The sequence below is a fragment of the Halomonas sp. AOP43-A1-21 genome (assembly GCF_052376775.1).
GTDB classification, from domain to species: domain Bacteria; phylum Pseudomonadota; class Gammaproteobacteria; order Pseudomonadales; family Halomonadaceae; genus Vreelandella; species Vreelandella colorata.
On the sequence record NZ_JBQSWC010000008.1, the window covers coordinates 57,672 to 115,342 of the forward strand.

Sequence of the window (57,671 nt, forward strand, 5' to 3'; positions counted from 1 at the left end):
ACAATTCACCACTCACCATTCACCACTCACCATTCACCACTCACGAACCCCAAATGATCGAAATCAAGAACCTCTACAAGCGCTATCACAACCACCATGGCAGCGACTGGGTGCTTAAAGATATCAACGTCACTATCCCAACCGGGGTAGGGGTAGGCTTGATCGGTGCCAACGGCGCCGGTAAATCCACGCTTTTGCGTCTAATTTCTGGTATGGATTCGCCCGAGCGTGGGGAAGTTATTCGTCATAGCCGCGTTTCCTGGCCAATCGGCCTTTCCGGCGGTATGCAAGGGAATATGACAGGCCGTCAAAACACTAAGTTTGTGGCCCGCGTGCAAGGCAGCAGCCCCAAAGAAGTCCAGCGTGTTATTAAGTTTGTGGAAGACTTCGCCGAAATAGGCCCAGCGTTTGATGAGCCAATCCGTACCTACTCTTCAGGTATGAAGTCGCGTATTTCGTTTGGCCTTTCCCTTGCTTTTGACTTTGATGTCTATATTTCGGATGAAGCGACCGCTGTTGGCGACAGAGCCTTTAAAGAGAAGGCCAAGGCACTTTTCAAATCAAAGGTTGGCCAAGCATCATTGATTATGGTGTCTCATGGTGAAGGCATTTTAAAAGACCTTTGTCAGGCGGGTTTGTACCTCAAAGGCGGCAGTGCTTACTGGTACGACGATATTAACGAAGCCATCGCCGCCTATCACGCTGATGTCGATGCTAAGAAAAAAGCCGGTGAAAGCGATTTACCGAACGATGTTATCGGTGCAAGGCACTACCTGGCTGAATGCCACCAGATTCTGAAAGGTGCCCAGGAAACCTTGAAAGATCTGGTAGAAGAGGGTGCGTCTGAGGAACAAATCAAGGCCGCTAAGCAGGAAGTCAATACGGCGGGCAAAACGGCCAGAGAAGTCCGCTTGCACCTGGAAGCATTGGAAGAAAAACAGCGTGACGAAAAGCAGAAGTCAGCTTAAGCCACAAACCAAACGCCGCAAGTAAGTTAGCACTAAGTAGATGAAAAATATGGACGTTAAAACCTTTTTAATTACTGGCGGTGCCGGTTTTATTGGCTCTGCGGTAGTGCGTGAACTGATTCACAACACTAAGCACACCGTTGTTAATATCGATAAGCTTACCTACGCAGGCAACCTTGAATCACTTGCCAGCGTTGAAGGTAGCGACCGATATACCTTCGAGCAAGCTGATATTTGCGATGCACAGGCCATGCAGCGGCTATTTGAGAAGCATCAGCCAGATGTGGTGATGCACCTGGCCGCTGAAAGTCATGTAGACCGCTCTATCGATGGCCCCGCCGAGTTTATCCAAACCAACGTGGTAGGCACCGCCGTGCTGCTGGAAGCCGCCCGCGCTTATTGGAAAAGCCTTCAGCAGCAAGATGCCCCAAAAGCCGAAGCGTTCCGCTTCCATCATATCAGTACCGATGAAGTATACGGCGACCTGGCTGAGAATGAAGCGTTAGTAGTAAAAAGTCAGGAAAACGCCTCACCACTTACTACTCACCATTCACTATTCACCGAACAAACCCCTTACGCGCCTAGTTCACCTTACTCCGCGAGTAAAGCCAGCTCTGACCATTTAGTACGCGCATGGCAGCGCACCTATGGCCTACCTACATTGGTCACCAACTGCTCCAATAACTACGGCCCGAACCACTTCCCGGAAAAGCTGATTCCGCTGATGATCCTCAATGCCTTGGCAGGCAAACCCCTGCCGGTATACGGCGACGGTCAGCAAATCCGCGACTGGCTGTATGTAGAAGACCACGCCCGCGCACTCATCAAAGTAGCGACGGAAGGCCAAGTAGGCGAAACCTACAACATCGGCGGCCACAATGAGCAAACGAACCTGCACGTAGTGGAAACCATCTGTGAAATACTGGACGAACTGGTGCCCCTAAAAGCAGACGAGGACGCCCAAGCTTCATCGCCCACCATTCACCATTCACCATTCACCACTTACAAACAACTAATAACCTTCGTCACCGACCGCCCAGGCCACGACGTACGTTACGCCATTGATGCCGGAAAAATTGAGCGCGAACTGGGCTGGACCCCGGAAGAAACCTTCGAAACCGGCCTACGCAAAACCGTTGAATGGTACCTAGCCAACGAAACCTGGTGGAAACGCGTACAAGACGGCAGCTACCAAGGCCAACGCTTAGGCAGCCTATAAACCAGTAACGTATGCGGAAGGCGGTATTGAGCTGGCGCACCATACCCGCCTGTGGCAAAACCCAGGCGGCTGGCGCCGCCCCCGCGGGTGCCTCCACCGCTCGTTCCTCGCGCTTACGTTACACCGCGCTACGAAAAGGCACATATCAGGTTTTGTAGCGCGGCGTAAGCGTTAGCGCACCCGCGGGATAGCTTGAAGCGGGGCACCAAAAAGGATTTACCCATGAATATCTTCATCACCGGCGGCAACGGCCAGGTAGGCTTCGAGCTCCAACGCCAATTTGCCATTTTCGGCAACATCCTGGCCCCTACACGCCAGGAACTTGATTTAACCAACGCCCAAGCCGTCGATACCTATCTTGCCAAGCACCAACCCGCTCTAATCCTCAACGCCGCTGCCTACACCGCCGTAGATAAAGCCGAAAGCGAACCCGAGCAGGCCAGGCGCCTAAACGCAGAGCTACCCGCGCAACTGGCCCAATACGCCGCCCAGCAAGATATTACCCTGGTGCACTACTCAAGCGACTACGTATACCCCGGCAACGGTGAAACGCCATGGCAAGAAGACAGCCCTACTGGCCCGCTAAGCATATATGGCCAAACCAAGCTGGAAGGGGATAACGCCATCACTGAAAGCGGCGCCAACCACCTGATTTTTCGCACCAGCTGGGTATACGCCGCACGCGGTAACAACTTCATGAAAACCATGCTACGTCTGGGCCGCGAGCGGGAGGCGCTCAATATCGTGAACGACCAGATAGGCGCGCCCACCCCCGCACGCCTAATCGCCCAAGTAACCGCTTTAGCATTTACACCTCACCACTCACAATTCACCACTCACATACCACAAGGCATCTACCACCTGGCCCCACGCGGCGAAACCAGCTGGCACGGCTTTGCCTGCGAGTTTTTCAGCCAGGCCCTCAAGGCAGGCAAAGCGCTGGCAATCACGCCCGAGAACACCGCAGGCATACCCACGTCAGAGTACCCAACACCTGCAAAGCGCCCGCTCAATTCACGCATGAACCTGGCGAAACTTGAGGCGGCATTGGGTGTCACACTACCGCACTGGCAAAGCCAGCTAGCGCTGACGCTAAGCGAATACTGTGAGAAGTGAGGAGCAACTGAGTGAGGTGTCGATGCCCTCACACCTCACACCTCACTCCTAACGCCTTACACAGCAATACTCACGGATGACAGATATGAACTCCTCACCCCTAACTTCTCACCCCTCACAAAGAAAGGGCATCATCCTGGCCGGCGGCTCAGGCACGCGCCTGCACCCTATTACTCGGGGTGTCTCAAAACAGCTGCTACCCATTTACGACAAACCGATGATCTATTACTCGATCTCGGTACTTATGCTGGCCGGCATCCGCGAAATTCTGATTATCTCTACGCCAGAAGATCTACCCCAATACCAAAACCTGTTAGGCAGCGGCGAAGACTTCGGCCTGCAGTTTGAATACGCCGAACAGCCAAGCCCCGACGGGCTGGCGCAGGCATTTATCATAGGCGAAGCGTTCATCGGTCAAAGCCCCGTTTGCCTGGTATTGGGCGATAACATCTTTCACGGTCAACACTTCTCCGACCAGCTTAAACGAGCCAGCACACAACCCAATGGCGCCACCGTGTTTGGTTACCTGGTTAAAGACCCCGAGCGGTTCGGCGTGGTTGAGTTTGATGAAGCGGGTAAGGCAATCTCCATTGAAGAGAAGCCCAAAAAGCCCAAATCGGCCTATGCCGTAACAGGCCTCTATTTTTACGACAACGACGTAGTCGAAATTGCTAAAGCGGTAAAACCTTCTGAGCGGGGCGAGCTTGAAATCACCAGCATCAATAACGCTTATCTCAAGCGTGGGGATTTAAACGTAGAACGCCTGGGCCGCGGCTTCGCTTGGCTGGATACCGGTACACACGACAGCCTGTTGGAAGCCAGCCAATACGTACAAACCATTGAACACCGCCAAGGCCTCAAAATTGCCTGCCTGGAAGAAATTGCCTGGCAAAACGGCTGGATCAGTGATGAACATCTTACAGAACTCGCTAAGCCTCTCGCCAAGACCCAGTACGGCCAATATCTCCAGCGGCTGCTTAAGCAGAAACCTAAAAAGTAGGTTTGACAAGCAAATTAACGGGCCATGGAAGTCACAGAAAACACGGACCAACCATTTGTTTTTTCCGTGCTTTCAGTGAGTGTCCGTGGCCAAAAGGAATAACAATGCACTATCAGCAGCTCGCCATCCCCGATGTCGTTCTTCTCACTCCAAAAGTCTTTGGTGACGAGCGCGGCTTCTTCTTGGAAACCTTTCGTCAAAATGAATTTGAAGCGCACTGCGGCAACTACCAATTTGTGCAGGATAACCACAGCAAATCGGCCCAGGGCATTTTGCGCGGCTTGCATTATCAGTTGAATCAACCCCAGGGCAAGTTGGTGCGGGTAACCCGTGGGGAAGTATTCGATGTAGCCGTAGACATGCGTAAAAGCTCGCCTACGTTTGGCCGGTGGGTAGGTGTCACGCTCAGTGAAGAGAACAAACAGATGCTATGGGTGCCGCCGGGTTTTGCTCATGGCTTCTATGTCACCAGTGAAGTAGCCGAGTTCCAATACAAATGCACCGATTACTACGCCCCAGGTGATGAAGTATCGCTACGCTGGGACGACCCAGCCCTGGCGATTGAATGGCCGTTAGTTAATCAACAGCTTCCCACCCTTTCTGTGAAAGATGAGGAAGGGCTTAGCGTGAATGATGCGCCCTGTTTCAAGTAAATCAAAATGACTATTAAAAAAGCGAATGGAGCTGTCCAAACCATGTCCTTAGCCGTATATATCGGAACCGAAAAATTTCATGACGAGCAAAAAGGGGACGCACACGCACAGCCTGCCAGCGTCATCACCCTAAACGATATAGCAAACGGGCAGCAAAGCGACATCAATGAAGAGCAACCATCGCTAATTCTTCCCGTATTTACGGATGAAGCGCTAACAACTCTGGAAAACTGGCTAAAAAAAGACGCCGAGCGTAGCTGCACGCTAGCCTGGCCGCACCCCAGTGCGTGGCTGGCTACTAGCCTTCAGCAGGGCAGCCGTCCGAAAGAAGCGCTTTGGCAATGGAGCTATCAGGCTGACCTTATCCTGAAGCTTTATAAGCGTAAGCGCCGCCAAATGACCCTGGAAGGTTACCTTCCCGGCGTAAACGCGCAAGGCCGGTTACCTATGATCGAGGAGCTTACGTTAACCAACACAGCACCCATTTACCGGTTAATGGCACACCAGCTCACTCAAGAAGATAGCCTGCTGCAACAGGCCTATAACTATCTTAAAGCCAGCAGTGCGAACGTAGCCGCGTGGCAGTTGCCAGCGGCCGACACCGTGGAACAAAGCCTTCACTACCTAACACAAGAAAGCCAGCAGTTGCAGGCCTTAAAAGCCACCGCTGATGCTACTCAAGCAGAACTTAGTAGCGCACAGCAAAGCAACACTCAGCTTTACAAGCAATTGCAAGAAGCACAGGCCAGTGGTCAAGCAAGCCAGCAGCAGGTAAAGGAAATAACTGAACGGCTCTCTGAAAAGAACGTTCAGCTGCTTGAGACTGGAAAAACCAAAGACGCTCTACGCGCACAGCTCAATGAAGAGCAAGAAACACACGCCAAGCTGCAAGACCACGCACACAGAATTGAACAAGAAAATGCCGCGCTATTAGAGCAGTTGATGCGAGTACAAGAAGCATTGGAAGATAATATTTTAAATAACCAAGTACACCAAGCAGATCTTGAAGAGAAAGAGGCTAAACTCAACTGGCTAAGAAAGAAAACCAAAGATCAAGAATCCAAGCTAGAAGAACGCAAAATAACGCTAATCCAGTTGAAAGAAGAACATAAAAGAACACTTGAAGAAAAGCAAAAAACAGTTCAAGCATTAACCAGCAATATACAGAAGCTGGAAAAATCGGTGAAAGAACAGCAATCGGCTTACCAAGCGCTAAACCAAAGAACTCAGCAAGCTCAAACTAAGCTGCAAGAACAGTACAAAGAAGCCACAAAACAGGCAACTGAAAGCCATCAGCAGCTAGAGCAAGAAGCCATTGAAAAATCACTAATCATCGCCCAGCTGCACGAAACGCAAGAACAGCTAGCAAAATATATTGAAAACGTTGAGCACTACCAAGAACAGGCCGATAACCGCCAGAAAACTATCAACGTACTCAAACAAGAACAGCAGCTTATCTGTCACCAATATGAAAGCGTGACGCAGTGGTTGCGCGTAAGCGGGCACCGCAACGCGGCCGCCGCCTACCGTTATAGTCGCCCGTTCAAGCGCGCGCTGCCCCAGCAGCTGGCTACTATCAAACAAAGCAGCTTGTTTGATGCCCAGTGGTACTGCGAGCAATACCCTGATGTTACTACATCAGGTATTGAGCCCGCTGAACACTACCTCAAATTTGGTGCCATTGAAGGCCGCAACCCCAGCGAGAAATTCGACACGCTCTACTACCTGTGTGAATACTCGGATGTCGCTGTCTCCGGCCAAAATCCGCTGCTGCATTATTTACGTTATGGCCAGCATGAAGAGCGTTTTCCGACGAAGCCTCGCCAACAGTTGCCAGCCCCTGCTGGCCAGTAAAACGCCCACCTTACTGACCGGTAAATAGAAGCGAGTCACCATGCAAACCAATCTGCTCTACATTGGCCCATTACGGCCAGAAACATTGACACTGCTGGAGGCACTTCCCCCAGCAGAGCACGCCCTGTTTGTTACCCCTACACCGAATGCCCCGCTGTGGGAAGTAGTGCAAGGACTGTTTCCTCAAGCCAAGCAACAGGTAATAAAAGTAGCGGAAGCCAGCGGCGAGCTGCCTTACTATGAATACAATTTACCCGAATTTAACGCAAGCCAGCCTGCGTCTGGGCTTTATACCCTATACCCCGGTTTAGAGCTCCTTGAAAGCAGCCCCCTGCCCCTGGTAGGCGTAGAAGCGCTGTTGAGTGAGATACAAAGCGCAACCGACACCATCGTGATCGAACAGCCTGAGCTAGTATGGCCGCTATTGGAGGCTCTAGCTGCACTGCCTGGCTACAAACGGCTAAGCGAACTCTGGATAAGAGTAGGGGCTTTACCGCTTTATGAAAGCATGCCGGAAGCAGAAGAGATCCGCAGCTGGTGCCAGAAACAAGGTTTTGAGCTGCAGGTAACCAACGAAGACGACCCCGACCTGCCTCTGCTACAGCTAGCTCGCCACCCTTACTATGACCGCTGGCAGGAAGAGGCCCAGCGTGCTGCCAAACTGAATGAGCAGTTGAAAGTTGCCCAGCAGCAGGTAGAAGAACAACAGGCGGTGAAGGCTCAATTTGAGGCGCTTCAACAAGCTCATAAACAGTTGCAAGCACAGTATGCCGAGCAAGAAAACCAGCTAACAGTACTACAAGAGAAACTTAATCAGCAGCAAGCGCTCCAAACTGCCGTGTCCGAGTTACAAAAAACCATGCACCAGAAATTTGATGAGCAGCACGTATTCATGAAAGAAACCGCCAACGCGCTTGGCCAGCATATTACCCGCCGCACCGCTGACCAGTAACGGGCAGCTTAACGACCAAGAATGTGAGGGCATGGTTGTGACAAAACGAATTGTTGCCAACGCGTCAAAAAAATTTCGTGAAGGGAACTACCAAGAAGCGTTAAGCCTGTATCAAAAGGCAGACCAGTTTTACGATGGCGGTTTTTTTAGCGCCAATATTACTTTGTGCCAACAGCGTATCAATAAAGAAAACGGTAGCGAGCCCGTATTACCTGGCTCGCCTGCTGAATCGAGACAGCTCAAAGAAACGCAGAGCCTGCTTGAGCATTACTATAATCGCTGCCAAGAACTTGAATATTCGTTGTTAGAAACTGCCAAACCATAGGCAAGAAATAGGTACATCGATGAAAGTATTAACCGTGTTTGGTACACGCCCTGAAGCCATCAAAATGGCACCGCTGGCGCTACAACTGGCGGCGGATGAGCGTTTTGAAGCAAAAGTATGTGTAACGGCGCAGCACCGTGAAATGCTGGATCAGGTCTTGGAGCTTTTCGAGCTCAAGCCAGAATACGATTTAAACATCATGAAGCCCGGGCAAGACCTCAACGATATCACCTGCGGAATTCTTCAAGGCTTGAAGCCTGTGCTTGAAGAGTTCAAGCCCGATATCGTGCTGGTACACGGCGACACTGCTACCACCTTTGCCACCACGCTTGCCTGCTACTACCAGCAGATCCCGGTAGGGCATGTAGAAGCAGGTTTGCGTACAGGCAACCTGTACTCACCCTGGCCAGAAGAAGGCAACCGCAAACTCACCGGCGCGCTTGCCGCCGTGCATTTTGCTCCCACTACGACTTCCCAGCAAAACCTGCTAAATGAAGGTATTAAGCCGGAAACCATTCACGTCACTGGCAACACTGTCATCGATGCGCTATTGGATGTCGTCGAAAAGCTCAAAACCAACCCCAAGCTTGCCGCCGAACAAGCTGCGCGTTTTCCCATGCTGGATACCAGCAAAAAGCTCATTCTGGTCACCGGCCATCGCCGTGAAAGCTTTGGCGGTGGCTTTGAGCGTATTTGCCAAGCCCTAGCAGAAACCGCCAAAGCGCACCCGGAAACGCAAATTCTTTACCCGATGCACCTCAACCCGAATGTCCGCGAGCCGGTAAACCGCTTACTTGCAGATGTTGCTAACGTGCATCTTATTGAGCCACAAGATTATTTGCCCTTTGTTTATTTAATGAATCAGGCGCACATCATCTTAACCGACTCAGGCGGTATTCAAGAGGAAGCACCTTCGCTGGGTAAGCCTGTACTGGTAATGCGCGATACCACCGAACGCCCCGAGGCTGTAGAAGCGGAGACAGTGAAACTGGTCGGCACCAATGTAGAAGATATTACTCAGGCGTTAAATACACTGCTAACCGACGAGCAGGCCTATAACGCCATGAGTTACGCCCATAACCCTTACGGCGATGGCAAAGCCTGCCAACGCATCCGCGATGCGTTGGCCACTCGCTAAAACACAACGTACTACTGGGTTTAGTCAATTCACCATTCACTACTTACCATTCACGGTTAAAAAAATGAACTTTGAAACTATTTCCATGATCGGCCTGGGCTATATCGGCCTACCAACCGCCGCCGTATTTGCCTCACGCAAGAAAAAAGTTATTGGTGTAGACGTAAACCAGCACGCTGTGGATACCATCAATAGCGGCCAAATCCACATTGTAGAGCCTGAGCTTGATATGGTGGTACACGCCGCGGTTACCCAAGGCTACCTGCGAGCGACTACCACGCCTGAACCCGCAGACGCCTTTATGGTAGCGGTACCCACGCCGTTCCATACCGATGAGCATGGCCAGAACCATAAAGCTGATCTTAGCTACATTGAAGCAGCGGCCAAATCCATTGCCCCGGTGTTGCAAGTAGGTAATTTGGTGGTGCTGGAATCCACAAGCCCCATTGGTGCTACTGAACAAATGGCCGAATGGCTTGCCGAAGCGCGGCCAGACCTGACCTTCCCGCAAACCCACGGTGAAGCATCGGATATTCGCATTGCCCACTGCCCCGAGCGCGTATTGCCCGGCCACGTGATTCGCGAGCTGGTCGAAAACGACCGTGTTATTGGCGGCATGACCCCCAAATGCGCTGAGGTTGCCAGTAAGCTTTACCAAATTGTGGTGGAAGGTGAGTGCGTAACCACCACCGCTCGCACCGCTGAAATGGCTAAGCTCACTGAAAACAGCTTTCGTGATGTAAACATTGCGTTTGCCAACGAGCTTTCCACTATTTGCCACGAACTGGATATCAACGTATGGGAGCTAATTGCGCTGGCAAACCGCCACCCGCGGGTTAACATTCTTACTCCTGGCGCTGGCGTAGGTGGCCACTGCATCGCGGTAGACCCCTGGTTTATTGTAGATTCATGTCCGGAACAAGCCAAAATCATTCGCGCCGCGCGTGAAGTAAACGATGCCAAACCCCAGTGGGTGCTGGGCCGAGTGAAAGAAGGGCTTGAGTACTACCACCAGCAGCACCCCGATGCCAAACGCAGCGACCTCACCGTGGCCTGTTTGGGTGTTGCGTTTAAGCCCGATATCGATGACCTGCGCGAAAGCCCCGCTCTTGGCATTGCAGAACAAGTAGCAGCCTTGGGCTGCCGACTACAGGTAGTGGAGCCTAACATTGAAGCGCTGCCCAAAAACCTGCAACAGCCCAATGTTGAACTGAAAACTTTAGAAGAAGCCCTTGCCCAGGCAGATGTAATCTGCGTTTTGGTGAAGCATAAGCCGTTTATTCAAAGCGTGGAAAAAGTACGCGAAAAAGAAAGCGTCATTGATGCCGTGGGCTTGCTCGGTTAAGACACTTTAATAGCAGGTATAAAAGGGAGGGGTGCTTTCCCTCCTTTTTAGTAATCCAGCTTTATGTATTTATTTATATTTATTCTTCTTATCTCGCTTCTGGACCCCCATGGACGATTTGCTTACTTACGCAAAAAAGCTTTCTGAACAGCCGTTAACGTTACTAAACGCGCCGATAAAAGGGCGCATCGCCTACATGGTAAGCCATGGGCAAAGCTATGCCAGCAATGGCTATGCGATTCGCACCCAGGGCGTGGCCCATGCGCTAAATCAACACGGGTTAGAAACTCTGTGTTTTGTGCGCCCAGGTAGGCCATGGGAGCTAAATGCGGAAAGTATTATAAAGCCAGAAGTCACCATCGATGGCGTAAGGTATATTCATTCGCGCTGGCATGAGGATCAAGAAGCCAAAAATAATAAAGAAAAGCTGTTAGCAAACGTAAATAAATATATCGAATTATTTAAGATTTACCGCCCCAGCGCGGTACTAGCTGCTTCTAACTATGCGGTAGGGCTGCCTGCATGGTTGGCGGCCAAACGTTTGGGCCTGCCGTTCTACAACGAGGTACGCGGCTTCTGGGAGCTTTCACGCGCAGCACGTGAACCGGAGTACGAAAATAGCGCGGCCTTAAAAAAAGAGGCCGAGCGCGATGCCTTTGTGGCCCAGCAAGCAAGTAAGGTATTTACTCTTAATCAGCCTATGAAAGAGGAGCTGATTAAGCGTGGAGTAGTAGCAGAAAATATAGCACTAGTCCCTAATGGCGTTAGTAAATTACCGGAGCTAAAAACCGCCAATCTTGAACTGAAGCAAAAATTAGGTATCGGAAAAAACGAAAAGGTCATTGGTTACGTAGGTAGCTTCAATGCCTATGAAGGTTTAGAGGTTCTTATAGAAGCTTGTGCCGCATTAGTGGAGCAAGGCGAAAAGCTCAAGCTTATGTTAGTGGGTGATGATCAATTATTAACGCAGGTAGCTGCTACTAGTCACATTACAGCCAGCCAACCCTGGTTAATTCAAATAGGCCGTGTACCCCACGACGAAGTGAGTGATTACTACGCGCTGCTCGATATGGTTGTTATTCCTCGCAAAAAACTGCCGGTGTGTGAACTAGTGCCGCCGATGAAAGCGGCTGAAGCGCTGGCCTATGGCAAGCGGCTAATTGTTTCCGATGTGGCGGCGCTAGAAGAGTATGCCGTTAAGTATGATGGTGTAGTTTCATTTCCATCTGGTGGAAATTTCTTAACCCTGGCTCAAGCTCTTCAGAAATCATTGAAGCTATCTGCAACCAACGCTGCTGAATCAGTGGTTATGCAGGTAAATACTCAGCCAATGGCTTGCGAGCTGAATAGAAAAGAAGTTGAAGCAATCCTGGATATTCCAGCGCCTAAAAAAATAGAGCTGCGCGATGTTAGCCAGGTAGATTATGCCACGGCCAGCCTATGGTTTTACAAGCAAGGCAACCTTACCGATACGTTACGTGCACTGGAAAGCCTGCAAAAGCGCGGTGTGAAGTTCGATAAGGCCAAACGTGATTTTCAGGCGTTTGTGGCCGGGCTTGCCCGTCTCAAGGACGGTTGGAAGCTGCCACCACGCCAGCCCAATCCTGGTCTTATGTCACGTCGGCACCATCTACTTTATTGTCTCCATCAGTCGGTTCCCCACGCGACCAACGGGTATTCAACCCGCTCCCATGGCGTAGCGGTAGGTTTAAAACAGGCGGGTTGGCAGGTACGTGCTACCACCCGCCCAGGTTTTCCCTGGGATGCGCAAATCAAAGGGCTTAACAAGGGCTATCACGAAGCGGAAGTTGAAGGCATTACGTACGCCGCCTGTGCCGGTTGGAACTTAGCCAAGACGCCGCTGGATTTTTACTTGGCTGAAGCCGCCGACCACTACGTACGCGAAGCGCAAACTAGCGGTGCAGAAATTATCGCTGCTGCTTCCAATCACATTACGGCGCTACCTGCACTCATGGCCGCCAGGCGCTTGGGGCTACCGTTCGTATACGAAGTGCGCGGTCTTTGGGAAGTAACCCAGGCATCAACACAGCCTGAATGGGCGGGGTCTGAGCGTTATGAGCTGATGCGCGAACTCGAGCAGCAGGCTGCGCGTGAGGCGGATCTGGTTATCACGTTAACCGAAGAGCTTGCCGCTGAGCTGGCCTCTTGGGGAGTCGCGCGCGAGCGTATTGTAGTGGTGCCTAATGCGGTTAATGCCGAACGGTTCAAGCCCATTGCTCCTGATCCCAAGGTAATTAAAGAGCTTAAGCTCAAGAAAGGCGTGCCCGTAATCGGTTACGCAGGTAGTGCAGTAGCCTACGAAGGACTAGAGCTATTGCTGGATGCGCTGGCTCAGCTTAAGGCCAAAGGCCAGGACTTCACTTTTGTACTGGTAGGCGATGGTAAGGTCATTGATACCGTAAAACTGAAAGCCAAAGCGCTGGGTATTGAAAAGCACTGCCGCTTTACGGGGCGTGTACCATTTGATGCCGTACCCAAGTATCTTTCCTGCATGGATATCATGCCTGTTCCGCGCTTATCTTCAGCGGTTACCGAAATGGTGTCGCCGCTTAAACCCCTTGAAGCCATGGCCATGGGTAAGGCCGTGGTGCTTTCGGATGTTTCCCCGCACAAGACCATGGCAGGGGATAACGAACGCGCGCAGCTATTCAAGAAAGACAGCACGGAAGACCTATGCCGCGTACTGAAAACCCTGATTGATAGCCCTGAGGAGCGTCAACGTTTGGGGCTGGCCGCTCGCGCCTGGATAGAGCAGGAACGTACCTGGAACCACGTTACCCGCCTTTATGCTGAAAGCCTGGAGCTTGTACGTTCAACTGAGCGTGTTTTGCCTGCAGCTAATTTCCAGGCTTCTCCCAAGCGGTTGGAGCAGATGACACTCGGCTTGATTGCCGACCAGTTCACTACCGATACGCTAGCCAGCGCCGTGAAAGTAGTGCCGCTTTCACCGGAAAACTGGCGAGAAGAGCTCGCCAAGCAGCCGATAGATGCGATGTTTGTAGAATCGGCCTGGAAAGGCAATGACTGGAAATGGCACCGCAAGGTGGGTTATTACAGCGATGAAGAGTTTGCGCCTCTAAGCGAGCTGTTAGCGCACTGCCGCGCACACACTATACCTTCGCTGTTCTGGAACAAGGAAGATCCGGTTCATTTCGACCGCTTCCGTAAAGCGGCCTCGCTTTGTGACCATGTATTTACCACCGATAGCCGTCGAATCATTCCGTACTTAGCCACGCCAGGGGCATTGACCCAAACCGCCAGCAGTGCGCCGTTCTATGCCTCGCCCAAAATTCATAACCTGCTACCTTCCAAGCGCGAATGGCAACCCACTGCCGCTTATGGTGGTACCTATTACGGCAAGCGTTACCCTGAGCGTACCGAGTACATGGATAAGATCATGAGTGCCGCAGCACCACTTGGTCTTACCATTTACGATCGCCAGCACGATGACCCAGAATCGCCTTATAAATACCCAGGCGGCTTGGGTAGCTACGTAGCCGGTAGCCTGACGTACGAAGAGATGATTCAGGCGTACAAAGCCCATCCGGTACAAATCAATGTGAACTCGGTGCTGGATTCACCCACCATGTTCTCGCGCCGGGTAGTAGAAACGGTCGCCTGTGGCTCACCGTTAATTTCTGGCCCTGCGCTTGGAATGAATCGCTACCTGGAAGGGGCAGGGCATGTGGTGCGCACCGAAAGCGAAGCGGCGCAAGCGCTAGAAAATTTGATGCATCATCCGGCTTACCGCTGGCGCAATGCACTAAAAGGTGCGCGGGCTATCATGCGTGCCCACACAACCGAGCTGCGCTTATCGCAAATGCTGCGTACTGCTGGCGTAGTGGTAGATGCTACGCAGCCGCCCGATATAGCGCTGGTGGCGGACGAAATTACCGAAGCCGCTGCGCAACGGCTGCTAACCCAAACCCTTCGCCCGCAACGCGTTGTTGCGAGCGAGTGGCAGCATGGCACACAAGTACAGCTGGAAGCGGCGGGCATTGCATGTGGTAGCCCAGAAGGGCAGCGCGTAGAAACCAATTCCCTTTGGCTATTGGCTAGCTCTCGCGCGCTGGAAGAGTTGGAACCAGAAGATCTGGAAGACTTAGCCTGGCCTACTTACTACGCGCCCCAAACGCGTATTGGTTTCAGCCGAGATGCCGTGCTGGGCGAAGGCCAATGGCCTGGCGTTGCCCAAGAAGGCATTGTGATAAATGATGGCCTGCAACTGATACGCAGCACTACCGAAAGCATACCTCTTGAGACCCTTGTTGAGGGAGCCACAAAACAGCCTACCTTAGCACTACGAAAGCCACCGTATTTTCATGAGAACGCGCCCAACGTGTTACCCAAGAAAACGGTGGTAATAGCTGGGCACGACCTCAAGTTTATTAAACCGTTCTACCCTTATTTCACGGATGTAGGTATACGGTTACTGCTTGACTTTTGGACTGGTCACAACCAGCACAACGAAATAGCCAGTAAACGTTTAGTACGACAAGCGGATACTGTCTTCTGTGAGTGGACACTGGGCAATGCCATTTGGTACGGCCAGCATAAGCGAGAGGGACAAAAGCTGGTAGGACGTTTACATGCTCAAGAGTTACGCAGCGCTTTATTTGATAAAGTACCCTTTGAAGTATTTGATACCGTAATATTTGTTGGTCCTCATATGCTCCGCAATGCTCAAAAGCGCAATTCAGTATTGAATAAGAATGGCGTAGTTATCTATAACGGGGTTGATATTGAGGCAATGCAAGCAGTACCTCGAAAACCTACCAATGGCAAAGTATTGGGCTTGGTGGGTATGGTGCCACAAAGCAAGCGGTTGGACCGAGCGCTGGATATTCTTAAAGAGTTACGAACAGAAGATGAGGATTACACGCTACGTATAAAAGGTAAACGGCCAGAAGATTTCTCGTGGATGGTAAATCGACCAAACGAAATGGCGTGGTATGAAGAACAGTATCGTCGAATTGATGAAGACCCACTGTTGAAAAATGCTGTCTTCTTTGATCCACAGGGCAATGATATGCCCAAGTGGTACTCTGGTGTCGATTATATACTGTCTGTGAGTGATCATGAGAGCTTTCACTTGGCTGTAGCAGAAGGGGCAGCTAGCAGCTGCATGCCTGTAATACTGCCCTGGCAGGGGGGAAATGAAATTTATCCCAAGAATTGGATATATAGTAATATTAAATCAGCGGTCAAAGGAATACAAATTGGCATGGCAGATTCATCTGGTGTTAAAGAGTTTGCTAGTGTTAACTTTGATATTACCAATATTGCAGATAAATTTATTAAAGTGTCTTAAGTTATACTTAATGTCTAGGTGTTTTATGAATTTCCCAATTAGGGTTTTTATATTAGGTAGCTGTGTATCAAGAGACCCGTTTGAAATAGCTGATAAAAAAGATTTCACAATTGTAAGCTATTATGCACGGTCAAGCTTTGCTTCTTTAGGAGCTAATGCATATGTCGATAAAAAGTTATTGAATAATATTAGCTCAAGTTGGCAGCGTAGAATGGTGAATGCAGACATGAGTAAGTCAATCTTTACTCATTTGGAAAGTGTTGACTATGATGTGCTTCTTTTAGATTTAATCGACGAACGATTTAGTTTGTCTAAATTTGGCAATTCGTTACATACAATTTCTTCTGAATATAAAAAAGCTTTGTATAAGCCAAATCAATATGGCTTTATAAATGCCAATTCAGATGAGAAACTTCTTTTATGGAAAGATGGATTAAAAAAGATAAGTGATTTTTTAATCAAAAAAAACTTAGATAGCAAGGTTGTGGTTAATAAAGTTTATTGGTCTCTAAATAGTGAAGGTAAGGAGAAGCTTCTTAATAGATATACTGAAAGTTCTGTCAAGATTGCTAACGAGAAATTGAAATGGATGTATGACGAAATAGAGAGGATTATGCCTAATGCAAAATTTATAACTTATACTGATAGCGAGTTAGAGTTAGACGAGCAGCATAAATGGGGGTTGGAACCATTCCACTATTCTAAAAAAGCATTTATTAAACAGCTGAATACGTTGTTTTTACTTTCATTACGAGATTTAAAGTTTACTATAAAGCATGGATTAGGTGACAAAAGCTTTAAATTTCCTATAAATTGGAAAGTAGACCCGTTTAATAGTCGCCCATGGATGCACCATTTTATGAGTCTAAGATGGTTGGGCTCTAATTGTTCTTACCTTTTTATAGCTAATGTTCTTATTAGCTTTTATAAGTTTCATTGTGAAAAAAAAATAACAACCCATATTATAATTCAATAAGAGGTGATCACACGGCTGCCATTAGATTAGGTGTTTTTTGCGATATTATGAAAAAATACCAACATCATGGTTTGCACACTATTAAAAATATTACCAATAGGCTTATTATCGAGGAAGTGAAAAATTTACAGTCTCCTCGTATGTACCGTGCAGGGCACAATCATGGCCTAATGGTTGATTTAGCACTCCTTAATTTAATTAAATTTTTTCCAGAATATAAAAATAAAATCAATGTTGATTTGGTTTTACAGCGTAGTAGTAATACTCTTAAGGAAATGTGGCACCCATCAGGATTAACTAAAGAGCATTCAGTCTCTTATCAAGAATATAATATACCATTAACGGCTGATTACTTTTTACTCCTACAAGAACTGGAATTGGAGGCCTATACAAGCATTGATTTAAATAGTGTGCTTGAGGAGTCTAAGCGGTTTTTAGGTTATGCGCTTAAGTCTAATGGTGAGTACTTCCCTCTTGGTGATTCATTTCGGCTTCCGAATAAAAAAATATTAAATAATATTTATGGTGTTTCATCTGAATATCTTGATAATGCTCACAAATTGCTTTCACCATGTTCAAATGAGGATGGCTTTTATACAAACGATCATTTTTTCATTTATAGAAGAGATATAAATGGAAAAAAAATCCACTTTGCAGCAACGTGTTGCTGGGATTCCCATAACCATAAGCAAAATGATGAGCTCTCATTCTGTCTGGATGTGAATGGAGTTACTATATTTGATGACCCTGGTTATACTGAGTTTACAGACTGGGACTCTATGCTGAACTTAAAGTCTGAATCAATGCATACAACTATTACTATTGATGATAAGGCTTGGGGTGACGTGCTTTATACTAATAATAAATCTAAAGTTATAGTTAATAATGTTGATTGTGATGGTTTTAATATTTCCATGTTAATGGAAAGGTATGAGGGTATTCAGTTTATTCGCAATATAAATTTTGAAAAAGGTGTTTTTGAAATCTCTGATACAGCTATTTCTAAAGCACAGATTCTTTCAATAAGATTTAATAGAGCTTTTATCTTTGGTAATAATATAGATGTAGTGTTAAAAGACGATGATCATTCAGTTTTTTATCTTTATGATAAAAAATCAAAAAAAGAGATTGCTAAGTTTTATGGTGTTAGATTCTCTCATTTAAATGATATTAATATAGTCGGGTCTGATAGGAAAGAAATGAAAAAAAGCAAAAGACTAATTGTTAATACCCATGCAGATTTTGGTCAAGTTTTGTTAGAAGATGGTTTTATTTTTAATTTTCCGAAATTAGTTGTTGATATTTAATTCCAGGAGGTTTTATGACTACTGAGTTTGCTTGGGTGTTTTCAAAAAAAAGAGAAATTAATTTTAATTGGTTCTATCTTGATGATAATATTCATGGTTCTTTAATTGTGCAACCTTGTAAATACACTAAAAATATTTTTAGTAAAAATGATGTTATTTTTTTATCAACAACAGATGCAAATTATGATATCAATGCTGATTCTTTTTTTGATGGAGAATGTGTTTTTCAAAAAGAGCTGAAGTTCAATGCTGATCCAAAAAATATTGATGAATATTTTGACTTTATTAATAACAGTAGAGGCTCTTACTGTGTTGGTTTTTTTCACGAAGCTTCAGGAGTAAAACTAGCTCGGTTTGCAAATGATCAATTAGGTATGTACCCATTATTATATTATGTGGATGATGATAATATAGTAGTTACAAATAATCCCATTTTTGCAGAATCTATATTTAAAAATTCAAGTGGTGTTAAATTAAAACGTGGTTTCAAACATGTCATCAATGAAATAGTTACATCTTCGCCTTTAGATGTAGGACCGTTTGAAGGTATGAGTTTTATTCCATTTGACTCGGAGTTAGTGATTAGCCAAGAAGGAAAGATAAGTATCAAAAGAAGAAAGGGAAATGATTTTTACTATAGGCCAAGTAAAAGCGAAAGTCTTCTATTTGATAATGCCGTTACTGAAATATTAGAAAATGTAGAGGCAATAGCAAAGTCAGATGTAAAAATAAAGATAGCTGATATAACAGGCGGTTTTGATAGTCGCCTAGTACTGGCCGCAATTCTAAAATCCGGCTTGAAAGATGAATTTTACTTCAATGTTAATGGTAAGTATCCCAATCCGGATGTAAATATTGCTAATTTCATAATTGAAAAATACGACCTTAAAAAAGGAAGTTTAGCAAAAAACCCTTTTAAACGTAAAAGTTATTTATCAGAAAATATCTTGCATGAGCTATCAACATTCACTTATGTTTCATCTGGGATGAAGAATAATATTGACCGTCATATTGATTCTTTGTTTTTAAATTCTAATATTGTACAAGTTGGTGGTGGGTTTTCTGCTTATAAAGCTAATAAATCTAAATCATTGAAAAATGAAGTGCCTAATATTGAAAGCGCAGTGAATGTCATCTGCTCTGGTGAATTTTCAATTCCAAACGAACAAATTGAAGAGATAAAGAAAAATGTAAAAACGATACTCGAAAGTTGGGTTTTAGATCAAGGCATGAACGTATATGATGCTTTGGATAGATATCATATTGAATATAGAACGCGCTTTCATATAGGCTTATGTGAGCATTGGTCTCGCCTATGCCAGCCAAAGGTACACCCTTTACATTCGCCTGCTTTAGTAAGGTTGTCTTTTCATATTGGTTATCAAGCCCGGTTGAATGATCAGTTGCTCTTTAAACTAATGGAGTATTTAGAACCATCTTTATGTCTTGTGCCTCTTGAAAAGCGAGTTTGGAATAAAGCCTCTTATGCTGATAGCGTTTTAAGAAATAAGATAATTAGCATTAAGCCTGTTACTGATAAGAGTGAAAGATTATATTCACAAGAACCCGAAGAAAAAAAATTGACATTTATCCAAGTGGATAAGGAAAAATCTGATTTTTTTCTTTCGAGAGAAAACTCCGCAGAGCAAGCACTTCCTAGGCTCAAGGTTGATACCGACTGGTATAAGCTTCAGATGAAATTAGGTAGAAAATGGCATTGGTATAATTTGGCACATATAAAAGCAGCTTTCGATTATCTTTTAAAACAATCTCTTATTAGTAGTAATGAGCTTTCTTGGATGAAAAATATTTCCCATAAAGAATTGTCAGAGTATAAAAACATCAAAGAAGTTCTTGAGCTACATGCACTAGCTCAGTTTTTGATTTTTTATCAGGGTAAAGAAATTCCATTAAGAGTAAGTTATTAAATAATCATCCCTATGAGCTTAGCTCAAGGGTTAATTTAATTTTATAATCTATTGGGTCTCTATGATTTTAAGAAAAGTAGCCGCTCCTGAGCTTGTAGGATGTATAGCTAAAAAGTTGGAGAAGATAGCAAGTGCTTCTTCTAATGTTAAACTTGGGGAAGATCTTTTTGCTCATAAAATCCTAAGGCTAGCTCCTTTTCCTGCAGTACAGTTTCTTCATTGGGATGATTGGGAGAAAGACCCACTTAATAATCGTAGCTGGCAATGGCGGCTTAATTGGCTATCTTTTCTATCTTATCTAATGTCCTATCATCAAACATCTAAAGATGACAAGGTGCTGAGTTTTGCCGGTGAAGCAATTCAATCATGGCTGGACATCTATTTAAATACAGATACCAGCTATCCTTTCGAATTTATATGGCACGACCATGCCACTGCATTACGCGCTGAACAGTTAGTATTTTTTATATATTATTGTCGTGAACATGCTGCTGAATGGGCAGAGCAACAGGATAATTTTCTAAAATATGTTGAGCAGGCGCTAGCAGTACACGCCCAATGGCTAGCTAAAGATAGCTTCTATTCCGAACATACCAATCATGGCTTAGAGCAAGCACGGGTCTTGTTACTTCTTGGAACTGTGTTCGATGGTGAGAAGGCATATGAATGGCAGCAAATTGCTATCCGTAGGATCACTAGTGAACTGAATTTCGCATTCACTAGAGACGGCGTGCATGTCGAAAACAGTCCCGCTTACCATATTTTTGTATTCAAAGTTTTTATTGGTATTATTAAAGATTACCCAGCAAATGTGCTAGGCGGCTTGGCCGATAAATTTGAGCAATTTTCTGCTAAGGCTTTAAGCTTTATTACCCATATTTTGCGCCCAGATGGTAGCCTCCCGCCTATAGGCGATACCGAACAGTTACCGACCTCTGATGCTTATCGGAACATGTTTGGTCACACAATTGAATATAAGAACTTTCTCTATGCTTTAACACAAGGAAAAAAGGGCAGCAAACCATCAGCTTTAAATAAGGTGTATGCGCATTCTGGCTATGCAGTTTTCCGTGATTCATGGCCGGCAGCAGACTGCTTCCAACAAGCTTTTCATGTTATCATGAAAATGGGATGTTTGAGCCGCTACCATCATCAGCAAGATGAAGGACACATATCTGTTTATGGTTGGGGAGAAGATTGGTTAATTGATTCTGGTTTATACAGTTATATTAATACTGACCCAATCCGTAAATATATGCGTGGGCGGGCGGGTCACAATGTACCTTTAATAAATGGCACCAGTTATTCTAAAGAGTTTGAGCATCGTTTAAATAATTGGCAGGTAGTTGATTGTAGTGAGTCTGAGGTAAACCCTAGCATTACTCTGAAACTTCAAGTGCTAGAGCCTGCAATACAAATAAGAAAACTTGATTTTTTAGCGGAATCTAAGCGCTTGAATATCGCTGATTCTTTTGAGTTTTCTGATGAGCAGTTACATGATATAACTTTGCAGTGGCATATTCCTGTAGATAAAAGTATTTCAGTCAGAGATAAGGAAGTAAGCATTGTCTCCACGTCTGGGCACCAGTGCATACTGACTTTTCAGAATGAACAGCCCGATGAAATTCACCTGTTAAAGGGCCGTAGAAATGATAGGGTTTATAGCTGTATTTCATATAAGGCTAATTTATTAGAAGATTCTCAAGTGATACGCGTCGTCTTTAAAAACCGACATGCTTTGAATGTTGTAAGTGCGTTCGATTTTTTAGCATTGAGAAGTGCGCCTGATAGTCTTGCACCTAGCGTTCATGAAGTTCACTCAAACGGTAAAAGTTTTAAAATCGATTTGCCTGATTTTAAAACTGACTATATTCAAAAAACTATTGCAAACCTTGCGAAGCCCTACGAATCTGAAATGCTTGAGGCAATGTCTATTGGATTAAACCCAATGGATTTGGTTTTGGATATAGGTGCAAATATTGGTAATCACACTCTTTATCTAGCCTGCATTTTAGGTTGCCAAGTACGTGCCTATGAGCCTAATGAGCGTTTGCATCAACCTTTAAATAACAGCGTCAAACTAAATGGGATTACAGAGCTGGTTCAAGTATTACCGTACGGGGTTGGCAAGACACCATCTAAAGCAAAGCTATCGGGCTTGAATGAGAGCAACTTAGGAGCGCAGTCCTTGGAGTTGCTAAGTAACGACAGCATAGGTATTGATGTTGTTCGATTAGATGATCAGATTTTTGAAACACCAGTTGCCGCCATAAAGATAGATGTCGAAGGTATGGAGCTAGCAGTACTTGAGGGCGCTGAGTCTTTGATTCAAAAAGATCAACCTTTGTTAGTGGTTGAGTCGGTCGATGTTGCTCATTATGATGCCCTACAAAATTTTATTAAAAAAAATAACTACGTTTACTGTAGTTCTTTTAATGGTACGCCGACCCATTTCTTTATTCACCAAGATAAAATTGCTGGCTCACCTTGGATAGACTTGTTTTTTGCTAAAGGACGTGAGTTTTATCAGATGCGACATTACCATAAAAAGTTAAAAAAAACATTGCAACAACTCAATAAGATAAAATAATAAAAGGAGTTATATCTCCGCTGATCAACGATGGATTTCTGGGATAGAGCTGTAACATGCTTACGCTCTACATATTGAAATATCATTAGCCTCTTTCTTAATTAGTAGTTGTTTTATATTTATTGGTCACAATGTGTTAATCACTCTCAGGACTATTTATGTGCGGAATTGTTGGTGCGGTCAGCGCAAAGAAATGTACGAAATTCTTACTCGCAGGGTTATCCACTCTTGAGTATCGCGGTTACGATTCGGCAGGGGTTGCCCTGTTATCAGGTGAGCCAAACGGTAAGTTACAACGTGCTCGTGCTAAGGGACGTGTAGCGGAGTTGGCAACTAAAGTAGCCGAGCAGGGAGCTAGCGGTACGCTGGGAATCGCTCATACACGTTGGGCTACCCACGGCGTACCCGCTGAACGCAATGCCCATCCGCATATTTCCGCAGGTTTGGCCGTAGTGCATAACGGCATTATCGAAAACTATGAAGCTCTGCGTGAACAGTTGCAGGGTTTGGGGTATGAGTTTACTTCCGATACCGATACAGAAACCATTGCTCACCTGATTCAGGCCTGCTTTAAGGGCGAAATTGGCGAACCGGCTGAGAATCTATTTTCTGCTGTGCAGTGCGCCGTAGCGTATCTGAAAGGAGCATTTGCCCTGGCCGTGATTAGTGAAGAAGAACCGGATTGCTTGGTGGTTGCCCGTGAAGGCTCGCCGCTTATGTTGGGTATTGCCGAAGATGGCCACTATGCGGCATCCGACGCCTCAGCACTGCTTTCTGTTACCAAGCAAATGATGTACTTGGAAAATGGCGATGTGGCGCGGCTAACCCGTGACTCCATTACCCTGGTGGATCGCATTGGTCAGCCCGCCCAGCGTGAGGTGGTTGTCTCGACCTTGAGCGCCGATGCCGTTGAGCTTGGCGATTATAACCACTACATGCAGAAAGAGATGTTTGAGCAGCCCCAGGCGTTGGGCAATACACTGGAAATGATCAGTGGGGCGGGGCAACTGCAGCCAGGTATTTTTGGTGCTGAGGCCCAGGCTGTGTTTGAACAGGTCGATTCGGTGCTCATCCTGGCGTGCGGTACGTCCAGCTATGCGGGTATGACCGCCAAGTACTGGATTGAGCAGGTAGCGGGAATTCCCTGCAATGTTGAAATTGCCAGCGAGTATCGCTACCGGCAGAGTGTTGCCAACCCCAAACAGCTGGTTGTGGTTATTTCCCAATCCGGTGAAACCGCCGATACATTGGCCGCGCTACAGCATGCCAAATCGTTAGGGCATACGCATACGCTCTCCATTTGTAATGTGCCTGAATCCGCCATCGTTCGGGAAACCGCGCTGCGCTTTATTACCCGTGCCGGGCCTGAAATTGGTGTGGCGTCTACCAAGGCGTTTACCACACAGTTAAGTGCGCTCTTCTTGCTGACGCTACTGTTGGCCAAAGCCAATCAGCGCTTGAGTGAAGGTGACGAAAAAGCTTATCTGGATGAACTGCGCCACTTACCTGTTGCGGTAGAAAAGGTGCTGGCGTTGGAGCCAAGCATTAAAGATTGGGCGCAGCAGTTTGCCAATAAGCATCATGCGTTGTTCCTGGGCCGTGGTCGCCATTTTCCAATTGCTTTGGAAGGCGCGCTTAAGCTTAAGGAAATCTCCTATATTCATGCGGAAGCTTATCCTGCAGGGGAGTTGAAGCATGGTCCATTGGCACTGGTTGATTCAGAAATGCCGGTCGTGGTGGTAGCGCCTAATGATGAAATGTTGGAGAAGCTTAAGGCCAACATGCAAGAAGTTAGCGCTCGCGGCGGCCAGCTGTATGTATTTGCTGATGGCGATAGTGCCGTTAAGTCGTCTGAAGGCGTTAACGTGCTGATGATGCCTGAGCATTACGGGCTGCTTTCTCCGGTGTTGCACGTAGTCGCGCTTCAGTTGCTCTCGTACCATGTTGCATTGGTGAAAGGTACGGATGTTGATAAGCCGCGTAATTTGGCCAAGAGCGTGACGGTCGAGTAGTGCCAATGAGCGTCGTTCCGACGACACCCGCGGGAGCAGCGCGCAGCGGTGCTATATTGTTGGATGGGTGCCATGGGCGCCGTTCCGACGCCTCCCGCGGGTGCCTCATTTGCTCGTGCCTCGCAAGATTCGTTACCACGCGCTACGGGTTGAGCATTATTCGTTGTTGATGCATGTATTCGGCGACTTATACTGTTCACGATTCACGATTCACGATTCACGATTCACGATTCACGATTCACGATTCACGATTCACGATTCACGATTCACGATTCACGATTCACGATTCACGATTCACGATTCACGATTCATCATTCAGGTAATTCAAAATGCGTAAATACTTCGGCACTGACGGCGTTCGCGGGCGCGTGGGTGAGTTTCCCATGACGCCGAGTTTTGCCATGAAGCTAGGTTGGGCCGCTGGCCAGGTATTGGGCGCTGAAGGCGTTAAAGAAGTTTTGATTGGGAAAGATACGCGTGCCAGTGGCTACATGTTGGAATCCGCGCTTGAAGCGGGCTTTTCGGCGGCAGGGGTTAATGTGGCATTGGTAGGTCCATTGCCTACGCCGGGCGTTGCCTATTTAACCTCTACCTTCCGGGCGGATGCCGGAGTGGTCATCAGCGCGTCACACAACCCGTTTTACGATAACGGCATCAAGATATTCGCCCAGGGTGGTCATAAGCTAAACGATATCCAAGAACAGGAGATCGAGCGCTGGCTGCAGGTGGCTATTGATGGCGGCATGACCTGCGTAGAATCAGATAAGTTAGGCAAGGCGCGCCGTATTGATGATGCGGCGGGGCGCTATATTGAGTACTGCAAAGCGGTGCTGCCCGGCTCACTTAGCTTGAGCGGCCTAAACATCGTAGTGGATAGCGCCAATGGGGCAGGTTACAAGGTAGCGCCTGCGGTGTACCGGGAGCTTGGCGCCAATGTGATTAGCATTCACGATGCTCCCAATGGTACCAACATCAACGCCAAGTGCGGTGCTACTTCCATGCAAAGCGTGTGTGAAGCCGTGCTTGCCCATAAGGCGGACCTGGGTATCGCGCTGGATGGCGATGCTGACAGGCTCATGATGGTCGACCACACCGGCACGGTGGTAGATGGTGATGAGCTGCTTTACTTACTCGCCAGAGATGCTAAAGCCGCAGGTTACGCGGGGGGCGTGGTAGGCACGCAAATGAGTAACCTAGGCTTAGAGCAGGCGCTGCATGCTTTAGAGATACCCTTTGAGCGCGCAAAGGTAGGCGATCGCTATGTGATGGAGCAGCTGAATGCATATGATTGGCGGTTGGGTGGTGAAAGTTCAGGGCATTTACTGAGCCTGGACCACGCATCTACTGGCGATGCCATTATTGCTTCGCTACGCGTGCTTACCTCGCTACTTAACCAAAATAGCACGTTGCATGCGGCTAAGCAGGGTATGCATAAACTGCCCCAGGCACTGGTAAATGTGCGCTTTAAAGCATCCAAGGGTAAAAATCCGCTGGAAGGTTCCGAGGTAAAACAAGCGCTTAAAGAAGCAGAAGCCAAGCTTGGCGCACAGGGACGCGTGCTGTTGCGTAAGTCCGGTACTGAACCCCTAATCCGTGTTATGGTCGAAGCCAGCGATGCGGAGCTTGCGAAGTGGTGCGCTCAGCATATTGCAGGCGCGTTACCCAAAGACTAAGCCAACCATTGCTCTGCTGTGTAAGCAAGGGTGAGGTTAAGCAGTTTAGTGTTATTCTTGAATAATGGCTTGCTAATAAAATGGTTGGTTGATTTATGCTTATTTTATAACTCTTTTTAATATCCTATTTTATTAGTAGTAGCTTTTTGTACTGAAGATATCAATTGGCTAAACGAATATATTGAACACAGAGAGCTTGATCAGTCTTATGAACTTTCAAAAAGGAAATGAGCTATATCGGCATGGAGCTTATGAACAGGCTGCTTCTTTCTATATTAATGCACTTAAAGTAAATAGTGCGTTTAAGTCTATTTATGTGAATTTAGCGCTCTCGTTACGCAAGATTGAGGATAAAGAAGTTTGCGATCGCTTACTGTACGAGGCGCTTCTAGTTATCCGGCCTGTTGAGGTTAGGGATGATATTAAATTGGTTAAAAAGTCTCGCCTCGTTAACGGCAAGTGGTACTTGGTGGAGCACTCAGTTTGGGTGCCAAAACAGGTAGACCCTATCTTACATTATTTGGCGGTAGGCTGGCAGCTTGGCCTTGATCCCTGTAAGCGGTTCGATAACGATTTCTATCTTGAAAGACATAAAGACCAAATGCAGGAAGGCGAAGCGCCACTTCTGCATTATCTTTACAAAGGCAAAGCTAACAGTAACACAATTAAGAAAAAACATGGGCAAAAGGGAGATGTAACGGCCCAATTAGCGGTGCAGTTATGGAGCGGTCACTCTCAGTCTGCATTAAGCGTTTTTCAAAAGATGTATGAAGATGAGAATACTGATCCACCGCTGCGCTGGGCTGCTCTCTGGCAAACAGCAAGGTGGGTATACTTTTGTGGTGATGTTGAAAAAGCACTTGATTATGCTATAAAAATGGAAAGTGTACCCACGATTAGCCGGTTGAGAAAAGAAACCGTATATTTAAAAGCTTTTTGTTTACTTGCGCTTGCTCGGAAAAACGAAGCGCTTGAGCCATTACAGGCCTATGTGACAGCACACCCAAACGATGCGGATTCGCATTTTGCTCTGGCCAATGCACTGAATGATGATAATCAGCGTATTGAGAAAATAAATCAGGCATTTGCGATTCATGGATTTAGTGGTATTCGGCGTAAGGATAAAACCAAACCGCTTTCCATTGATAATGTAGTAGGCCTACCGGCCGAGAAAGTGAGGGGGGCTAAGAAAGTCTCCATCATCATGCCTATTTACAACGCGGGTGAGCAGGTTCGTATAGCCATCGAATCACTATTGGCACAAACCTACGAAAACATCGAAATTATTGCCGTTGACGACTGCTCGCCAGACAATACGTTAGACGTACTAAAAGCGCTTGAACAAGAAGATCCCCGCGTCAAGGTTATTCAGCCACCGCTGAATGGGGGGGGCTACGCAGCGCGTAATTACGGCCTAACGTTCGCTACCGGTGACCTACTGACCACACACGATAGTGATGATTGGTCGCACCCGCAAAAAATCGCTACCCAAGTGGCTTACTTAGAAGCTCACTCAGAAGTGATGGGGTGCTCCGTCCACTGGATACGTGCGCAGAATAATCTTTCATTCACTCAAAATTGGCGTCCTGTAAAACGGTTGATTCATTGGAGCCAGTCTTCTTTCATGTTCAGGAAAGAAGTGCGGGAAGCAATAGGTGAGTGGGACCACGTGCGTATTGGTGGCGACACCGAATACATTTGGCGTATGCAAGCGCAATATGGCGAAAAGTCTCTTGCTAAAATTTTTGCAGATACGCCGTTAGCATTTGCGTTAGATGAAGAGTCATCCCTGACCCGTACCAAGGCTACTCATGTACGCACTGTGTATTTTGGGTTACGCCATATTTATCGTGAAATTTGCGCTTGGTGGCACGCAACACAACGCAATTTAAATGTTACCGATGCAAAAACCAAGCGGGCATTCCCTGCACCACGTACCATGTTTGAGCGCTCAGATGAGCCGCTTAGCTTTGATACCGTGATTGCAGGTGATTTCTCGCGTCTGGAAGATTGCCAAAAAGTGGCTGGATTCGTTGGCAAGCACCCTAAACTAAAAGTAGCCCTGTTCCATTGGCCCAGTTTTCATAAAGCGCCTGAAGCCTTATGCAACCTGTATTTTGAGTTGTTACAGCAGGGCAAAGTAGAGCCGGTTGTCATGGGGCAAACTGTCAAGGCGAACGCTTTTAAAATAACTGATGATAAGCTTTTAAAACATCTGTTGGATAGCACGCCAACATTGCTTGGTTTTGAAAGATGGATATCGCTTTAAGGCTGGTTATGGATAAACATATTTTTATCATGATTCGTTACAGTGTGCTGACGAAAAGCAAAGACGCTTGGGTAATCGGTAAAAATCAAGCGTTTACTGATTATAAGAATAAACTTTTTTCTAGTAGCCGCTTGCAGTTGCATGAGCGCTTATTTCGCGATGTCACCTTTCCATCGCTATGCGAAATGAATCCAACGACCACAACCGTTATGATCTTCATATCGGATGAGTTACCACAGGTAAACAAAACTGCATTGATGGAGGTTGTTGGTAACCGACAGAATTTTAAAGTACTGGAAGTCTCCAAAAGCGATAGCGTTATAGGAAAAATGAACTCAGAGCTATTGAAAGTGCTAAGGCTGCGGGATAAAGATGTTTGCTATGCCACCGTTCGATTAGATGATGATGATGCATTAGCAGATGATTTTGAAAAAGCGTTGATAAAGTACGTCGCACCTGAGTTCGATCAACATGCTATCTCTTTTTCAAAAGGATATAACGCCTTCTATGAAGACAATAAATATCTTAGCTTTCAGGAGATAAAATATCCTTTGATTGCACTGGGTTTATCCTATATCAACGTGTTTAGAAAGGAAGGGGAACTCCCCTATAAAACATCTGTGTACTCGTTAGGCAATCATACGAAGATTGATGAGCGCTTTCCCGTTATTACGAAAGCAGATACCCCGATGTATTTGAGAACTATTCATAAAGAAAGCGATATCTATCATAGAAAATTTAAAGAAAAAGTCGCTGTTGATGACTTTATGTTCGATCTTGGTAAGGTAAAGAATAGCTTTGTTTCTATAAGAAGTAATCCAGCATTATACGAAGACGTAGATAGCAACGTGGTGGTTGGTGGAGATACTGAGAAGAGAACTGAGAGTAAGATCCTGACTCATCACCAAACGGTACTTTGTTACTCTGTAAAAGAAAATGCACTTCTGCACGTTACATCTTCAGAAATAGATAATAATGAGATTTTTTGTATTCGTTATGACGAATTTAGTAGCCAGCTATACGTGGTAGGGTTGAGTGCGTATGTTAATTTGAGTGATGTGGGCGAAGTGTCGCTATCCAAAGAAAAGGGATCGCTTGATTTAGAGTTTAAGAATAAAGGGTTCTCTATATCGCCTTGTGGATTAAACCTTTTTATTACTCCTTTACGCAATGGTCGAGTAATTCTTTCGCCACACTGTCGTGCATGGGAAATATTTTATATTCATTAACACCTGTATTTGTTGCCATGATGAGGCTGGATTTAATGTGATGGTGGAGAAAAAATGAAAATTGCCGTTGCCGGAACGGGCTACGTGGGGCTTTCCAACGCAATGCTTTTAGCGCAACGCCATGAAGTTGTCGCGGTGGATATCGTATCGGAAAAAGTAGAGATGTTGAATAAACGTGTCTCGCCTATTGTGGATGCGGAAATCACAGCTTTTCTCGCCCGTGAAGATCTGCACTTTACGGCAACCCTGGATGCCGAAGCGGCGTACCGCGATGCGCAGTTTGTAATTATTGCCACGCCCACCGATTACGACCCCGATACTAATTACTTCAACACAAAAAGCGTTGAGGCGGTTATTCATCAGGTCATGCAGATCAACCCTGATGCGGTCATGATACTTAAATCTACCGTGCCGGTTGGTTACACCCAGGAAACTGCTAAGCGCTTTCAAACCGAAAATCTGATTTTTTCGCCGGAATTCCTGCGTGAAGGCAAAGCGCTGCACGATAACCTTTACCCTTCACGGATTATTGTAGGCGAGCGCTCCGAGCGGGGGGCTAGCTTTGCTGAGCTTTTGAAGCAGGGCGCGTTGAAACAGGATATCGAGGTGCTGCTTACCAACAGCACCGAAGCCGAAGCCATCAAGCTCTTTGCCAATACCTATTTGGCAATGCGTGTGGCTTACTTCAACGAGCTGGATACCTACGCCGAAACCCATGGGCTGGATGCCAAGCAGATTATTGAAGGCGTCGGTTTAGACCCGCGTATTGGCAAGCACTACAATAACCCAAGCTTTGGCTACGGGGGTTATTGCCTACCTAAAGATACTAAGCAGCTGCTCGCTAACTACGAAGATGTGCCTAATAATATGATTCAGGCTATCGTCGAGGCGAACCGCACCCGCAAGGACTTCATTGCGGAGTCGGTGCTTAAGCGCAACCCAGAAGTGGTGGGCGTGTACCGGCTGATTATGAAAACGGGTTCTGATAACTTCCGCGCCAGTGCTATGCAAGGTGTTATGAAGCGCTTAAAAGCCAAAGGTATTGAGGTAGTGGTGTATGAACCTGCGCTAGAGGCGGACGAGTTCTTTAAATCTAAAGTGATTCGCGATTTTGATACCTTTAAGCAAAAAGCAGATGTGATTCTTGCTAACCGTATGGTGGATGAGCTGCGGAATGTTGCGGAGAAAGTGTATACACGCGATCTTTTTGGCAACGACTAAGCTTTTAAAAGCTGGCATAATATCTGGCTAATTTTATTTAAATTGTTGGTTTTAATGGGGTTCTGCGTCTCGCAGGCCCCGTTTTTACGTTATGATGATAGCTTTCCTTGCTCGCCCGATGATGGGCGGCTTTTCGTTTGGCGGTAGGTGGCCATGTTTTCTGTGTTGGCTAAATGGTGGCGGCAGGGCCTGTCTAAAGCTGTGATCACTGAGCCTGAGGTAGAAAAGGCGGATGATGACGTTTTGGAAAGCGAATTTGATGCCGAGTGGTATCTAACTGCCAACCCGGATGTTGCTGCTGAAGGGGCTGACCCTTGGGAGCATTATCAGCTTCATGGTAAGGCGGAAGGCCGTTTACCTTACCGTAACCGGGTGCTGGCTTGGGACCATGCGTTATGGCGCGGGGCTCATGCGGTCATACTGCCTAGGCTACAGCGCTTACTAGGTGATCCTCAGGCGAATACACCAGAGCAGCTGTCAGCGCGCTGGGCATTGGCTCGCTGGTATGCTTGGCGGGCAGAATGGCCAGCATTGCTTGATGTGTTAGTGCTTGAGGGTAAGCTGATTGCGCTTGACCACCCAGGGCCCGCTTTGCTGGTGATTGATATTGCCACTCGGCCCGCCGGTGCTAACGTTAGCGCCCGCCTTGTTAAGCAAGCGCTCACAGATTTACAGTCACGCTTCCCCCAGCACCCTGATACGCCGCTGGCGAGGGCCAATGCGCTTTGTTTAACGCCCGATAAGGATCTACAGCGGCTAGCGATTATCAACCAGCATTTTAAAGCGCAGGGGTTACAGCCTGTTGCATTGGTTGATGCCGCATTGCCGTTACATTTGGATAACCTTGCGGGTAGTTTAGAAGGCCAGCCATACAGTGCAGGGTTTACGCCTCACCATTCACCATTCACCACTCACTACGCTACGCTTCAGTGGCGCTATCTTCCGCGGTCGCGCACCACTTTCGGCGAAGGCTCACCCCGCGCGACAGGTTTAGCCACTCACCCCTCACCATTCACCATTGACCATTCACCATTGACCATTCACCATTCACCATTGACCATTGACCATTCACCATTCACCACCCATCCCTCACTCCCACTAATCACCGTAATCATTCCGCTATATAACGCGCAGCATACGGTGGCTACGGCATTGCGCAGTCTGTTTGCCCAGCAGTGCGTTCGGTTGGAAATCATTGTGGTAGATGATGCAAGCCAAGATGGTAGTGTTGACGTGGTAGAGCGGTGGCAGGCAAATGCCCCAGCGCATATTTCCCTGCGATTAATTCGGCATCGGGTTAACCAAGGCGCATATGCGGCCCGTAATACAGGGCTGGCGGTGGCATGCGGGGAGTTTATAACCACCCATGACAGTGATGACTGGTCGCACCCGCAAAAGTTAGCCCTTCAGTGTCAGGTATTGCGCAATAACGTTGGTTTGAAAGCCTGTATATCTTATTGGGTGCGGGTAACACCTGAGCTGCTGTTTCATCGCTGGCGGCTAGATGAGCATGGTTGGGTGTATCCCAATATGTCGTCGTTGATGTTCCGCCGAGAAATTCGGGATGCTTTGGGCTATTGGGATAACGTAAGCGTGAATGCGGATAGTGAGTATCGCCTGCGTATTGAAGCAGCTTACGGGGAAGAGAGCCTGCAAAACGTTTTGCCAGGTATGCCGCTTGCTTTTGGGCGTGCCGATGAGGGGTCGCTAAGTCAACACACACGGTCGCATTTGGCCAGCCAATTCGCGGGCATGCGCTTTTATTATATGCAGGCAGCACACCACTGGCATGGGCAGGCGGCAACCCTGGCCGAGCTATATGTGCCACAAACACCCGAAAGGCGCCTGTTCGTTGCGCCCCAGGCAATGCTAAGAAGCCCATCGCCTGCCGATATTTACCGCTCTGATTACGCAGCGGTAGTCGATTCATCACTATTTGATGCCGGGTGGTATTTAGAGCGCTATATCGATTTACAGCAGGTAGTGGTCGAACCGTTTAACCACTTTTGGGAAAGCGGAGCTCAGGAAGGGCGCGACCCAGGCCCCAATTTTTCGACTTCTGGCTACTTGCGCGCTCACCCTGAAGCGTTGGCATCGGGTAGGCACCCGGTAGCGCATTACCTTAGCCAGGTAGCCCGTGATGCACAGCAGGCACTACCCGTATGGGAAGGTGAGCGATCATTTGCAGGGCAGCCTACCGTATTGCTGTGTGGTCACCAGGCGGGAGCCACACTATTTGGGGCAGAACGCAGCTTACTGGACATATTAGATGCCATAGGCGAGCTGCGCTGGAACGTGGTGGTTACGCTGCCGGAAGCCCATAATGCGGATTACGAACAAGGCATTTTAAAACGATGCACGGCGCTGGCCATACTACCTTACGGCTGGTGGCAGGTAGGACGGGCCGCCAATGAAGATACCGTGGCGCATTTTCAGGCACTGCTTAAGCGCTATCACGTTCAAGCGGTGCACGGTAATACCGTAGTGCTTCAAGAGCCGTATGTGGCTGCGAGGCTTGAAGGGATCACCACGCTCATTCATGTACGTGAACTGCCCGCCTATGATACGGCGCTGTGTGATTTATTGGGAGCTACGGCAGGCGAGGTGGTAGCCCACGTACAGCAGCATGCCGATGTGATTATTGCCAATTCAAACTGCGTTGCTCAGGCGTTTTCTCAGGCGCCATCTGTCGATAAGACTCCACACCTTTGTGTGGTACCCAACACGATTGATATGGCGCCTTTGTTGGCCTTGCCCGGCGTGTCGTTTGCACCTAATGCCCCTGTGCGTGTGGGAATGCTCAGCAGTAACGTGGCTAAAAAAGGCATCGAGGATGCAGAAGCCATGGCCGCGCACTTGCAAACGCTGGCGCCCCAGGTAGAAGTAGTGCTTTTCGGGCCGTTAACGGCTGCCATCAATTCACTGCAACGCCGCCAGCTTCAGGGGGTGGCGCCAGGCAATATTACCTATGCCGGTTATGTGCAAACGCCGGCAGATGCCTTGGCGGGGCTGGATATAGTGGTGAACCTATCCCGCTTCCAAGAGTCTTTTGGACGCACTGTTTTAGAAGCGATGGCAGCGGGCAGGCCCGTGGTGGCCTACGACTGGGGCGCGTTAAGCGAGCTTGTTATGAACGGCAATACAGGCTTTTTAGTGCCTTACGCAGCCCCTTTGCAAGCCGCACAGCAGGTGGCCAGGTTGGCAAGCGCCCCAACGCTATGTTGTGAGATGGGCCAGGCAGGCAGGGCACGTGCCGAACGCGATTTTGGCGCCGCCAATTTGCGTAATGCCTTGGCAAATGCCTATCGATTTTCAAAAGTACCTGATTTCCAAAGTACTTGATTTCAAAAATACCTGAATTTAAAAATACATTATCGAACGGTTAGGAGTGTTTTTTGAAGCTTGCCATTGCTGCCATTGTTAAAAATGAAGCGGATAGTTTAGTTGAGTGGCTGGCGTTCCATCTTGCGGTTGGTGCCAGCCATTTTTTGATTGCTGATAACGAAAGTAATGACGGCACCTATGAACTACTGGAGCCGTTAGCGGCAAGCGGTCTGGTTACCCTGGTGTCCGTTCCCACGGTTGATGAGCCACCTCAGTTAACCGCTTATCAAAAGCTACTTAATAAATGCCCGAAGGATGTGGACCTGGTGGCGTTTATCGATGCCGATGAGTATTTGTTGCCGGGTTCTGAAGCCAGCGGAGCGGATCATACATTGCCTGGTTTATTGCCTTGGCTAGAGGAGCGGTTTGCTTCTGCCAAGGTGGGGGCATTGGCTTTGAATTGGGCCTGCTTTGGCTCCAATGATGCTAAATTTCGTGATGAGGGGCTGGTGGTTGAGCGCTTTACCAAGCGTGCCAAGCAAGCGTTTGGCCCTAACCATCACTTCAAAAGCGTGGTGAGGCCTACTTGGGTAGAGCGGTTTGCCAACCCGCATTACGCTTTGCTTAAACAAGGTGAGTACGTTAATGCCTTGGGACAACCTCTTGTGCCGCGCTTAGGAGAAAATAAGCAGCCGCGTATTGGGTTAAGTGAGCAGGTGGTATGGGAAGGCGCTCGTATCAACCACTACCTGGTAAAATCGGTGGAAGAGTTTGTATTGGGTAAGGCGAAGCGGGGGAGCGCGGCAACGCCGAACTATACAAAACAGCGCGAATACTTTGTGCGCCATGACCGTAACGATAGCGAATGCCTGATAGCCGCTGCATGGGCACCGGAAGTGCAGCAGCGCATTACGTGGCTGCAGCAGAAGATAACCGCGGCTGCCGAGCTTACCCCGGCACCTGAATCAGCAGGAGCATCGTTTGACTTAAAGCGTTGGCTTAAACGCAAGGTGAAGGCGTGGTCGTCTAGTAGTGCCGATGGCAAACCCATTGAGCGCTGGGCATTGGATTTTCCTTCACAGCAGCGAGGCTCGCGGTTCATGCCTTCTGGCCGTGTTGTGCAGGGTTGGCTATTGTTGCCCGCGCCGTTGGCTGAAATGCAGGCGCAAGTACGTATTGTCGCGGAATGGAAGGAGGCGTTTGAGCTTAGCCATCCATTAGAAATTGATCGACCTGACGTTATCGAAAACGTATTAGAAGAGAGTGCAGAGGCACATCCTCAGCGGCGCTGTGGCTTTCGTTTTACGGTGCCACCTCGGTTAAGCCAACTCACATTGTCATTAGCATTGGGGGACGAGCGCTGGTTGTTGCAGGAAGTGAATATCGACATCAGCGATGCAGCCACCGGCCAGTCGTTGAAAGTGATAGAGGGCAAGCAGGGCTGGCTGTTCTTGGATAACGATACCAATGGCAGCGTTGACCAGTTTATGGGCCGCATGCACTTGACCGAAAATGGCGCATCAGGTTGGAAAACGTATTTAACTCAAAGCGCTGAACTTGCGGCTTCAACACCTTGGGCACTACTGGTGGCGCCTTCTAAAGAGAGCGTGATGGGCAAGCGCTACCATCCACGTATGGAAGGTATGGGCGGGCCAATGCACCAGTTGCTGGCACTGCCCGAAGCAAGCGATGTGGTGTACCCCGTTGAGGCGTTAAAGGCGTTGGCAGATGGCGCTTTTATTCCAACGGATACGCACTGGACCCATAAAGGCGCAATGGTAGCGGCGGTTGTCTTGGCAGCGAAGCTAGGCGTGCCTGAAGCGGATTGTAAGGCGCTATTTGCACATGACACCTATCAGCTTAAAAATATGGGTGGGGACCTGGGTAACAAGCTATCGCCCAAGCAAACCGCAGATGTGGAAGTGCTTACATCGTTTAATCACAATCGCTATAAAACCTATGAAAATGGGCTGCCTAATTTTGGGCGCATTCTGGTGATTGAATATGCTGAGGCGCTGGTACCCGGAACCTGTCTGATATTTGGCTCTTCCTCCAGCTACTCGATGCTTAACTATTTAAGCCGTATTTTTGCCCGGTTGGTGTTTGTACATAGCGCAGGCAACCTGGACCCAGCTCTGGTGAAAGCCGTAGCACCTGATTATTTAGCTGCGCAAACCAACGCCCGCTTTGTCGTGCAGATACCGTCAGCCTCTCACAGTATCGAAGCGGTGATACAGCAAAAAAGCGCGTCACTTGATGATAAGGGCCTTCAGGCGGTAAGCGAAAAGCGTGTTGTCGCGTCGGACGATTATCTCCAGAAAATCGGGCTGTTGGCATGGGAAAAACTCTCCGTGCGCTTGTTTAATAACGGCTTTTAGAAACAGCTCTGAAGAACGGTTCTTATAAACAGCTCTGAAGAACGGTTCTTAAAAACGGTTCTTATAAACAGCCCTTATAAACGATTCTTATAAACAGCTTTGGTAACAGTTGCCTAGTAAATGGATGAACTGCGTAAGGTATTGAAATGAGGCAACAAGTAGTTGAAGGTTTAAGGAAAATAGTGACTTCTTTAGCGAGCTATCGATTACCTGCTTTTTGGCGACGCACATCAACCTCTCATGTGTTAGGCGCCCCTGCGCTTGAAGATGAGGCGGCGCTGGAAGTGGGCACGCTATGTGAGCTTGGCGGCCAAACGCCATGGCCAGGCTGGAATATGCTCGAACTAGACGGTTTAGGCCCTGATGCTCATGGTGCCGCTTCGCTTATGCTTTTTACCTCAGGGGGGGAACACGAGTTTTCGGTTTCACTTAGGCCTGGTAAAACGACCAAACGTTTGATCTGGGTGCCCTTTGGCGTTAAGCGTATTACGCTTTCTTTTCTAGCCTCAGAAGAAGCGCTTTCTGCTGTATCCGTCGAGTGGGTTTGGCTTACCCCTTGGTTTGCCCATGATCGCTTGGCGCGGCGTTTAATTAATAATCATGCACGCTACAAAGGCATGCAAACGCACCAGGTGGTGCGTTCACTGCATATTGAGTCAGTGGCGCAGGCCAAAGGGTGGCGCAATATTGGGCTTGCGGTATATGACGAAACCCATATCAAGCAGCATGTTAATGATGACTATACGCGCTGGATTAATACCACTGAGCTGGCGGCCAGTAGAGATCCCCATGAGTTGATGGCAGCGTTGCCTTCTACACCGCTGTTCTCCATTATCATGCCGGTGTTGCCCAGTGATCTTGAGCGAGGCACAACGGCCTTTGTTGATACCCTGAATTCGCTAAAAACTCAGAGCTACTTCTTCTGGGAAATCTTTATCGTCTTGTCGTTTGATATTACAGGCGAGCAGCGTCGCGAGTTAGAGAGCGTGATTCCTCTTTCAAGCCGCGTCAACTTGATTCATAGCCATCAAGCGCAGTTTGCGCAGCTGGATCACCAAGGGTTTGTAAATACCCAAGGTGATGGAGTAATGCGTATTAGCGTGGGCGATCAGCTGGCAGCAGAAGCCTTGTGCCAAATGGCCGAGGCCTGGAATGATTACCCGGATGCCCAGCTGATTTATTCCGATGAAGATAGCCTGAACAAGCGAGGCGCGCGTTGCCAGCCTGTATTCAAGCCTGCTTGGAATCCTGATTTATTACTAGCCACGAACTACATTGGACGCATGGCGGTTTACAAGCGCCGCTTGCTTTGGCAGTTCGAAGCAGACCAGCTAACCCTGCGTTCAGAGTTGCATGATGCACCTGCTCTGGATTATGCCCTCGCGCTTACTTTTTTAATGTGGCAAAGCACTTATGGCACGGCCTCTACGGTGCGTCATGTACCTTTCATGCTTTATCACCGTCATGGCAACGCGGCTAAACATATTAAGCAGGAAACCGCTGTCTCTTTGGTGAGTAAGGTACTCGCTCAGCATGTAGCAAGCCTTGATGCCCAAGTCTTCCCAGGGCTGCTGCCAACGTCGGTTCGTATAGAGTGGCCTATTCCCAGGCCTGAACCGTTGGTTAGCTTATTGGTGCCTACCCGCAATGGTGTACAGATATTACGCCCGTGTGTGGATGCCATTTTAGAGCGTACTCAGTATCGCCACTTTGAATTACTGATTCTGGATAACCAGAGCGACTGCCCCGAAACGCTAGCCTATATGGAAGAAGTTACTCAGCGTGACGAGCGTGTGCGCGTATTGCGTTGGGACGAGCCGTTCAACTACTCGGCAATTAACAATTTTGGGGCAAGCCAGGCCCATGGCAGCATTATTGGCTTGATCAATAACGATGTAGAGCCGATCAATGAAACGTGGTTAACCGAAATGGTAAGCCATGTTTGCCGTTCCGAGATTGGCTGCGTAGGTGCCAAGCTTTATTACCCCAACGGCATGCTACAGCACGGAGGGGTAATTCTGGGGTTAGGCGATGTAGCGGGCCATGCTCATCGTTTCTTCTCCCGTGACAGCGATGGCTATACTGGGCGTTTAAAGCTAACGCAGAACCTTTCCGCGGTGACGGCTGCGTGCCTGTTGCTGCGCAAAAGCGTATTCGACAATGTAGGCGGGTTAAACGAACACGACCTAACCATCGCCTATAACGATGTCGACTTGTGCTTGAAGGTGCGTGAAGCAGGCTATCGTAATTTATGGACGCCCCATGCTGAGCTTTATCATCACGAGTCTATCTCACGTGGGGCTGATGATACTCCTAAAAAACGCGCCCGTTGGCTAAGTGAAGTGGCCTATATGCGCCGTACATGGGCCAAGCAATTAGATAGCGATCCGGCTTATAATCCTAATTTAACATTAGTGCACGAAGATTTTTCGTTACGGTAAACAGCGTCGATTAGAGTACCCATGTTGAAACCTATAAAGAAAACGGCTGTACTCGGCTTTGTTGATAGGGTGTGTGAAAAGGCGGTAAGTGGTTGGAGTTTATCGCCGTATGTCATTGTTATGGTAAATGGTCAGGAACGTTTTCGTCTTGCTTGCAGCCGTTATCGTGAGGATGTCAAAACGGCAGGGCTATCGCTTTGTGGCAACGTAGGGTTTTATCAAAAATTAGTGCTGGCGCATGGGGATGTGGTGAGGGTCGTAACACAGCAAGGGGTACCGCTGCGGCATAGTCCTTGGCTTTTTAGGGACTCACAGCGAGGGGATTGGTTACCTATGACCTTGTCTCATCAGCACGCTGAGTACAATGCCGTCGCTGAACTTCCTAGCCAGTTATCGGTAGAAGGCTTTCAACCATTGTTTGGGCAGTCTGGGCGGCGTGTAGCGGGAGCGGTGCTTCAAGTCGCTAACCAAGCGCCGGTCGTGGTGCGTTTTGATGTGGACCACGCGGCTCATACTAATGTGATGCGGTTATATGACAAGATAATAAAACCACGCCAGCTTGCTGCGCCGCTACTATTAACAGCGCTTCCTCAGAAGGGCAGTATTTTACAAGTATTTGCCTATCAACAAGGTGTCACTCTGGATAAAATTGGCAATGGCTGGGAGGAGTGGGTGCCGATGGTTATGGCGCAGTTGCTCACTCTTCAACAAGCAGGCGTGGCAGAGCGAGGCTCTTTAAAGCGCCGGGCTAGCCGCCTTAGAAGCCTGTTATATAAATTATTTCCTTTGGTGTTTGCGCAAGCCTTAAGAGAAAATTTTAATAAGCGTGAATTAGCATTTCTTCTTTTGTTGGTGCGTATTACGGCCCGCTTGCCTCGCGTGTTGTCACATGGTGACCTGCATCGTAATAATGTACTTATCGATACCCAGCAGCGGCAGGTGGCTCTGATTGACTGGGACCGGTGGGGTTATCTTCCCTTAGGGTTTGACGCTGCGCTGCTATTGCGTGGCTTACCATGGCATGCAGTTGAGCCATTAGTAGGCAAAAATGTCGAGCAACAGTTAGGTGCTTTTGTATTTACCTATCTTTTTCAATGTTTAGACGTTGTGAACTTTGCGCGCTCTGAAGAGGCCGCTTTGCTGCGTACCCGTATTTATGAGTTATATAAACAGTTAAAACCGGATGCCGCTAAAAGCAAGTAGCCCGATGGCCTTATCAATATTCCACGTAGGGCTCCAGCCTGGCGCGGATGGAACGCGAGCGGTGCTGGGTTTCGATGGCCATGTAGCGCGTGGTAAGCGCTAGCGTACCCGCAGCGGCGGCCCGGCGCGGTAGCATTGCGCAGCGATGCCGGGGTTGGGTGGCAAAGCCAGGGCGGCTTGGCGCCGCCTCCCGCGGGTGCCTAATTTGCTCGTGCCTCGCAAAACGTTACCACGCGCTACGAGTGCTTAAACGCCGACGTAACGCAATGACATGTAGCGCGAGGTAAGCGCCAGCGCACCCGCGGGTGCCTAATTTGCTCGTGCCTCGCAAAACGTTACCACGCGCTACGAGTGCTTAAACGCCGACGTAACGCAATGCCATGTAGCGCGTGGTAAGCTCCAGCGCACCCGCGGGAGCATTGCGCAGCGATGCCGGGGTTGGGTGGCAAAGCCAGGGCGGCTGGCGCCGCCTCCCGCGGGTGCCTAATTTGCTCGTACCTCGCAAAACGTTACCACGCGCTACGAGTGCTTAAACGCCGACGTAACGCAATGCCATGTAGCGCGTGGTAAGCGCCAGCGCACCCGCGGGAGCATTGCGCAGCGATGCCGGGGTTGGGTGGCGCGGTACAAAAAATATTATCGCTGAGGGGTGAAGTGGTGAGGTGTAAAGTGAGGCATAAGTTTGAGCAGTGAGACACTCTGGGTAGTGCTCAGCGATGGCGGGCAACCAACGGAAGATATCTACTTTCTGGAATCTGCTGCCCCTGAGCTACGCCGCCAGGGGGTAACGATTGAACGCGTTGCCGCTTCACGTTCTTTTGGCGCTGCTTGGCTGCATGGCCGAACGTTTCTACGTCAATATTCAGGCGCCAATCTACTGCTTTGCCGCTCTTTGTCTCGCGCTTGGCTACGCTGGTTGGAGCATCATCGTAATGCTTTTGGTTACATTGCCTATTTAATCGATGATGATATTGCCGCTGCAGCCCTCGACACAACCTTGCCCAATGCATATCGTCAGCGCATGGCGCGGATTGCGCATCTCCAGCCACGCTTGCTGGCGCTTAGTGATGAAGTGGTGGCATGTAGCGAAAAGCTTGCTCAGCGTTTTTATGCTCGTCATCCTCATGTCTCAGTATTAACGCCGCCGTTAATTGCCTCCTTGCCAGCCCTGGAGCATTTTATACAGCCGCCCTCAGCACAGGCGCCGTGGCAGATTGGTTTTCACGGTACGCGGGCTCACCTTAATGATCTGCTGTATATAGCGCCAGCACTCTGGGCCCTCCAGCAGGGGCGAAAGGATACTCAGCTTGAAGTTATGCTGGGCAAACATACGCCTAAACAGCTTGCTGAATTACCTCGGATCAAAACGCCAGCTCCGCTACCATGGCATGCGTTTCGCCGCTACCAGGCTAGCCGCCAACTGCACATTGGCGTGGCGCCACTTTTAGAAACCCGGTTCAACCAGGGTAAGTCATTTATTAAGTTTCTGGATATTACTGCAATGGGGGGCGTGGGCATTTACTCAAACCGCTACCCTTATACAGAGATAGTTCGCCACGGTGAAAACGGGTTATTAGTAGAAGACTCGCCCCAGGCATGGCAGGCTGGTTTGCAACAGCTACTAAATAATCCGCAAGCTACTGCGGCTATGGCACGCCAGGCTGCTAGTGATGCATTGAAAATAGGCGATCCGCACATCGCGCTGACCTTTTGGCAATCCAAAAAACGTTGCCGCTGAATTTTATATGTTGTTCTGAACCATCTTTTGAGTAGGTAAAGAGTTTCCAAGGGAGTGAAATGTATGGATGCCATTGTAAAAGCCTTTTTTGATGAAAAGCCGAACGCCAACGTCGCTAAAGAGCGCGTGGCTTTCGGCACGTCAGGCCACCGTGGCCGCGCCACCGAGCGCACGTTTAACGCATTCCATATCTACGCCATCACTCAGGCCGTGGTGGATTACCGTGTTGAGGCAGGCTACCAAGGGCCGCTATTTTTAGGCTTTGATACCCACGCTCTTTCCAAACCAGCCTGGGAGTGCGCGCTGCAAGTGTTGGCCGCTAACCAAGTGCCGGTATTGGTTGAAAAAGATCACGGCTATACCGCCACACCCTTGGTTAGCCATGCCATTTTGCAGCACAACGCTTCAAATCAGGCATTAGCCGATGGTTTGATCATTACGCCTTCGCATAATCCGCCTGAAGATGGCGGCATTAAGTACAATCCTTCTCACGGTGGCCCGGCAGATACAGAAGCCACATCGTGGATAGAGCTACGTGCCAATGCCTATCTTCTACGTGAGCTTGGCGATGTGTCGCTGGTTTCCGTGGAAGAAGCGCTTGCTCACGCTCAGGAGTACGATTTTACCGCGCAGTACGTAGCACAGCTGGGCGACGTCGTGGATATGGCGGCCATTCAAAATGCCAACCTGGCGCTAGGCGTTGACCCTATGGGCGGTACCGCATTGCCGGTATGGCAGGCGGTTGCTGCCCGCTACCATCTGAACCTTGAGGTGGTGAATACCACGGTTGACCCGGAATTTGCGTTTATGCCACCCGATCACGACGGCAAGATCCGTATGGACTGCTCAAGCTCGGCGGCGATGGCGAATCTGCTGAATATCAAGGACCGCTTTGATGTGGCGTTTGGCAACGACCCGGATGCCGACCGCCACGGCATTGTCGATACCAACGGCCTGATGAACCCCAACCACTTTCTGGCTGTGTGTATCGACTACCTGATTACTCATCGGCCTGAGTGGGCGGCGTCGCTTAAAATCGGTAAAACGCTGGTGTCCTCCTCGATGATCGACCGCGTTGTGGCGTCTCATCAGCGTGAGCTTTATGAAGTGCCGGTTGGCTTTAAGTGGTTTGTGGATGGCCTGCACCAAGGCTGGCTGGCATTCGGCGGTGAAGAGAGCGCCGGAGCCAGCTTGTTAACGCGTGATGGCAAAGCGTGGTCCACTGATAAAGACGGCATTGCGTTGTGCTTACTGGCCGCGGAAATTCTGGCGGTGACGGGTAAAACCCCTAGCGAGTATTACCGCGAGCTAACTCAGCGCTTTGGCGAGCCTTTCTACAAGCGCGTAGATACTGCCTGCACAGCGGAAGAGAAAGCCACGTTCAAAAAGCTGGATAGCGAAAGCGTAACGGCTCAGGAGCTGGCCGGCGATGCGATCACTGCCGTACTGGTTGCCGCGCCGGGTAACAATGCCAGCATTGGCGGTATTAAAGTGACCACCGAAAACGGCTGGTTTGCCGCACGCCCCAGCGGCACGGAATCGCTTTATAAAGTGTATGCCGAAAGCTTTAAAGGCCCCGAGCATCTGGAAGAATTAATTGAAAGCGCTACCGCCTTGCTCGCCGAAGTATTGAAAGGGTAGGGCAATCGGTTTTGGTGCCCAAGGCCAGAGCGGCTGGCGCCGCCCCCCGCGGGTGCCTAATTTGCTCGTTCCTCGCAAAACGTTACCACGCGCTACGGTGATTACTTGGCTCTAATTCGGCGAGATAAAAATGTAGCGCGGCGTAAGCGTCAGCGCACCCGCGGGAACATCGCGAAGCGATGTCGGGGTTGGTGCCAAGGCCAGAGCCGCGGGGGCCTACTTTGCTCGTTCCTCGCAAAACGTTACCACGCGCTACGGTGATTACCTGGCTCTAATTCGGCGAGATAAAAATGTAGCGCGGCGTAAGCGTCAGCGCACCCGCGGGAACATCGCGAAGCGATGTCGGGGTTGGTGCCAAGGCCAGAGCCGCGGGTGCCTAATTTGCTCGTTCCTCGCAAAAACGTTACCACGCGCTACGGTGATTACCTGGCTTTAATTCGGCGAGATAAAAATGTAGCGCGGTGTAAGCGTTAGCGCACCCGCGGGAGCAGCGCGAAGCGGTGCCGGGTTCGGTGCCAAGGCCAAGGCGGCTGGCGTCATAGCGCAATGCTGGCAATGCCCGTTTACTTTTAACATTTAGCATCGTATAGGAGCTATAATTTATCCTATTGTAAGTTAACGGATTAGCGATCTAAAAAATCGAACTGGCTCTGTATTTGCGTTACCAAAAGCGGGTTCATTGATAGAAACGATGTTTCAAGGATGAAATCATGAATGTATCAAAGCTTTCACGCTCCCCGCGTGCTTATACGCCGGTAACGGCACTGGATGCCCATGCCGAGCAATTACAGGCGCAATCCTTAAGCGATCTTTTAGGTGGCGACACATTATCCGCCCAGCAGCGCGCAAGTGATTTGGCCTTTACCTTTGGCTCGCTTCACGTCGATTTCAGCAAACAACGTATTACCCCTCATACGCTAAAGCTTTTAAGTGACTGGGCACGTAGCTGCGGGGTTGAAACAAAACGCACGGCCTTGTTTGCCGGTGAAAACGTCAATACCTCTGAGCGGCGGGCTGCGCTGCATATGGCAGCGCGCTGGCCAAGCACTAAAAAGCCGCCTAGCGGTATGGAGTCAGCCGCTGCCTTCTGCCAGCAACAACAGGCTCGTTTGGCTGAGATGGTAGCCCGCGTACATGAAGGCCAGTGGTTTGGCGCAACCGGCCAAACCATCACCGATGTGGTGCATATTGGCGTGGGTGGCTCAGATTTAGGGCCAAAATTGATCAGCGAGGCCTTGGCTGACCGCCCAAGCCATGAAAAGGCAAGCGTTCATTATGTTTCCACTATGGATGGTGCACAGTTATTGCCTTTAATGGAGCGCTTGAATCCTGCCACCACGCTTCTGGTATTAGCCTCAAAATCGTTTACCACCGCCGATACCCAGTTCAACGTGCGTACGGCACTCGCTTGGCTAAGTGAGGCATTGGAAATAGATGTACCCACGGTTTGTCGCTATCAATTAGTGGGTGTGTCGTCCAAACCTGAAAAGATGACGGATTTTGGCATTCCTGAGGCGCACCAACTGGTATTTAAAGACTGGATTGGTGGCCGCTTCTCGCTTTGGTCACCCATTGGGGTCAGTGTGGCCATGCAGCTGGGTATGGAGGCGTTTAATGCGCTGCTGGCCGGTGCCCATGCCATGGACCAACACTTTTTAGACGCCCCGCTTGAAGAGAATTTACCCGCTTTGATGGCGCTGGTCGGTGCCTGGAACTGCCAGTTTTTGAATATTCCGACCCATGCGGTACTGCCTTACGATGGCCGGTTGAAGAGTCTATCGGCGTACTTGCAGCAGCTCGAAATGGAGTCCAATGGTAAAAGCGTGGGCTTGGATGGCCGCTCGGTTAATCATGCTACATGCCCGATAATATGGGGCGATGTGGGGCCTAACGCGCAGCACGCGTTTTATCAGTTGCTGCATCAGGGTGGGCATACCGTTAGTGCTGACTTTGTCGCTGTTGCCAAACGCGATGTAGCGGCAGCCGATGACGTAAGCAGTTCGTTATGCGCTCAGGAGCAGCTGACGCTTGCCAATTGCCTGGCTCAATCGCAGCTTTTTGCGCTGGGCGATGATGCCATTCCCGCTTCGCTACGCGGCCATATGGCGCAAGGCTATCGGGGTAATCATCCCAATTCGCTACTCTTGCTGAAAGAGTTGAATGCCTGGGGTATTGGCGCGCTATTAGCGCTTTATGAGCACAAGGTATTTGTGCAGTCGGTGCTTTGGAATCTTAACCCCTTCGATCAACCGGGGGTTGAGCTTGGCAAGCAATTGGCCACTGGCCTTTATGAAATGCTTGCAGGCGAAACACTTGCCCATAACAATGTAAAAGACCCGAGTACAGAACAGCTGCTGTTTAAAATTAACGAGTGGCGCCAGTAACGTAACGAAATAAGGAAGTAAGTAATGACCCAGGTGCGCAAGGCGATTATTCCAGTAGCCGGTTTTGGTACGCGGTTGTTGCCGATTAGTAAGGCAATTCCCAAAGAAATGGTACCCGTTGTTGACCGTCCGTTAATCCAGCATGTGGTAGAGGAAGCGCTGGCGGCCGGTATTAATGAAATTGTGTTGGTGACTCGTTCGGGTAAATCGGCTATTGAAGATCACTTTGATGCCCATGCAGAGCTTGAAGATGCGCTTGCCAGTAAAGGCAAAGATGCCTTGCTGGCAACGCTTGCGGCCATTGCTCCGCCAGAGCTTAAAATTACCAGCGTACGCCAGCCCAATGCCCAAGGCCTGGGCCATGCGGTGTTCTGCGCCGCCCATTTGTTGGGTAAAGATGAGCCGTTTGCTGTTATCCTGCCGGACGTTCTCGTTAAGCCCCAGGCGAATAGCAATACCTGTGACCTGGGCCGCATGGTTGAGCTTTGGGATGCCAGCAACGCCGCACAAATCATGGTGGAAGCGGTTCCACAGGAAGAAGTCTATCGTTATGGTATTGTTGACTGTGACGAACCCAGTGCTGGTGAAAGCGCGGACATGCGCGGCGTGGTCGAAAAACCCAAGCCTGAAGAAGCGCCTTCGCGGCTGTCGGTGATTGGTCGCTATATTCTGCCCTACCGGATTATGGAGCTTTTACGTGACCAGCCGCCCGGTGCCGGTAATGAAATCCAGTTAACCGATGCGATTGACCGCCTAATGCAGGAAGGCCAGCAGGTTCAGGCATTCCGTATGCAGGGGCGTACCTTTGACTGTGGCCATATTGAAGGCTGGCTGCAGGCGAATAATACTCTGGCGCGTGAAGCAGGGTATAACCTGTAAGCACCGGATGCTTATACTTCAATAGAAAACCGCCTATATAGGGCGGTTTTTGCGTTTTTCAGCCACCATTTTTTATAAGGGCCGTTATGGAGAGTTTACTTACGCAGGTGCTGGGCATTGCCCGTGAAGCGGGTAGCGCTATTTTAAAAGTGTATGCTCAGGATTTTAAGGTGGAAATCAAATCCGACCACAGCCCGGTAACGGCGGCTGATAAAGCGGCCAACCAGGTGATTTTAAACGGTCTCAATGTTCTTGAAGAGAAGATCCCTATTCTGTCTGAGGAAGGGGGTGAGTATTTTGTAGGCGCCGATGCAAAAGGGCGTTATTGGCTAATCGACCCGCTGGATGGCACAAAGGAGTTTGTTAAGCGCAACGATGAGTTCACGGTTAATATCGCATTGATTGAGCACGGCAAACCTGTATTAGGGGTGGTGCTGGCGCCGGTATTTAACGTGGCCTATATCGCAGCCACGGGGGTGGGGGCATTCAAGATTGATGAACATGGGCAGCAAACCCCTATTCGCGTTTCTGGTAAGCCGGGCGAAGGCCAGAAATGGCGTGTGATGGGCAGCCGCTCTCACGCACATCCTCACCTTGAGCGTTGGTTGAAACAGTTAGGCCCGCATGAGACACGCCCTATGGGCAGCTCGTTAAAATTCGGCATCATCGCCGAAGGTAGCGCCGATGTGTATCCCCGTTTAGGCCCCACCAGCCTATGGGATACCGCCGCCGCTCAAACGGTCGTTGAACAGGCGGGTGGGCGTGTGGTGACCTTAGATGGAACGCCCTTAAGTTACGCGACCCCTGCGCAAATCCTCAATCCCGATTTTGTTGTTTGGGGTTATTAAGCGTAGAGCGAAGCGGTGACAGGGTTGGGTGCCAAAGCCTGGGCGGCTGGCGCCGCCTCCCGCGGGTGCCTTATGCTCGTTCCTCACATGCGTTACCACGCGCTACGGTTGTTGCCGGATTCCAATTTGGCGTGATACCCATGTAGCGCGGCGTAAGCGTCAGCGCACCCGCGGGAGCATCGCGAAGCGGTGCCGGGTTTGGGTGCCAAAGCCTAAGCGGCTGGCGCCGCCTCTCGCGGGTGCCTTATGCTCGTTCCTCGCATTCGTTACCGCGCGCTACGGTTGTTGCCGGTTTCAAATTTGGTACGATAAAGGTGCTTGCCACATTTCAACCTGATGCGAAATACATGTAGCGCGGCGTAAGCGTCAGCGCACCCGCGGAAGCATCGCGAAGCGGTGCTGGGTTTGGGTGCCAAAGCCTAGGCGGCTGGCGCCGCCTCTCGCGGGTGCCTTATGCTCGTTCCTCGCATTCGTTACCACGCGCTACGTTTGTTGCCGGTTTCAAATTTGGCACGATAAAGGTGCTTGCCACATTTCAACCTGATGCGAAATACATGTAGCGCGGCGTAAGCGTCAGCGCACCCGCGGGAGCATCGCGAAGCGGTGCCGGGTTTGGGTGCCAAAGCCTAGGCGGCTGGCGCCGCCGCTGCGGGTGCCTAATTTGATCGTCCCTCGCAAAACGTTACCACGCTCTACGTTGTTGTCGGTTCCCAATTTGGCACGATAAAGGTGCTTGCCACATTTCAATCTGATGCGAAATACATGTAGCGCGGCGTAAGCGTCAGCGCACCCGCGAGAGCATCGCGAAGCGGTGCCGGGGTTAGGTGCCAAGTCAGGGCGGCTGGCGCCGCCTCCCGCGGGTGCCTAATTTGCTCGTCCCTCGCAAAACGTTACCACGCGCTACGGTGGTTGCCTGGCTCTAATACGGTGGGAGATAAGTGTAGCGCGGCGTAAGCGTCAGCGCACCCGCGGGAGCATCGCGAAGCGGTGTCGGGTTTGGGTGCCAAAGCCTAGGCGGCTGGCGCCGCCTCTCGCGGGTGCCTTATGCTCGTTCCTCGCATTCGTTACCACGCGCTACGTTGTTGCCGGTTCCCAATTTGGCACGATAAAGGTGCTTGCCACATTTCAACCTGATGCGAGATACATGTAGCGCGGCGTAAGCGTCAGCGCACCCGCGGGAGCATCGCGAAGCGGTGCTGGGTGGCAGGCCAGTGCCTATTCCCAATTCATTTCGGCAACGTCGGGAATACGTTGTGAGCCCCAGTCGCTTTCGTACCATCCTTTCTCTACGCATTGATGAAAACTTGACCACTCCCAATCGCGCGGTGCTGTGGCCCAGCCGTGTTTCACTGGGTTGTAGTGAATGTAATCCATATGCCGCTGCCAATCGTGTTCATCACGGATCACGTGCTCCCAGAAGCCGCGTTGCCAAGCGCCTGAGCTTTTATTGGGAAACTGGAATTCATTCGATGCGTATTTTTTGATATCTCTCCAGCGTGATGAGTAATCCGTATCACCTTCCGGCAGAACCCAGAGGCAGTGAAGATGATCGGGAAGTAGTACAAATGCGTCCATTACAAAAGGCCGTTCGTGGCGCACTCGTCGAAAAGCTCTCCCAAGGGCGTTTATATTGAGTTGATCGGCGAGAAACGGCTGGCGCGAATGAGTCACGACAGTAAAGAAATAGGTGCCTCCAGGCACGTATGCTCGCCGATAGGTTGCCATTGCAGCCTTCCTTCAAAAAAATATTTATAAATATTACGAAGTAAGGTTAATGATTTGAGGAGTGTATTTCATCTTTGTGGCGATCGTATTTAAGTCAGGACACCGTTGCGGGTGCGCTAACGCTTACACCGCACTACACGTTCGTTGCATGTATTAAATGTAGTGCGTAAGAAACCTTGGGCGCATCGACTACAGCGCCTGACGACTCTGGCCAGGCGCGAAAGGAGGGGCAAAAAATGCTTAACGATGAAACTGCTGTTCGCGTTCGGGCTGCCATAAGATGGCATCAATGCGAAGGCGTGCTTCAGCATTGTTAGGCAGCGGCCAGTCGATAATATCGCCTACTTTAAGGCCGATAAGGCCAGCGCCAATCGGGGCCATCACTGAGATGCCGTCTTCCACCGTGCTTAGCGCATGGGGGTAAACCAATGTGCGTACCATTTGGCGCCCGCGGGTTAAATCGGTGAAGCGAATTTGGCTATTCATGCTGACCACGTTGTCAGGAATATCCTTGGGATCAATCACTTCCCCGCGGGCTAACTCTTCCTCGAGCAGCGTGGCTACGGCAAGCTCTTTATCGCTTGCGTTATCAATCAAGCGCTGCAAGCGTTCTGCATCAAGACGGTTAATAATAATGGGAGGACGCTGCCCCATGGTTACTCTCCTTAGAAAGCAATGAAATCAATCGTGTACTTCAATTAAACAGTAAATAAACGATTTTTGTACCTATCAATAAAAACAGCCCTCCCCGAAAAGGGAGGACTGTTCGCCAGTGCCAGTGTAAGCGATCTAGCAGAGGAAGGCGATCACATTACTCCTTGCTCTATCATGGCATCTGCGACCTTTCTGAACCCGGCAATATTGGCGCCCAGTACCAGGTTGGTGGGGTCGCCGAACTCTTCTGCCGTGGTGGAGCACTGCTGGTAAATATTGGCCATTATCTCTTTAAGCTTCTGGTCAACTTTTTCAAGCGGCCACTGTTCCATACTGCTGTTTTGCGCCATTTCCAGCTGACTGGTCGCTACGCCGCCAGCGTTAGCAGCTTTACCCGGGCCGTAGGCAATCTTGGCCGCCAGGAAGCAGTCAACAGCCTCGGTGGTGGAGGGCATATTGGCGCCTTCGCTTACACAGTTAACCCCGTTGGCGAGTAGCGTTTTGGCATCGAGCTCGGTTAATTCGTTTTGCGTGGCGCTGGGGAAGGCAGCGTCCGCTTTGATGTGCCAAACCGCATGACCACCTTGCGGGTAATCCCGCGCGCTAATGTAGTGGGCGTCAGGACGTTCGCTTAGGTACTCTTCAAGCGATACACGCTTTACTTCTTTGAGCTGCTTAAGAAGCTCAAGATCGATACCGTTGGGGTCGTGAATCGTGCCGCGAGAGTCGCTACAGGTAATGGGGGTGGCGCCCAGTTCATAAAGCTTTTCAATAGTGTAAATGGCCACGTTACCCGCGCCGGATACCAGGCAGGCTTTACCTTCAAGGCTTTCGCCACGGTCGGCCAGCATGTTTTGCGCGAAGTAAACTGCGCCATAACCAGTGGCTTCTTTACGGCCCAGAGAGCCGCCCCAGTTCAAGCCCTTGCCGGTTAATACGCCTTCATAGCGACCGGTGAGGCGTTTGTATTGCCCGTACATATAGCCAATTTCGCGCGCGCCAACGCCGATATCACCCGCCGGCACATCGCGAGTAGGGCCGATATGACGGTAAAGTTCCGACATGAAGGCCTGGCAGAAACGCATGATTTCGTTGTCTGATTTGCCCTTCGGGTCAAAGTCAGAACCGCCTTTGCCGCCGCCAATAGGCAAGCCGGTTAAGGCGTTTTTAAAGATTTGTTCAAAACCTAGAAACTTGATAGTGCCTGCCGTTACGCTTGGGTGAAAGCGTAAGCCGCCTTTATACGGGCCAAGTGCTGAGTTGAACTGAATGCGGTAGCCTTTATTCACCCGTACTTGTCCTGAGTCATCTAGCCAGCAAACGCGGAACATGATCTGGCGTTCGGGTTCTACCATCCGCTCAATAATGCTGTGCTTAAGATAGTGCGGCTGGCGCTCAAACAGCGGACGCAGGCATTCCAGCACTTCTTCGGCGGCTTGGTAAAATTCAACTTGAGCAGGGCTGCTAAGCTTTAAACGGGTCAGCGTATCGTGAACATAAGGCATGAAAAAGTACCATTTAATAGGGATTAAAAACGTTGTTAGCTGGCCAGCTCTTTCAAGTATTAAACGGCTGATGCTCTTTTTTGCATACCCTATGTCGTTTCGGAATGAGTAAAAAAATATAAAAATTTAGACTAAAGTTGAAAGATTTTCGCTCGAAACTATTTTATTAGTATTTTCTAACTAACAGTAATTAAACGATTTTGGCTGTTGATGCAGAATTGTTGGTGTATAGCGCTAAAGGGGTGACTACCACAGGCGGGCTGATGCTGCGCTGCGGCCGTGCCATCCAACTCTGACACCGCTTTGCGCTGCTCCCGCGCCGGGCCGCCGCTGCGGGTGCGCTAACGCTTACACCGCGCTACATTTGAAAAGTGCCATATTTGATAGGGGCGTGAATCGTTGCGCGTGGTAACAAATCTTGCGAGGTACGAGCAAATGCGGCACCCGCGAATGGCGGCTGCCAAGCCGCCCGGGCCGTGCCATCCAACCCTGGCACCGCTTCGCGCTGCACCCGCGCCGGGCCGCCGCTGCGGGTGCGCTGACGCTTACACCGCGCTACATTTGAACAGTGCCCATATTTGATAGGGGCGCGAATCGTCGCGCGTGGTAACAAAGGCGAGGGACGAGCAAATGCGGCACCCGCGGATGGCGGCTGCCAAGCCGCCCGGGCCGTGCCACCCAACTCTGGCACCGCTTCGCGCTGCTCCCGCGGGTGCGCTGACGCTTACACCGCGCTACATTTGAACGGTGCCATGTTTGATAGGGGCGTGAATCGTCGCGCGTGGTAACAAATCTTGCGAGGTACGAGCAAATGCGGCATCCGCGGATGGCGGCTGCCAAGCTCTCCGGCCGTGCCATCCAACCCCAGCACCGCTTCGCGCTGCACCCGCGCCGGGCCGCCGCTGCGGGTGCGCTAACGCTTACACCGCGCTACATTTGAACGGTGCCATGTTTGATAGGGGCGTGAATCGTCGCGCGTGGTAACAAATCTTGCGAGGTACGAGCAAATGCGGCACCCGCGAATGGCGGCTGCCAAACCGCTCCGGCCTTGCCATCCAACCCTGGCACCGCTTCGCGCTGCTCCCGCGCCGGGCCGCCGCTGCGGGTGCGCTGACGCTTACGCCGCGCTACATTTGAACAGTGCCATATTTGATAGGGGCGTGAATCGTCGCGCGTGGTAACAAATCTTGCGAGGTACGAGCAAATACGGCACCCGCGAATGGCGGCTGCCAAGCCGCCTGGGCCGTGCCACCCAATCCTGGCACCGCTTCGCGCTGCACCCGCGCCGGGCCGCCGCTGCGGGTGCGCTGACGCTTACGCCGCGCTACATTTGAACAGTGCCATATTTGGTAGGGGCGCGAATCGTCGCGTGGGTAACGAAAGCGAGGTAGGCGCATCCGCGGCAGTGTTTGAGCCATCAATGCTGGAGGGTGTTAGTGAATAACAAGGCGGCATTGGGCCGCCTTAGCTTGAATTGGAATTAAACGGGCAATACCGCGCCATCGGTACGCGGCTCGGTGCCGCCTTGAAGCACGTCATTTTCGACGTTGCGTAGAATGATTTGTCCGCGGCCAAAGGTGAGGGCATCGGTGCATCGGACAATATGATGGCCACGCCGCTCAAGCGCTTGGGCGATATGGTCGGGGAAGCCGGGTTCTACCTCAACGGTTTTACCTGCTACCCATTTCCAGCGTGGTAGATCCAATGCAGCCTGTGGGTTGAGTTTATCTGCCAGCATACTGGCGACTACCTGTACGTGGCCTTGCGGCTGCATATATCCACCCATTACCCCGAAGGGGCCAACTGCTTGGTTATTCTTGGTAATAAAGCCGGGAATAATCGTGTGGTAAGTGCGCTTTCCGGGGCGCAGCACGTTGGCGTGTTGTTCATCAAGCGAGAAAGACCAGCCTCGGTTTTGTAGGCTGATTCCCGTGCCGGGTACCACGATGCCCGAGCCAAACCCTTCAAAATTGCTTTGGATGAAAGACACCATATTGCCTTCATCATCGGCGGTTGCCAGATAAACCGTTCCGCCCAGTAGCGGGTTACCATGCAGCGGATCAATCGCTTGTTCGCCAATAAGGGCGGCGCGCTGCTCTAGATAGCGTGGGGCGAGCAGTTGATCGACGCTGTGCGTCATATCGGTGTGCTCGGTGATATAACGTAGGCCATCCACATAGCCAAGTTTGGTGGCTTCGATGCGTCGATGTAGCGTTTCCACCGGGTCGTGGGGCTCATCGCCAAGCGCTTCTAAAATACCGAGCGCCTGCAAGGCGATCAAACCACTGCCGTTGGGTGGGATTTCCCAGATATCGTGACCTTGATAACGGACGTTGATCGGATCGACCCATTCGGGGCTGAAGGCCGCAAGGTCTTCCTTACGCAGAAAACCACCATGCTCACGCGAGAAGGCATCCATGGCGTCGGCTAGCTCGCCTTGGTAGAACGCCTTGGCACCGCTTTGGGCAATGGCGCGAAGCGTTTTGGCCATATCCGGCGAGCGCCAGATGTCACCCGCCTTGGGGGCGTGACCTTCTGGGGCAAAGTGTTCAAACCAGGGCGCAAACTCTGAGCTGTCGTACTGTTTGTAGCGGGTGTAGGCTTTTTGCCACAGCTGGCTCACCACGGGCGAAACCGCGAAGCCCTCTTCGGCAAGCGTAATCGCAGGGGCTAGCAACGTGGGCAGGGGTAGTTTGCCAAAGCGCTCGGAAAGTGTGGCCCAGGCAGCCGGGGCGCCCGGCACGGTAACGGGGATTAATCCGTGCGCGGGCATTTCTTCATGGCCAAGGGCACGCAGTGCATCCCCGCTAATACCCATCGGGGCTCTGCCGCTGGCATTTAAACCGTGCAGCTTATCGCTTACCCATACCAGGGCAAACGCATCGCTACCGATACCATTAGAGGTAGGCTCAACGACGGTAAGTGCTGCCGCTGTGGCAATGGCGGCATCAATTGCATTGCCACCCTGGCGCAATATATCTGCGCCCACCTGAGCCGCCAGTGATTGGGAGGTGGCCACCATGCCGCGTTTGCCAAAAGTGACCATACGCCGAGACGCGGTAGGGTAGTAGTGAGGGTCGAGGTTCATGAGAGAGCATCCTTATGCCTGGGGTGCGCCTGGCAGGCCAATGTTTATGGCTCAACATTAGCAGGATAAGCTTATAAACGTCTTTTGATACTTAGGCTAAGCAAGCGTGCGTTTGCTTAGATGACACGAAGAATTATGCTCACCACTCACCACTCACCACTCACCACTCACCACTCACCACTCACGGCTTACGCAACTGATCCAGAGGCACATTAAGATGTTGAGGCCGCTGGAGTACGTTTAGCAGCACAATAGCGCGCTCTTCCCCCTTGCTGTGCTCAAATATGGCTTCGAGGTCCTTAAAAGGGCCTTCGGTAATGGTGACTTTCTCACCCGCGCAGAAGTAGGTGTGGCTGCCTTCTTGGCGGTGGGGCTGGGCGCGAAGCGCTTCTACTAGTGCACTGGGGACGCTTACGGGGGTATTGCCAAAGGTGAGCAGGCGCAGCACGCCCCGCGTCGAGCGAATGGGCCGCCAATTGCTCACTACTTGGTCAAGGCGAATAAACAGATAGTAGGGGAACAGAGGCTCGGTCACGGTGGCAAGCTTGCCCTGGCGCCTGCGTTTAACGTCCAGCACCGGGTGAAACACCTCATAACCTTGGTTAGTGAGGTGCTCGGCGGCGCGAAAAGATTCGCTGCCTTTACACTGAATGACGTACCAGCTGGCGTGGGCGTCTTCTTCGCGGTGGCAGGGCTCTGTAGCATTCTGCTCTGTATTACTGAGTTCCATATCGTCAGCTTTTGGCTTCGGCAAGCAGTGCGGCAAGGGCATCTAACGTTTGGTCAATATGGGCCTGAGTGTGAGCATAGGAGAGGAAGAACCGCAGCCGGGCGCTCTTTTCAGGCACGGCCGGATGCAGGATCGGCTGAACATTGATGTGGTATTGCTCCAGCAGCGTATGGGAAAGATGCGCCGCCAGGGGCGAGCTGCCTACAATAATGGGCACTACGGCAGCACCAATGCTATGGCCGGTATCCATGCCGTGCTTTTTAGCTTGCTGCAGGAAGTAGCGGGAAATCGTGTGGAGTTTTTCTACCCGCTCTGGCTCCTGTTGCATTAGCTCAAGCACTTTGATGGATGGCGCTGCCACTTGGGCAGGCATTCCCACGCTGTATAAAAAGCCGGGTGCAAAGTAGCGCAGCGTTTCTACCAGGGCTTTATTGCCCGCAATGTAGCCACCGCAACCAGAGAGCGTTTTGCTCATGGTGCCCATCCAGATATCGACATCACGCGGGTCGATGGCAAAGTACTCGTGAAGCCCTAAACCGTTATCGCCCATAACGCCAAAAGAGTGCGCTTCGTCGACCATCAGCCATACCTGGTGGCGCTTTTTAAGCTCGATAAAGCGCGGCAGGTCAGGGATGTCGCCATCCATGCTGTAAAGCCCTTCGATGACCACAATCACACGTTCAAACTGATGGCGATGGCGGCTAAGCAGCGCATCAAGCGCGTCGGGGTCGTTATGCGCAAACGACATCCGCTTGGCACCGGAAAGCTGCGCGCCGACCAATGAGCTGTTGTGAATATACTCATCGTGGAGCACGAGATCTTTAGGTCCTAGCAGGTAGCCAAGCGTTGAAACGTTAGTGGCATGCCCGCTAACAAACGCAACCGCATCATCGACCTGGTACGCCTTGGCGATGGCCTGTTCAAGCTCATGGTGAATCGGTCGTTCACCCGAGACTACCCGGCTGGCGGATACCGACGTGCCATAGCGAGCCACGGCATCGCTGGCTGCCTGGTTAACGCGTGGGTCGCCCGAATAGCCAAGGTAGTTGTAGCTGGCGAAGTTGATGCAGGGCTGCCCTTGAATAACGCTGGTTGCTCCGGCAACGCCTTCGTGCACTTTAAAGAAGGGGTCTTTTAACCCCAACTGTTCGGCGCCCTGGCGCAACATGGCAAGCTGCTGATAGCCAGGGTGGGCATCAAATCGCGTAAAGCGCTCGGGCACCGGGCTTGAGGATGTGTCGTAGCCCGGAGAGGAGCTGGCAGCGTTGGTGGTGGCGCGTGGCGTGGTGCGTTTACGTGCCTGTTCCAACAGCTGCCGTTTTAAATCAGAGCGCTTGGCGGTCATGGTGTCTCGGTCGTCGATGATGTTGAGGCAGGCTCAGAGAGCCCGTCAGCCCCGTGGCGAGCGGCGAGAGAGGCTAACGCATCTTGCGGTGCTTCTTCAACATCATCGTCATGCTGGTGGAGCTTTTTAATCAGCACACCGGCAAGCTTATTAAGCGTTGAGGCCTCGCTGAGTACCATGACCGGCACCTGAACGCCCAGGCGGTTTTCAATCGCGGTCATCAGCTCAACGCCCATTAACGAGTCAAAGCCCATATCGTAGACCGAGCGATTAACGTCAATCTTCTCCTCGTCGATCAGCAGAATACTGGCAAGCTCTGCGCGAAGTAGTTCTGTCACCGTAGTGTGAAGCTCTTCCGGCGAAAGGTCGGCAAGCAGAGCGCTGATATCATCATCGCTTTCATGACTGTTATCGTCATCACTGGCGCGGGCTATCTCGTTAAAGCGCGGCGCATTGGCCGTCGGTAAGAAGCGGGCCAGCGCGCCCCACTCAAGCTCCAGTACGCCAAGGCTTGGCCCGGGAGTTACCAGCATTTGCTCAAGTACATTGAGCGCATCGTCAGAGCGCAGGGCAGAACCGCCTAAACGCTCTTGCAACGCATCACGTGTACGCGGGTTGCGGGCCAGGAAGCCAACATCTTCAATCGCGCCCCAGCGTATGCAGGTCGCAGGAAGACCAACT

At 50.0% G+C, this 57,671-nt stretch carries 39 protein-coding genes (1 of these 39 only partly in view); 31 read left to right on the forward strand and 8 right to left on the reverse strand.

Translation table 11 applies throughout. From position 1 onward, the window contains the following. Window positions 1-53: 53 nt before the first annotated feature. From ACT3R7_RS06445 to ACT3R7_RS06560, 24 genes are all read left to right on the forward strand, one after another. Window positions 54-968 carry an ABC transporter ATP-binding protein gene (locus tag ACT3R7_RS06445; RefSeq protein WP_496198877.1) on the forward strand — a complete coding sequence of 305 codons (915 nt, stop codon included), beginning with the start codon at window positions 54-56 and terminating at the stop codon, window positions 966-968. A gap of 49 nt (window positions 969-1,017) precedes the next feature. Next, complete coding sequence (rfbB, locus tag ACT3R7_RS06450; RefSeq protein ID WP_496198878.1) at window positions 1,018-2,187, forward strand: dTDP-glucose 4,6-dehydratase; 1,170 nt, start codon at window positions 1,018-1,020, stop codon at window positions 2,185-2,187. Between the two features lie 222 nt (window positions 2,188-2,409). Next, window positions 2,410-3,303, forward strand: coding sequence for a dTDP-4-dehydrorhamnose reductase (gene rfbD / locus ACT3R7_RS06455; protein WP_496198879.1), 894 nt, complete (start codon window positions 2,410-2,412; stop codon window positions 3,301-3,303). A gap of 85 nt (window positions 3,304-3,388) precedes the next feature. Then, window positions 3,389-4,303, forward strand: a complete 915-nt coding sequence (gene rfbA, locus ACT3R7_RS06460) for a glucose-1-phosphate thymidylyltransferase RfbA (RefSeq protein WP_496198880.1) — start codon at window positions 3,389-3,391, stop codon at window positions 4,301-4,303. 104 nt (window positions 4,304-4,407) lie between these two features. Continuing rightward, complete coding sequence (gene rfbC, locus ACT3R7_RS06465; RefSeq protein ID WP_496198881.1) at window positions 4,408-4,956, forward strand: dTDP-4-dehydrorhamnose 3,5-epimerase; 549 nt, start codon at window positions 4,408-4,410, stop codon at window positions 4,954-4,956. 42 nt (window positions 4,957-4,998) lie between these two features. Then, complete coding sequence (locus ACT3R7_RS06470) at window positions 4,999-6,810, forward strand: hypothetical protein (protein ID WP_496198882.1); 1,812 nt, start codon at window positions 4,999-5,001, stop codon at window positions 6,808-6,810. Window positions 6,811-6,850: 40 nt separating this feature from the next. Continuing rightward, window positions 6,851-7,762, forward strand: coding sequence for a hypothetical protein (locus ACT3R7_RS06475; protein WP_496198883.1), 912 nt, complete (start codon window positions 6,851-6,853; stop codon window positions 7,760-7,762). A gap of 37 nt (window positions 7,763-7,799) precedes the next feature. Then, the gene (locus ACT3R7_RS06480; RefSeq protein ID WP_496198884.1) at window positions 7,800-8,087 is read left to right on the forward strand and encodes a hypothetical protein; all 288 of its coding nucleotides are present in this window, start codon (window positions 7,800-7,802) and stop codon (window positions 8,085-8,087) included. Between the two features lie 19 nt (window positions 8,088-8,106). Continuing rightward, a complete protein-coding gene (gene wecB, locus ACT3R7_RS06485; protein WP_496198885.1) occupies window positions 8,107-9,225 on the forward strand; it encodes a non-hydrolyzing UDP-N-acetylglucosamine 2-epimerase in 1,119 nt (372 codons plus the stop codon). Between the two features lie 64 nt (window positions 9,226-9,289). Next, the gene (gene wecC, locus ACT3R7_RS06490) at window positions 9,290-10,570 is read left to right on the forward strand and encodes a UDP-N-acetyl-D-mannosamine dehydrogenase (RefSeq protein WP_496198886.1); all 1,281 of its coding nucleotides are present in this window, start codon (window positions 9,290-9,292) and stop codon (window positions 10,568-10,570) included. Window positions 10,571-10,679: 109 nt separating this feature from the next. Next, entirely contained in the window at window positions 10,680-15,902 is a 5,223-nt protein-coding gene (locus ACT3R7_RS06495) for a glycosyltransferase (RefSeq protein WP_496198887.1), read from the forward strand. 25 nt (window positions 15,903-15,927) lie between these two features. Next, window positions 15,928-16,878: a DUF6270 domain-containing protein gene (locus ACT3R7_RS06500; protein WP_496198888.1), complete on the forward strand. Its 951-nt coding sequence runs from the start codon at window positions 15,928-15,930 to the stop codon at window positions 16,876-16,878. A gap of 47 nt (window positions 16,879-16,925) precedes the next feature. After that, the gene (locus ACT3R7_RS06505) at window positions 16,926-18,185 is read left to right on the forward strand and encodes a heparinase II/III domain-containing protein (RefSeq protein WP_496198889.1); all 1,260 of its coding nucleotides are present in this window, start codon (window positions 16,926-16,928) and stop codon (window positions 18,183-18,185) included. A gap of 14 nt (window positions 18,186-18,199) precedes the next feature. Further along, window positions 18,200-20,113 carry a hypothetical protein gene (locus tag ACT3R7_RS06510; protein ID WP_496198890.1) on the forward strand — a complete coding sequence of 638 codons (1,914 nt, stop codon included), beginning with the start codon at window positions 18,200-18,202 and terminating at the stop codon, window positions 20,111-20,113. Between the two features lie 61 nt (window positions 20,114-20,174). Further along, window positions 20,175-22,703 carry an FkbM family methyltransferase gene (locus ACT3R7_RS06515; protein ID WP_496198891.1) on the forward strand — a complete coding sequence of 843 codons (2,529 nt, stop codon included), beginning with the start codon at window positions 20,175-20,177 and terminating at the stop codon, window positions 22,701-22,703. A gap of 158 nt (window positions 22,704-22,861) precedes the next feature. Then, window positions 22,862-24,715 carry a glutamine--fructose-6-phosphate transaminase (isomerizing) gene (gene glmS, locus ACT3R7_RS06520; protein WP_496198892.1) on the forward strand — a complete coding sequence of 618 codons (1,854 nt, stop codon included), beginning with the start codon at window positions 22,862-22,864 and terminating at the stop codon, window positions 24,713-24,715. Window positions 24,716-25,044: 329 nt separating this feature from the next. Continuing rightward, window positions 25,045-26,388 carry a phosphoglucosamine mutase gene (glmM, locus tag ACT3R7_RS06525; protein WP_496198893.1) on the forward strand — a complete coding sequence of 448 codons (1,344 nt, stop codon included), beginning with the start codon at window positions 25,045-25,047 and terminating at the stop codon, window positions 26,386-26,388. A gap of 208 nt (window positions 26,389-26,596) precedes the next feature. Further along, window positions 26,597-28,657, forward strand: a complete 2,061-nt coding sequence (locus ACT3R7_RS06530) for a glycosyltransferase (RefSeq protein ID WP_496198894.1) — start codon at window positions 26,597-26,599, stop codon at window positions 28,655-28,657. Next, window positions 28,642-29,886, forward strand: a complete 1,245-nt coding sequence (locus ACT3R7_RS06535) for a glycosyltransferase (protein ID WP_496198895.1) — start codon at window positions 28,642-28,644, stop codon at window positions 29,884-29,886. Before ACT3R7_RS06530 ends, ACT3R7_RS06535 begins: the two co-directional genes overlap by 16 nt. 54 nt (window positions 29,887-29,940) lie before the next feature. Beyond that, the gene (locus ACT3R7_RS06540; RefSeq protein ID WP_496198896.1) at window positions 29,941-31,107 is read left to right on the forward strand and encodes a nucleotide sugar dehydrogenase; all 1,167 of its coding nucleotides are present in this window, start codon (window positions 29,941-29,943) and stop codon (window positions 31,105-31,107) included. Window positions 31,108-31,260: 153 nt separating this feature from the next. After that, window positions 31,261-34,449 carry a glycosyltransferase gene (locus tag ACT3R7_RS06545; protein WP_496198897.1) on the forward strand — a complete coding sequence of 1,063 codons (3,189 nt, stop codon included), beginning with the start codon at window positions 31,261-31,263 and terminating at the stop codon, window positions 34,447-34,449. Between the two features lie 53 nt (window positions 34,450-34,502). Then, window positions 34,503-36,809 (forward strand): glycosyltransferase family 2 protein, encoded by a 2,307-nt coding sequence (locus ACT3R7_RS06550; protein ID WP_496198898.1) that lies wholly within the window; start codon window positions 34,503-34,505, stop codon window positions 36,807-36,809. A gap of 182 nt (window positions 36,810-36,991) precedes the next feature. Next, window positions 36,992-39,250 carry a glycosyltransferase family 2 protein gene (locus tag ACT3R7_RS06555; RefSeq protein WP_496198899.1) on the forward strand — a complete coding sequence of 753 codons (2,259 nt, stop codon included), beginning with the start codon at window positions 36,992-36,994 and terminating at the stop codon, window positions 39,248-39,250. 21 nt (window positions 39,251-39,271) lie between these two features. Next, the gene (locus ACT3R7_RS06560; protein WP_496198900.1) at window positions 39,272-40,453 is read left to right on the forward strand and encodes an aminoglycoside phosphotransferase family protein; all 1,182 of its coding nucleotides are present in this window, start codon (window positions 39,272-39,274) and stop codon (window positions 40,451-40,453) included. A gap of 13 nt (window positions 40,454-40,466) precedes the next feature. Here ACT3R7_RS06560 and ACT3R7_RS06565 read toward each other — a convergent pair whose 3' ends face one another. Further along, on the reverse strand, window positions 40,467-40,589 hold the full coding sequence (locus tag ACT3R7_RS06565; protein WP_496198901.1) for a hypothetical protein: 123 nt from the start codon (window positions 40,587-40,589) through the stop codon (window positions 40,467-40,469). 546 nt (window positions 40,590-41,135) lie between these two features. On the opposite strand from ACT3R7_RS06565, the gene ACT3R7_RS06570 reads away from it, so the two are divergent. From ACT3R7_RS06570 to cysQ, 5 genes are all read left to right on the forward strand, one after another. After that, window positions 41,136-42,191: a glycosyltransferase gene (locus ACT3R7_RS06570; protein ID WP_496198902.1), complete on the forward strand. Its 1,056-nt coding sequence runs from the start codon at window positions 41,136-41,138 to the stop codon at window positions 42,189-42,191. Between the two features lie 63 nt (window positions 42,192-42,254). Then, the gene (gene pgm, locus ACT3R7_RS06575) at window positions 42,255-43,832 is read left to right on the forward strand and encodes a phosphoglucomutase (alpha-D-glucose-1,6-bisphosphate-dependent) (protein ID WP_496198903.1); all 1,578 of its coding nucleotides are present in this window, start codon (window positions 42,255-42,257) and stop codon (window positions 43,830-43,832) included. Window positions 43,833-44,542: 710 nt separating this feature from the next. Continuing rightward, window positions 44,543-46,216 carry a glucose-6-phosphate isomerase gene (gene pgi, locus ACT3R7_RS06580; RefSeq protein ID WP_496198904.1) on the forward strand — a complete coding sequence of 558 codons (1,674 nt, stop codon included), beginning with the start codon at window positions 44,543-44,545 and terminating at the stop codon, window positions 46,214-46,216. 24 nt (window positions 46,217-46,240) lie between these two features. Next, complete coding sequence (locus tag ACT3R7_RS06585; protein WP_496198905.1) at window positions 46,241-47,095, forward strand: UTP--glucose-1-phosphate uridylyltransferase; 855 nt, start codon at window positions 46,241-46,243, stop codon at window positions 47,093-47,095. An 86-nt stretch (window positions 47,096-47,181) separates the two neighbouring features. Then, complete coding sequence (cysQ, locus tag ACT3R7_RS06590; RefSeq protein ID WP_496198906.1) at window positions 47,182-47,943, forward strand: 3'(2'),5'-bisphosphate nucleotidase CysQ; 762 nt, start codon at window positions 47,182-47,184, stop codon at window positions 47,941-47,943. A gap of 1,215 nt (window positions 47,944-49,158) precedes the next feature. On the opposite strand, the gene ACT3R7_RS06595 is transcribed toward cysQ, so the two are convergent. From ACT3R7_RS06595 to gdhA, 3 genes are all read right to left on the reverse strand, one after another. Continuing rightward, window positions 49,159-49,668, reverse strand: a complete 510-nt coding sequence (locus ACT3R7_RS06595; RefSeq protein WP_496198907.1) for an REP-associated tyrosine transposase — start codon at window positions 49,666-49,668, stop codon at window positions 49,159-49,161. Between the two features lie 240 nt (window positions 49,669-49,908). Continuing rightward, complete coding sequence (gene rnk, locus ACT3R7_RS06600) at window positions 49,909-50,322, reverse strand: nucleoside diphosphate kinase regulator (RefSeq protein ID WP_018915570.1); 414 nt, start codon at window positions 50,320-50,322, stop codon at window positions 49,909-49,911. A gap of 152 nt (window positions 50,323-50,474) precedes the next feature. After that, window positions 50,475-51,827 carry an NADP-specific glutamate dehydrogenase gene (gdhA, locus tag ACT3R7_RS06605; RefSeq protein WP_417420405.1) on the reverse strand — a complete coding sequence of 451 codons (1,353 nt, stop codon included), beginning with the start codon at window positions 51,825-51,827 and terminating at the stop codon, window positions 50,475-50,477. A gap of 811 nt (window positions 51,828-52,638) precedes the next feature. Here gdhA and ACT3R7_RS06610 point away from each other — a divergent pair. Then, window positions 52,639-52,767 (forward strand): hypothetical protein, encoded by a 129-nt coding sequence (locus ACT3R7_RS06610; protein WP_496198908.1) that lies wholly within the window; start codon window positions 52,639-52,641, stop codon window positions 52,765-52,767. Window positions 52,768-53,014: 247 nt separating this feature from the next. Then, a complete protein-coding gene (locus ACT3R7_RS06615; RefSeq protein WP_496198909.1) occupies window positions 53,015-53,161 on the forward strand; it encodes a hypothetical protein in 147 nt (48 codons plus the stop codon). A 146-nt stretch (window positions 53,162-53,307) separates the two neighbouring features. On the opposite strand, the gene ACT3R7_RS06620 is transcribed toward ACT3R7_RS06615, so the two are convergent. From ACT3R7_RS06620 to ACT3R7_RS06635, 4 genes are all read right to left on the reverse strand, one after another. After that, window positions 53,308-54,915: a gamma-glutamyltransferase family protein gene (locus tag ACT3R7_RS06620; RefSeq protein ID WP_496198910.1), complete on the reverse strand. Its 1,608-nt coding sequence runs from the start codon at window positions 54,913-54,915 to the stop codon at window positions 53,308-53,310. A 181-nt stretch (window positions 54,916-55,096) separates the two neighbouring features. Continuing rightward, window positions 55,097-55,645: a transcription/translation regulatory transformer protein RfaH gene (gene rfaH, locus ACT3R7_RS06625; protein WP_496198911.1), complete on the reverse strand. Its 549-nt coding sequence runs from the start codon at window positions 55,643-55,645 to the stop codon at window positions 55,097-55,099. Between the two features lie 4 nt (window positions 55,646-55,649). Beyond that, the gene (locus ACT3R7_RS06630) at window positions 55,650-56,990 is read right to left on the reverse strand and encodes an aminotransferase class I/II-fold pyridoxal phosphate-dependent enzyme (RefSeq protein WP_496198912.1); all 1,341 of its coding nucleotides are present in this window, start codon (window positions 56,988-56,990) and stop codon (window positions 55,650-55,652) included. Continuing rightward, window positions 56,987-57,671, reverse strand: partial view of a type I polyketide synthase gene (locus ACT3R7_RS06635; RefSeq protein WP_496198913.1) — the final stretch only. 6,689 nt of this gene lie beyond the right edge of the window; the window shows 685 of its 7,374 coding nt (coding positions 6,690-7,374); its start codon lies off the right edge, out of view; it ends in the stop codon at window positions 56,987-56,989. Before ACT3R7_RS06635 ends, ACT3R7_RS06630 begins: the two co-directional genes overlap by 4 nt.

What these genes read in the sequence shown, in the direction of transcription:
- ACT3R7_RS06540 (WP_496198896.1), top strand. Translation starts at nt 29,941, where the DNA reads ATGAAAATTGCCGTTGCCGGAACGGGCTACGTGGGGCTTTCCAACGCA.
- ACT3R7_RS06505 (WP_496198889.1), top strand. Translation starts at nt 16,926, where the DNA reads ATGAAAAAATACCAACATCATGGTTTGCACACTATTAAAAATATTACC.
- ACT3R7_RS06560 (WP_496198900.1), top strand. Translation starts at nt 39,272, where the DNA reads ATGTTGAAACCTATAAAGAAAACGGCTGTACTCGGCTTTGTTGATAGG.
- ACT3R7_RS06595 (WP_496198907.1), bottom strand. Translation starts at nt 49,668, where the DNA reads ATGGCAACCTATCGGCGAGCATACGTGCCTGGAGGCACCTATTTCTTT.
- ACT3R7_RS06515 (WP_496198891.1), top strand. Translation starts at nt 20,175, where the DNA reads ATGATTTTAAGAAAAGTAGCCGCTCCTGAGCTTGTAGGATGTATAGCT.
- ACT3R7_RS06500 (WP_496198888.1), top strand. Translation starts at nt 15,928, where the DNA reads ATGAATTTCCCAATTAGGGTTTTTATATTAGGTAGCTGTGTATCAAGA.
- ACT3R7_RS06535 (WP_496198895.1), top strand. Translation starts at nt 28,642, where the DNA reads ATGGATATCGCTTTAAGGCTGGTTATGGATAAACATATTTTTATCATG.
- rfbA (WP_496198880.1), top strand. Translation starts at nt 3,389, where the DNA reads ATGAACTCCTCACCCCTAACTTCTCACCCCTCACAAAGAAAGGGCATC.
- ACT3R7_RS06630 (WP_496198912.1), bottom strand. Translation starts at nt 56,990, where the DNA reads ATGACCGCCAAGCGCTCTGATTTAAAACGGCAGCTGTTGGAACAGGCA.
- rfbB (WP_496198878.1), top strand. Translation starts at nt 1,018, where the DNA reads ATGGACGTTAAAACCTTTTTAATTACTGGCGGTGCCGGTTTTATTGGC.
- wecC (WP_496198886.1), top strand. Translation starts at nt 9,290, where the DNA reads ATGAACTTTGAAACTATTTCCATGATCGGCCTGGGCTATATCGGCCTA.
- pgm (WP_496198903.1), top strand. Translation starts at nt 42,255, where the DNA reads ATGGATGCCATTGTAAAAGCCTTTTTTGATGAAAAGCCGAACGCCAAC.
- wecB (WP_496198885.1), top strand. Translation starts at nt 8,107, where the DNA reads ATGAAAGTATTAACCGTGTTTGGTACACGCCCTGAAGCCATCAAAATG.
- ACT3R7_RS06445 (WP_496198877.1), top strand. Translation starts at nt 54, where the DNA reads ATGATCGAAATCAAGAACCTCTACAAGCGCTATCACAACCACCATGGC.
- ACT3R7_RS06495 (WP_496198887.1), top strand. Translation starts at nt 10,680, where the DNA reads ATGGACGATTTGCTTACTTACGCAAAAAAGCTTTCTGAACAGCCGTTA.
- pgi (WP_496198904.1), top strand. Translation starts at nt 44,543, where the DNA reads ATGAATGTATCAAAGCTTTCACGCTCCCCGCGTGCTTATACGCCGGTA.
- ACT3R7_RS06510 (WP_496198890.1), top strand. Translation starts at nt 18,200, where the DNA reads ATGACTACTGAGTTTGCTTGGGTGTTTTCAAAAAAAAGAGAAATTAAT.
- ACT3R7_RS06585 (WP_496198905.1), top strand. Translation starts at nt 46,241, where the DNA reads ATGACCCAGGTGCGCAAGGCGATTATTCCAGTAGCCGGTTTTGGTACG.
- ACT3R7_RS06565 (WP_496198901.1), bottom strand. Translation starts at nt 40,589, where the DNA reads ATGCTACCGCGCCGGGCCGCCGCTGCGGGTACGCTAGCGCTTACCACG.
- ACT3R7_RS06470 (WP_496198882.1), top strand. Translation starts at nt 4,999, where the DNA reads ATGTCCTTAGCCGTATATATCGGAACCGAAAAATTTCATGACGAGCAA.
- ACT3R7_RS06475 (WP_496198883.1), top strand. Translation starts at nt 6,851, where the DNA reads ATGCAAACCAATCTGCTCTACATTGGCCCATTACGGCCAGAAACATTG.
- glmM (WP_496198893.1), top strand. Translation starts at nt 25,045, where the DNA reads ATGCGTAAATACTTCGGCACTGACGGCGTTCGCGGGCGCGTGGGTGAG.
- ACT3R7_RS06545 (WP_496198897.1), top strand. Translation starts at nt 31,261, where the DNA reads ATGTTTTCTGTGTTGGCTAAATGGTGGCGGCAGGGCCTGTCTAAAGCT.
- rfbD (WP_496198879.1), top strand. Translation starts at nt 2,410, where the DNA reads ATGAATATCTTCATCACCGGCGGCAACGGCCAGGTAGGCTTCGAGCTC.
- rnk (WP_018915570.1), bottom strand. Translation starts at nt 50,322, where the DNA reads ATGGGGCAGCGTCCTCCCATTATTATTAACCGTCTTGATGCAGAACGC.
- cysQ (WP_496198906.1), top strand. Translation starts at nt 47,182, where the DNA reads ATGGAGAGTTTACTTACGCAGGTGCTGGGCATTGCCCGTGAAGCGGGT.
- ACT3R7_RS06610 (WP_496198908.1), top strand. Translation starts at nt 52,639, where the DNA reads ATGCGGCATCCGCGGATGGCGGCTGCCAAGCTCTCCGGCCGTGCCATC.
- rfaH (WP_496198911.1), bottom strand. Translation starts at nt 55,645, where the DNA reads ATGGAACTCAGTAATACAGAGCAGAATGCTACAGAGCCCTGCCACCGC.
- ACT3R7_RS06530 (WP_496198894.1), top strand. Translation starts at nt 26,597, where the DNA reads ATGAACTTTCAAAAAGGAAATGAGCTATATCGGCATGGAGCTTATGAA.
- gdhA (WP_417420405.1), bottom strand. Translation starts at nt 51,827, where the DNA reads ATGCCTTATGTTCACGATACGCTGACCCGTTTAAAGCTTAGCAGCCCT.
- rfbC (WP_496198881.1), top strand. Translation starts at nt 4,408, where the DNA reads ATGCACTATCAGCAGCTCGCCATCCCCGATGTCGTTCTTCTCACTCCA.
- ACT3R7_RS06620 (WP_496198910.1), bottom strand. Translation starts at nt 54,915, where the DNA reads ATGAACCTCGACCCTCACTACTACCCTACCGCGTCTCGGCGTATGGTC.
- glmS (WP_496198892.1), top strand. Translation starts at nt 22,862, where the DNA reads ATGTGCGGAATTGTTGGTGCGGTCAGCGCAAAGAAATGTACGAAATTC.